This window comes from Patulibacter sp. (genome assembly GCF_030655195.1).
In the GTDB taxonomy this organism is placed as follows: domain Bacteria; phylum Actinomycetota; class Thermoleophilia; order Solirubrobacterales; family Solirubrobacteraceae; genus Patulibacter.
Genome location: NZ_JAURWA010000176.1, coordinates 1 through 55391, shown reverse-complemented (window position 1 = coordinate 55391; position 55391 = coordinate 1). Strand labels below are relative to the sequence as shown.

At 73.7% G+C, this 55391-nt stretch carries 55 protein-coding genes (1 of these 55 running past the window's edge); 39 read left to right on the top strand and 16 right to left on the bottom strand.

What is annotated here, in order from left to right; translation table 11 throughout:
• The 9 genes from tsf to Q7T67_RS19035 form a co-directional block, all read left to right on the top strand.
• On the top strand, positions 1-735 hold the 3' portion of the coding sequence (gene tsf, locus Q7T67_RS19075; protein WP_304793600.1) for a translation elongation factor Ts. It extends 138 nt beyond the left edge of the window; the window shows 735 of its 873 coding nt (coding positions 139-873); the start codon falls outside the window, past its left edge; the stop codon is at positions 733-735.
• A 28-nt stretch (positions 736-763) separates the two neighbouring features.
• Complete coding sequence (gene pyrH, locus Q7T67_RS19070; protein WP_304793597.1) at positions 764-1498, top strand: UMP kinase; 735 nt, start codon at positions 764-766, stop codon at positions 1496-1498.
• A gap of 76 nt (positions 1499-1574) precedes the next feature.
• A complete protein-coding gene (gene frr / locus Q7T67_RS19065; protein WP_370695427.1) occupies positions 1575-2132 on the top strand; it encodes a ribosome recycling factor in 558 nt (185 codons plus the stop codon).
• On the top strand, positions 2132-2860 hold the full coding sequence (uppS, locus tag Q7T67_RS19060) for a polyprenyl diphosphate synthase (RefSeq protein ID WP_370695425.1): 729 nt from the start codon (positions 2132-2134) through the stop codon (positions 2858-2860). Before frr ends, uppS begins: the two co-directional genes overlap by 1 nt.
• Entirely contained in the window at positions 2860-4131 is a 1272-nt protein-coding gene (locus Q7T67_RS19055) for a phosphatidate cytidylyltransferase (protein ID WP_304793588.1), read from the top strand. The genes uppS and Q7T67_RS19055 overlap by 1 nt, the downstream gene beginning before the upstream one ends.
• A gap of 48 nt (positions 4132-4179) precedes the next feature.
• Positions 4180-5355 (top strand): 1-deoxy-D-xylulose-5-phosphate reductoisomerase, encoded by a 1176-nt coding sequence (dxr, locus tag Q7T67_RS19050; protein WP_304793585.1) that lies wholly within the window; start codon positions 4180-4182, stop codon positions 5353-5355.
• A 147-nt stretch (positions 5356-5502) separates the two neighbouring features.
• On the top strand, positions 5503-6660 hold the full coding sequence (locus Q7T67_RS19045; RefSeq protein WP_304793583.1) for an RIP metalloprotease: 1158 nt from the start codon (positions 5503-5505) through the stop codon (positions 6658-6660).
• Positions 6661-6801: 141 nt separating this feature from the next.
• The gene (locus tag Q7T67_RS19040) at positions 6802-8592 is read left to right on the top strand and encodes a long-chain fatty acid--CoA ligase (protein ID WP_304793580.1); all 1791 of its coding nucleotides are present in this window, start codon (positions 6802-6804) and stop codon (positions 8590-8592) included.
• A 181-nt stretch (positions 8593-8773) separates the two neighbouring features.
• Positions 8774-10204: an APC family permease gene (locus Q7T67_RS19035; protein WP_304793577.1), complete on the top strand. Its 1431-nt coding sequence runs from the start codon at positions 8774-8776 to the stop codon at positions 10202-10204.
• Between the two features lie 156 nt (positions 10205-10360).
• On the opposite strand, the gene Q7T67_RS19030 is transcribed toward Q7T67_RS19035, so the two are convergent.
• Both Q7T67_RS19030 and Q7T67_RS19025 read right to left on the bottom strand, forming a co-directional pair.
• Positions 10361-11671: a hypothetical protein gene (locus Q7T67_RS19030; protein ID WP_304793575.1), complete on the bottom strand. Its 1311-nt coding sequence runs from the start codon at positions 11669-11671 to the stop codon at positions 10361-10363.
• A 177-nt stretch (positions 11672-11848) separates the two neighbouring features.
• A complete protein-coding gene (locus tag Q7T67_RS19025) occupies positions 11849-12466 on the bottom strand; it encodes a class I SAM-dependent methyltransferase (protein ID WP_304793572.1) in 618 nt (205 codons plus the stop codon).
• Positions 12467-12618: 152 nt separating this feature from the next.
• Here Q7T67_RS19025 and ispG point away from each other — a divergent pair, with 152 nt between their 5' ends.
• Positions 12619-13908 carry a flavodoxin-dependent (E)-4-hydroxy-3-methylbut-2-enyl-diphosphate synthase gene (ispG, locus tag Q7T67_RS19020; protein ID WP_304793569.1) on the top strand — a complete coding sequence of 430 codons (1290 nt, stop codon included), beginning with the start codon at positions 12619-12621 and terminating at the stop codon, positions 13906-13908.
• Between the two features lie 128 nt (positions 13909-14036).
• Here the strand turns inward: ispG and Q7T67_RS19015 are convergent, their stop codons facing one another.
• Positions 14037-14636 (bottom strand): superoxide dismutase, encoded by a 600-nt coding sequence (locus Q7T67_RS19015; protein WP_304793566.1) that lies wholly within the window; start codon positions 14634-14636, stop codon positions 14037-14039.
• Positions 14637-15013: 377 nt separating this feature from the next.
• Between Q7T67_RS19015 and Q7T67_RS19010 the strand changes: the two genes are divergently transcribed.
• The 6 genes from Q7T67_RS19010 (at position 15014) to Q7T67_RS18985 (ending at position 18587) form a co-directional block, all read left to right on the top strand.
• Positions 15014-15856, top strand: coding sequence for a CDP-alcohol phosphatidyltransferase family protein (locus Q7T67_RS19010; protein ID WP_304793563.1), 843 nt, complete (start codon positions 15014-15016; stop codon positions 15854-15856).
• Between the two features lie 98 nt (positions 15857-15954).
• A complete protein-coding gene (locus Q7T67_RS19005) occupies positions 15955-16269 on the top strand; it encodes a hypothetical protein (RefSeq protein WP_304793560.1) in 315 nt (104 codons plus the stop codon).
• On the top strand, positions 16269-16739 hold the full coding sequence (locus Q7T67_RS19000) for an FHA domain-containing protein (RefSeq protein ID WP_304793557.1): 471 nt from the start codon (positions 16269-16271) through the stop codon (positions 16737-16739). Before Q7T67_RS19005 ends, Q7T67_RS19000 begins: the two co-directional genes overlap by 1 nt.
• 76 nt (positions 16740-16815) lie before the next feature.
• Complete coding sequence (locus Q7T67_RS18995) at positions 16816-17595, top strand: MerR family transcriptional regulator (RefSeq protein ID WP_304793554.1); 780 nt, start codon at positions 16816-16818, stop codon at positions 17593-17595.
• Positions 17592-18134, top strand: coding sequence for an adenine phosphoribosyltransferase (locus Q7T67_RS18990; protein ID WP_304793551.1), 543 nt, complete (start codon positions 17592-17594; stop codon positions 18132-18134). The genes Q7T67_RS18995 and Q7T67_RS18990 overlap by 4 nt, the downstream gene beginning before the upstream one ends.
• 3 nt (positions 18135-18137) lie before the next feature.
• Complete coding sequence (locus Q7T67_RS18985) at positions 18138-18587, top strand: SRPBCC domain-containing protein (protein WP_304793548.1); 450 nt, start codon at positions 18138-18140, stop codon at positions 18585-18587.
• Positions 18588-18625: 38 nt separating this feature from the next.
• Here Q7T67_RS18985 and Q7T67_RS18980 read toward each other — a convergent pair whose 3' ends face one another.
• Positions 18626-19873, bottom strand: coding sequence for a hypothetical protein (locus Q7T67_RS18980; RefSeq protein ID WP_304793545.1), 1248 nt, complete (start codon positions 19871-19873; stop codon positions 18626-18628).
• Between the two features lie 102 nt (positions 19874-19975).
• Between Q7T67_RS18980 and Q7T67_RS18975 the strand changes: the two genes are divergently transcribed.
• The 7 genes from Q7T67_RS18975 (at position 19976) to aat (ending at position 25876) form a co-directional block, all read left to right on the top strand.
• The gene (locus Q7T67_RS18975) at positions 19976-20377 is read left to right on the top strand and encodes a PaaI family thioesterase (protein ID WP_304793542.1); all 402 of its coding nucleotides are present in this window, start codon (positions 19976-19978) and stop codon (positions 20375-20377) included.
• 194 nt (positions 20378-20571) lie between these two features.
• Positions 20572-21138: an RNA polymerase sigma factor gene (locus tag Q7T67_RS18970; protein ID WP_304793539.1), complete on the top strand. Its 567-nt coding sequence runs from the start codon at positions 20572-20574 to the stop codon at positions 21136-21138.
• A gap of 383 nt (positions 21139-21521) precedes the next feature.
• A complete protein-coding gene (locus Q7T67_RS18965; RefSeq protein WP_304793536.1) occupies positions 21522-22289 on the top strand; it encodes a septal ring lytic transglycosylase RlpA family protein in 768 nt (255 codons plus the stop codon).
• Between the two features lie 70 nt (positions 22290-22359).
• The gene (dinB, locus tag Q7T67_RS18960) at positions 22360-23439 is read left to right on the top strand and encodes a DNA polymerase IV (protein WP_304793532.1); all 1080 of its coding nucleotides are present in this window, start codon (positions 22360-22362) and stop codon (positions 23437-23439) included.
• An 86-nt stretch (positions 23440-23525) separates the two neighbouring features.
• Positions 23526-24326 carry an alpha/beta fold hydrolase gene (locus Q7T67_RS18955; protein WP_304793529.1) on the top strand — a complete coding sequence of 267 codons (801 nt, stop codon included), beginning with the start codon at positions 23526-23528 and terminating at the stop codon, positions 24324-24326.
• Positions 24323-25144, top strand: a complete 822-nt coding sequence (locus Q7T67_RS18950; RefSeq protein ID WP_304793526.1) for a thioesterase family protein — start codon at positions 24323-24325, stop codon at positions 25142-25144. Before Q7T67_RS18955 ends, Q7T67_RS18950 begins: the two co-directional genes overlap by 4 nt.
• Before the next feature lie 48 nt (positions 25145-25192).
• The gene (aat, locus tag Q7T67_RS18945; RefSeq protein WP_304793523.1) at positions 25193-25876 is read left to right on the top strand and encodes a leucyl/phenylalanyl-tRNA--protein transferase; all 684 of its coding nucleotides are present in this window, start codon (positions 25193-25195) and stop codon (positions 25874-25876) included.
• A gap of 112 nt (positions 25877-25988) precedes the next feature.
• Here the strand turns inward: aat and Q7T67_RS18940 are convergent, their stop codons facing one another.
• Positions 25989-27077 carry a hypothetical protein gene (locus Q7T67_RS18940; RefSeq protein ID WP_304793521.1) on the bottom strand — a complete coding sequence of 363 codons (1089 nt, stop codon included), beginning with the start codon at positions 27075-27077 and terminating at the stop codon, positions 25989-25991.
• A gap of 163 nt (positions 27078-27240) precedes the next feature.
• Between Q7T67_RS18940 and Q7T67_RS18935 the strand changes: the two genes are divergently transcribed.
• The 3 genes from Q7T67_RS18935 to Q7T67_RS18925 all read left to right on the top strand — a co-directional run bounded on the left by Q7T67_RS18935 (position 27241) and on the right by Q7T67_RS18925 (position 30103).
• Positions 27241-27813, top strand: a complete 573-nt coding sequence (locus Q7T67_RS18935; protein WP_304793518.1) for a GNAT family N-acetyltransferase — start codon at positions 27241-27243, stop codon at positions 27811-27813.
• Between the two features lie 187 nt (positions 27814-28000).
• Complete coding sequence (locus Q7T67_RS18930; protein WP_304793515.1) at positions 28001-29701, top strand: S8 family serine peptidase; 1701 nt, start codon at positions 28001-28003, stop codon at positions 29699-29701.
• Positions 29702-29815: 114 nt separating this feature from the next.
• On the top strand, positions 29816-30103 hold the full coding sequence (locus Q7T67_RS18925; protein ID WP_304793513.1) for a hypothetical protein: 288 nt from the start codon (positions 29816-29818) through the stop codon (positions 30101-30103).
• A gap of 13 nt (positions 30104-30116) precedes the next feature.
• Here the strand turns inward: Q7T67_RS18925 and pepT are convergent, their stop codons facing one another.
• Positions 30117-31451: a peptidase T gene (gene pepT, locus Q7T67_RS18920; protein ID WP_304793510.1), complete on the bottom strand. Its 1335-nt coding sequence runs from the start codon at positions 31449-31451 to the stop codon at positions 30117-30119.
• A 28-nt stretch (positions 31452-31479) separates the two neighbouring features.
• Positions 31480-32979 (bottom strand): NAD(P)/FAD-dependent oxidoreductase, encoded by a 1500-nt coding sequence (locus Q7T67_RS18915; protein ID WP_304793507.1) that lies wholly within the window; start codon positions 32977-32979, stop codon positions 31480-31482.
• Between the two features lie 230 nt (positions 32980-33209).
• Between Q7T67_RS18915 and Q7T67_RS18910 the strand changes: the two genes are divergently transcribed.
• The 4 genes from Q7T67_RS18910 (at position 33210) to zigA (ending at position 37568) form a co-directional block, all read left to right on the top strand.
• Positions 33210-34505, top strand: a complete 1296-nt coding sequence (locus Q7T67_RS18910; protein ID WP_370695426.1) for an acyl-CoA dehydrogenase family protein — start codon at positions 33210-33212, stop codon at positions 34503-34505.
• 24 nt (positions 34506-34529) lie between these two features.
• A complete protein-coding gene (locus Q7T67_RS18905) occupies positions 34530-35741 on the top strand; it encodes an acyl-CoA dehydrogenase family protein (protein WP_304793501.1) in 1212 nt (403 codons plus the stop codon).
• Positions 35742-35777: 36 nt separating this feature from the next.
• Positions 35778-36023, top strand: a complete 246-nt coding sequence (locus Q7T67_RS18900; protein ID WP_304793498.1) for a hypothetical protein — start codon at positions 35778-35780, stop codon at positions 36021-36023.
• A 279-nt stretch (positions 36024-36302) separates the two neighbouring features.
• Complete coding sequence (gene zigA, locus Q7T67_RS18895; protein WP_304793495.1) at positions 36303-37568, top strand: zinc metallochaperone GTPase ZigA; 1266 nt, start codon at positions 36303-36305, stop codon at positions 37566-37568.
• A gap of 14 nt (positions 37569-37582) precedes the next feature.
• Here the strand turns inward: zigA and Q7T67_RS18890 are convergent, their stop codons facing one another.
• The 3 genes from Q7T67_RS18890 to Q7T67_RS18880 are packed head-to-tail and all read right to left on the bottom strand — an operon-like array spanning position 37583 to position 40079.
• Positions 37583-38467 carry a metal ABC transporter permease gene (locus Q7T67_RS18890; protein WP_304793492.1) on the bottom strand — a complete coding sequence of 295 codons (885 nt, stop codon included), beginning with the start codon at positions 38465-38467 and terminating at the stop codon, positions 37583-37585.
• The gene (locus Q7T67_RS18885; RefSeq protein ID WP_304793490.1) at positions 38464-39207 is read right to left on the bottom strand and encodes a metal ABC transporter ATP-binding protein; all 744 of its coding nucleotides are present in this window, start codon (positions 39205-39207) and stop codon (positions 38464-38466) included. The genes Q7T67_RS18890 and Q7T67_RS18885 overlap by 4 nt, the downstream gene beginning before the upstream one ends.
• Positions 39204-40079: a metal ABC transporter permease gene (locus tag Q7T67_RS18880; RefSeq protein ID WP_304793487.1), complete on the bottom strand. Its 876-nt coding sequence runs from the start codon at positions 40077-40079 to the stop codon at positions 39204-39206. Before Q7T67_RS18880 ends, Q7T67_RS18885 begins: the two co-directional genes overlap by 4 nt.
• 181 nt (positions 40080-40260) lie before the next feature.
• Here Q7T67_RS18880 and Q7T67_RS18875 point away from each other — a divergent pair, with 181 nt between their 5' ends.
• From Q7T67_RS18875 to Q7T67_RS18845, 7 genes are all read left to right on the top strand, one after another.
• Positions 40261-40647 (top strand): hypothetical protein, encoded by a 387-nt coding sequence (locus tag Q7T67_RS18875; RefSeq protein ID WP_304793484.1) that lies wholly within the window; start codon positions 40261-40263, stop codon positions 40645-40647.
• Between the two features lie 78 nt (positions 40648-40725).
• Positions 40726-43347, top strand: a complete 2622-nt coding sequence (locus Q7T67_RS18870; RefSeq protein ID WP_304793481.1) for a hypothetical protein — start codon at positions 40726-40728, stop codon at positions 43345-43347.
• Between the two features lie 62 nt (positions 43348-43409).
• Positions 43410-43916: a PaaI family thioesterase gene (locus Q7T67_RS18865; RefSeq protein WP_304793478.1), complete on the top strand. Its 507-nt coding sequence runs from the start codon at positions 43410-43412 to the stop codon at positions 43914-43916.
• A gap of 264 nt (positions 43917-44180) precedes the next feature.
• Positions 44181-44375, top strand: a complete 195-nt coding sequence (locus tag Q7T67_RS18860; RefSeq protein WP_304793475.1) for a type II toxin-antitoxin system Phd/YefM family antitoxin — start codon at positions 44181-44183, stop codon at positions 44373-44375.
• Positions 44376-44588: 213 nt separating this feature from the next.
• A complete protein-coding gene (locus Q7T67_RS18855) occupies positions 44589-44843 on the top strand; it encodes a type II toxin-antitoxin system Phd/YefM family antitoxin (protein WP_304793473.1) in 255 nt (84 codons plus the stop codon).
• Complete coding sequence (locus Q7T67_RS18850) at positions 44836-45249, top strand: type II toxin-antitoxin system VapC family toxin (RefSeq protein ID WP_304793470.1); 414 nt, start codon at positions 44836-44838, stop codon at positions 45247-45249. The genes Q7T67_RS18855 and Q7T67_RS18850 overlap by 8 nt, the downstream gene beginning before the upstream one ends.
• Positions 45250-45321: 72 nt before the next feature.
• The gene (locus Q7T67_RS18845) at positions 45322-45819 is read left to right on the top strand and encodes a hypothetical protein (protein ID WP_304793467.1); all 498 of its coding nucleotides are present in this window, start codon (positions 45322-45324) and stop codon (positions 45817-45819) included.
• 45 nt (positions 45820-45864) lie between these two features.
• Here the strand turns inward: Q7T67_RS18845 and Q7T67_RS18840 are convergent, their stop codons facing one another.
• The 4 genes from Q7T67_RS18840 to Q7T67_RS18825 form a co-directional block, all read right to left on the bottom strand.
• Positions 45865-46635 (bottom strand): ankyrin repeat domain-containing protein, encoded by a 771-nt coding sequence (locus Q7T67_RS18840; protein ID WP_304793464.1) that lies wholly within the window; start codon positions 46633-46635, stop codon positions 45865-45867.
• A gap of 155 nt (positions 46636-46790) precedes the next feature.
• Positions 46791-48227 (bottom strand): hypothetical protein, encoded by a 1437-nt coding sequence (locus Q7T67_RS18835; protein WP_304793462.1) that lies wholly within the window; start codon positions 48225-48227, stop codon positions 46791-46793.
• Positions 48228-48497: 270 nt separating this feature from the next.
• Positions 48498-49028: an RDD family protein gene (locus Q7T67_RS18830; RefSeq protein WP_304793459.1), complete on the bottom strand. Its 531-nt coding sequence runs from the start codon at positions 49026-49028 to the stop codon at positions 48498-48500.
• A gap of 79 nt (positions 49029-49107) precedes the next feature.
• Positions 49108-50277 (bottom strand): hypothetical protein, encoded by a 1170-nt coding sequence (locus Q7T67_RS18825; RefSeq protein WP_304793456.1) that lies wholly within the window; start codon positions 50275-50277, stop codon positions 49108-49110.
• A 161-nt stretch (positions 50278-50438) separates the two neighbouring features.
• On the opposite strand from Q7T67_RS18825, the gene Q7T67_RS18820 reads away from it, so the two are divergent.
• Positions 50439-51482 carry a hypothetical protein gene (locus tag Q7T67_RS18820; RefSeq protein ID WP_304793453.1) on the top strand — a complete coding sequence of 348 codons (1044 nt, stop codon included), beginning with the start codon at positions 50439-50441 and terminating at the stop codon, positions 51480-51482.
• Positions 51483-51646: 164 nt separating this feature from the next.
• Entirely contained in the window at positions 51647-52477 is an 831-nt protein-coding gene (locus tag Q7T67_RS18815; RefSeq protein ID WP_304793450.1) for a DUF1206 domain-containing protein, read from the top strand.
• 33 nt (positions 52478-52510) lie between these two features.
• Here the strand turns inward: Q7T67_RS18815 and Q7T67_RS18810 are convergent, their stop codons facing one another.
• Together Q7T67_RS18810 and Q7T67_RS18805 are read right to left on the bottom strand one after the other, a co-directional pair.
• Positions 52511-52873, bottom strand: coding sequence for a hypothetical protein (locus Q7T67_RS18810; RefSeq protein ID WP_304793447.1), 363 nt, complete (start codon positions 52871-52873; stop codon positions 52511-52513).
• 228 nt (positions 52874-53101) lie between these two features.
• A partial coding sequence (locus Q7T67_RS18805; protein ID WP_304793444.1) for a DUF3418 domain-containing protein occupies positions 53102-55391 on the bottom strand: 2290 nt, incomplete at its 5' end.

Genomic DNA, 55391 nt, shown 5'->3' with positions numbered 1-55391 from the left:
GGCAACAAGGTCGGCAAGCTGGCCGACCGCGAGACCTCCGAGGGCACCGTCCAGGCGTTCGTCGCGGCCGACGGCAAGCGGGGCGTCCTCGTCGAGGTCGACTGCAACACCGACTTCGTCGCCCTCAACGACGACTTCGTCGCCTTCGCCAAGCGCATCGCCGAGCACGTGGCCAAGGACGGCAACCCCGGTCCCGTCGACGTGAAGGTCCTCCTCGACGAGGAGATCGCCCCGGGTCAGACGATCGAGGCGCTGCGCGCCGACCTCTCGGCCACCACCGGCGAGAACGTCGTCATCGGTCGCGCCGACCGCTTCGTGGTCGACGGCGAGGGCGCCCTGGCGGCCTACATCCACGCCACCGGCAAGGTCGGCGTCGTCGTCCAGGTCGGCGGTGCCTCGGGCACCGAGGCCGCGGCGTTCGCCAAGGAGGTCGCGCTCCACGTGGCCGGCACCCCCGCGACGAAGTACGTCTCCTCCGACGACGTGCCGCAGGACGAGAAGGACGCCGAGCTGCGGGTCTACGCCCAGCAGGCCGAGGCCGAGGGCAAGCCCGAGCAGATCCGCGACAAGATCGCCCAGGGCAAGCTCAACAAGTGGTTCAAGGACATCGCGCTCCTGCCGCAGGAGCACATCAACCCGGACAAGCACGACGGCAAGACGATCGATCAGCTCCGCAAGGCGCTGTCGGACGACGCCACCGTCGCCCGCTTCACCCGGTTCCAGGTCGGCGCGTAGCCCTCAGGGCGGGCGGGGACGAAATCAGATGACCGACCCCGCGACGACGGCGTTCAAGCGCGTCCTGATCAAGCTGTCCGGCGAGTCCCTGATGGGCGAGCGGGACTACGGCACCGATCCGGAGCGCCTGGCCGCCGTCGCCGCGTCGATCAAGGACGTCCACGACCTGGGTGTCCAGATCGCGATCGTCGTGGGGGCGGGCAACATCTACCGCGGCATGGCCGGCGCCGCCGCGGGCATGGACCGCGCGACCGCCGACTACATGGGCATGCTCGCGACGGTCCTGAACGCGCTGCCGCTGCAGGACGCCCTCGAGAAGCTCGGGGTCGTCACGCGGGTGCAGAGCGCACTGGACATCACCGAGGTCGCGGAGCCCTACATCCGCCGTCGCGCCGAGCGGCACCTCGAGAAGGGTCGCGTCGTGATCTTCGCGGCCGGCACCGGCAACCCGTTCTTCACGACCGACACCGCCGCCTCGCTGCGCGCGGCCGAGGTCCACTGCGAGGCCATCCTGATGGCCAAGAACGGGGTCGAGGGCGTCTACACCGCGGACCCGCGCACGGACGACACCGCGCAGCTGATCACCGAGATCACGCACATGGAGGCCATCGAGCGCCGCCTGCGCGTCATGGACTCCACCGCGCTGACGCTGTGCATGGAGAACCGCCTGCCGATCCACGTCTTCAACATGGACGACGAGCGCAACATCGTCCGGATAGTCTCGGGCGAGCGCATCGGCACGCTGGTCCACACCCCGGCGTGATCCCCGGCTCCGGCCGGCCCGTCGTCGCCCATCCGTCGTTCACCACCGAAGAGGTCCCCTGATGCCCGACGACTCCATCATCGACGAGCTGCTCGCGGACGCCGCGGAGCGCATGAAGAAGGCCGTCGAGCAGACCAGCGGGGAGCTCGCCACCGTCCGCACCGGCCGGGCGAGCCCGAACCTGCTGGACCGCGTCGTCGTGGACTACCACGGCGTCCCCACGGCCCTCCGCCAGCTCGCGCAGATCGGCGCACCGGAGGCCCGTCTGCTGACGGTCCAGCCGTACGACCCGTCCTCGATCAAGCAGATCGAGAAGGCGATCTCCGACGGCGACCTCGGCGTCACTCCGTCCAACGACGGCAAGGTCATCCGCCTCGGCATCCCGGAGATGACCGAGGAGCGTCGCAAGGAGATGGTCAAGACGGCCCGCAAGATCGGCGAGGAGGGGCGCATCCGCGTCCGCAACGTCCGCCGCGACGTGCTGTCGGACCTGCGCACCTACAAGACCGACGGGGACATCGGCGCCGACGACGAGCACCGCGCCGAGGCCGAGCTGCAGAAGGTCACCGACGAGGCCATCGCCGGGCTCGACGCGCAGCTGAAGGCCAAGGAAGCCGACGTCCTCGAGGTCTGATGCCCGGTCGCCCTCCCACCGCCGAGCCGACGCCCGGCCCCGCGGACACGGACGCCGCGGAGCGTCCACGGTCCGTGGCGATCATCACCGACGGCAACGGGCGCTGGGCCCAGGGTCGCGGCGTCTCGGTCGCCGAGGGCCACCGCGCCGGGGCGGACGTCGTCCGGGCCCGCCTGCGCGACGCCGCCGAGCTCGGGATCGAGGAGCTGACGGTCTTCTCGTTCTCCACCGAGAACTGGAGCCGCCCGCCCGCAGAGGTGCAGGCGCTGATGGCGATGTTCGGCGAGCGGATCGACCGCGAGACGCCCGAGCTGATCGAGGAGGGCGCGCGCATGCGCTTCATCGGCCGACGCGAGGGCGTCGATCCCGCGCTCGTCGAGAAGATGGACTGGGCGGAGCAGCAGACCGCCGGCGGCGAGAGCATCACCCTGGTCGTGGCGTTCAACTACGGCGGGCGCGCCGAGATCCTCGATGCCGCCGCGCGGTACGAGGGCGGGGGCGAGGACGCCTTCCGGGCGCTCCTCTACGGCCCCGACCTGCGCGACCCCGACCTGCTGATCCGGACCTCCGGTGAGCAGCGGGTCAGCAACTACCTGCTGTGGCAGTGCGCCTACAGCGAGATCGTCTTCGCGCCCGAGCTGTGGCCCGACTTCGACCGCCCGGCGTTCGAGCGCTGCCTCGACGCCTACGCCACCCGCGACCGGCGCTTCGGCGGGCGGGTCGGCTGATGCCCGCCCCGCGCCGCCCCACGGGCGACGACGTCGACGACTTCGACGACCGGGACGACCGGGAGCGCGCCCCGCGGCGCATGCCCCCCCGCGGCCGGCAGCGCGAGGCGCGCTTCGAGCTCGAGTTCGGCGACTTCGAGCCCGCCGAGCGGCCCGACCGCACCCGCACGGGCGGGTCCCGCGACGACCGGACCCGCACGGGCGACCGCACGCGCGGGACCGTCAGCGGCACCTACGACCCGGTCGACCCACTGCCCCGCAGCCGGCGGCCGCGCGACCGCGACCTCCTCGCCGACGAGTCCGGCACCTACGACGTGCGGCTCGAGGACCGCGACCGGCGCACCCGCCGGCGGGTCGCCGAGGTCGAGGCCGCACCGGCGGCACGGTCCTCCCGCGACGCGGTCGAGACCGAGATCGAGGCCCTCGAGCGCTTCGAGGACGCGATCGAGAGCGTCCGCTCACCGTCGGACCGCGGCGGCGGCAGCGACCTCGGCGCCCGCGTCCTCGTGGCCATCCCGGCCGCGATCGTCGCGATCCTCCTCGTCGCCGCGGGCGGCCCGGTCTTCGTCGCCGGCATCGTCGCCTTCGGGCTCGTCGGCGTCTGGGAGCTCACCCGGATGTTCGAGAAGACGCGCCCGTCGCTGTTCGCCGGCGGGGTCGGCGTCCTGGCGGTGATCGTCTCCGCCGCGCTCTGGGACCGCGAGGGCATGCTCACGGCGCTGGTCGCCACGGTGCCCATCGTCTTCCTCTCCGTCGCGCTGTCGCACCCGAAGGGCAGCATGCCCGGGGTCGCGGTGACGATGCTCGGCATCGCCTGGATCGGTCTGGCGCTGGGGCACGTCGTGCTGCTGCGCGACAGCGAGCACGGCGCGGGCATCGTCGTCGACGTCCTGATCGGCACGTTCCTCGGCGATACCGGGGCGTACCTGGGCGGCCGCATGTTCGGCAACCGCAAGCTGTGGCCGAGGATCTCGCCGAACAAGACCGTCGAGGGCCTCCTCATCGGCGTCGTCGTCGCCGTCGCCGCGACGTGGTTCGCCGGGCTCTACCAGGACTGGCTGAGCGGCACGGACGCCCTCCTGCTGGGTCTGGCCGTCGCCGTCGTCGCCCCGCTCGGCGACCTCTTCGAGAGCTTCCTCAAGCGCGACGCCGGCACGAAGGACGCGGGAGGCCTCTTCGGCGTCCACGGCGGGGTGCTCGACCGCCTCGACGCCGCGATGTTCGCCGTCGTCGCGGGCTACTACGTGTGGCTCGCGATGGGCATGGCATAACGGGGGAGGGGACCGACCCGTCTGCCATCTGGCAGGGTGATCCGCGTCATGCCGCGCCGCCTCCTCATCCTCGGATCCACCGGCTCGATCGGGACGCAGGCGCTCGACGTCGTCCGCGCGGCCCCCGAGGGGACGTTCGAGATCGTCGGTCTCGCGGCCGGCCGTCAGTGGGAGCCGCTGCTGGAGCAGGCCCGCGAGTTCGGCGTCGGGCTCGTCGGGCTCTCGGACCCCGAGGCCGCCGCGCGGGCCGAGCGCGAGTGGCCCGACGGCCGGGTGCTGCAGGGTCCCGAGGGACTCGTCCACCTCGTCCTGGAGTCCGGGGCGGACCTCGTCCTCAACGCCCTCGTCGGCGCCGCTGGGCTGGGACCCACCGTGGCGACGCTCGGCGAGGGGATCGACCTGGCGCTGGCCAACAAGGAGTCGCTCGTCGTCGGCGGCGAGCTCGTGATGCAGCTCGCCGAGGCCACCGGTGCCCAGGTCCTGCCGGTCGACAGCGAGCACTCCGCCCTCTGGCAGCTCGTCACCGCCGAGTCCCGCGCGGGGGAGTCCCCCCAGGCGAGCATCGAGCGGCTCGTGCTCACGGCGTCGGGCGGGCCGTTCCGTGGCCGCTCCCGCGACGAGCTCGCCGACGTCGGCGTCGAGCAGGCGCTGAAGCACCCCACATGGGCGATGGGCGGGAAGATCACCATCGACTCCGCCACGCTGATGAACAAGGGGCTCGAGGTCATCGAGGCCCACCACCTGTTCGGCACCTCGTACGACCGCATCGACGTCGTCGTCCACCCGCAGTCGATCGTCCACTCCTACGTCACCCTGGTCGACGGGGCCGCGCTCGCCCACCTGGGGTACCCGGACATGAAGGCACCGATCGCCTTCGCGCTGCACCACCCCGAGCGCCGCCCGATCCCGATGCGGCCGCTGGACCTCGCCGACGTCGGGCAGCTGACCTTCGAGCGGGCCGACGAGGAGACGTTCCGCTGCCTGCACCTCGCCCGCGAGGCCGGACGCGAGGGTGGCACCGCCCCCTGCATCCTGAACGCCGCCAACGAGGTGGCCGTCCACGCGTTCCTCCAGGGCGACCTCGGGTTCCTGCAGATCGCGGAGGTCGTCGAGGCGACGCTCGACGCGGTGCAGCCCAAGGCCGTCCACGCCTTCGAGACGCTCTACGCGGCGGACCGCGCCGCCCGTGACGCCGCCGCCGAGCAGGTCGCCCGCCTCGGCTGACCTCCGCGCGGGCCTCGTGGCGCGCCGCAGGGCCGCCGGCCCTGGCGGGGTCCGCCCGGGTGCCGACCCGGGACACGTGGCGCCGGGCCCGCGACCCGGCTCCCCGCCCTTACGCGGGGACAAGGCGCCTGTGGGACCCTGTCCGGCGTGTCATGGGTCCTCGCCTTCGTCGGCTTCGCCGTGCTCATCATCCTGCACGAGGCCGGGCACTTCGCCGCGGCCAAGGCCGTCGGGATGCGGGTCGAGAAGTTCTACCTCTTCTTCGGCAAGCCGATCTGGAGCGTCCGGCGCGGCGAGACGGAGTACGGGATCGGCTGGATCCCCGCCGGCGGCTTCGTGAAGATCACCGGGATGGACCCGCGGGAGGAGCTCCCCGAGGACGTCCTCCCGCGCGCCTACTACCGGCAGCCGACCTGGAAGCGGATCGTCGTCATCGCCGCCGGCCCGCTGGTCAACATCGTCATCGCGTTCGTCCTGATCTTCGCGGTCTACGCGACGGCCGGGGTGCCGACGCCCAACGCGCCCGTCGTCAACTCCGTCGCCAAGAACAGCGCCGCCGCGGGCAAGCTCGAGCCGGGCGACCGGATCGTCTCCGTCGACGGCGTCCAGGGGTTCAACGACACCCTGACCTACAAGAACACCGTCGAGCGGCGCACCGCGCTGACCCGCCAGATCTCCTCGCACCGCTGCGCGCCCGGGAGCGACGCCGTCGGCTGCTCGGCGGCGACCCCGGCACGTGTCGTCGTGGAGCGCGACGGGGAGCGTCGGACGGTCTCCGTCGCCCCGCGCAAGACGACGGTCGAGAACCCGGCCACCGGCCGCAAGGAGGACCGCCAGCTCCTGGGCATCACGTACGGGGGACTCGACTTCCTCCCCGCGAGCGTCGGGGACGCGGCCAAGGAGACGCCGGACTACGTCTGGTTCGTCACGTCGGAGACCGCGAAGGCGATCACGCGGCTCTTCTACTCGGCCGAGGCCCGACGGGAGATCGGTTCGGTCGCCGGCGCCTACGACGCCACCCGGCGGACGATCGAGTTCAGCACCCCGCGGGCGCTCATCCTGCTCGGCGTCGTGAGCCTGTCGCTGGCGATCATCAACCTCGCACCGTTCCTGCCGCTCGACGGTGGCCACATCTTCTGGGCGATCGCCGAGAAGGTCCGGGGGAGGCCGATCCCGTTCACGTGGCTCGAACGGGCCAGCGTGGTGGGCTTCGTGCTCGTGATCATGCTGTTCGGCCTGGGCCTCTACAACGACATCGGTCGCTTCGCGGACGGCACCGCGGCCAGACAGGTGCAGGGCCCCTAGCGGCCCGGCCGTGCCCCACGGGGCGCAGCCTCCGACGCCTTCCTGGCTGGCTGGCCAACCGGTGTGGCGCACCGACGCTCGCGGTGGTAGGAATGGCGGAGGCCGAGCACCGTACGGCCGACGGACGACGAGGGAGCGACGATGGGTACGACGGACGCCACGACTGCGGTCGGGACGATCTTGGAGGTCTTCCGCGACGGACTGCGGGACCGTCCGGACCAGGTGCTGGTCCGGACGAAGGACGACGAGGTCTCGTGGACCTGGCGCGAGGTCGGAGACCGCGTCGCACGCCTCGCCGCGGGTCTGCGCGGGCTGGGCGTCGAGCGGGGCGACACCGTCGGGCTGCTCCTGAACAACCGGCCCGAGTTCCTCGTCGCCGACCTCGCGACCCTCACGGCCGGCGGCGTGCCCGTCTCGGTCTACCAGACGTCGTCCCCGGACCAGATCGCCTACATCGGGCAGGACGCCGAGCTCGGCGTCGTCGTGACGGAGGCGATGTACCTCGACCGCGTCCTCGCGGCCCGGCCGTCGCTCCCCGGTCTGCGCCACGTCGTCTGCGTCGACGACGCCGGCGACGCGGAGGACGTCCTGTCGATCGCCGACGTCGAGGCCGCCGCCCCTGACGACTTCGACGCCGTCGCCGAGGCGGCACTGGCCGGACCGGACGACCTGCTCACGCTGATCTACACGTCGGGCACCACGGGGCCGCCCAAGGGCGTCGAGCTGACGCACCGCAACCAGCTCGCCGCCATCCGCCAGATCGGCCAGGTCGCGCGGCTGCAGCCCGGCGGCCGCGTCATCTCGTGGCTGCCCGCCGCTCACATCGCCGAGCGTGGCGCGCACTACTACGCGCCCCTGGTCTTCGGCCTCGAGATCACGGTCTGCCCCGACCCCAAGCAGATCGCCGCGTACCTGGCGGCGGTGCGGCCGACGTGGTTCTTCGCCGTGCCGCGGATCTGGGAGAAGCTGAAGTCGGGCCTGGAGGCGATGACGGGCGCGCAGCCCGAGGAGCAGCGGACGGCGGTCCAGGGCGCGATCGAGGCGTCGCTGCAGCGCGTCCGGCTGCAGCAGGCCGGCGAGCCCGTCCCTGACGAGCTCGAGGCCGCCTTCGCCGCCGCGGACGAGCGCATCTTCGCGCCGCTCCGCCAGCGCCTGGGCCTCGACGACGCCGCGGCGGTCAACGTCGGGGCGGCGCCCACGCCCGCACCGGTCATCGAGTTCTTCCACGCCCTGGGGATCCCCGTCGCCGAGATCTGGGGCATGTCCGAGACCTGCGCCTGCGGCACGCTGAACCCGCCCGACGCGATCAGGATCGGCAGCGTCGGCCCGGTCGTCCCCGGCATGGAGATGCGCCTGGACGAGGACGGCGAGGTGCTGCTCCGGGGGGAGGCCGTCATGCGCGGCTACCGCAATCTGCCCGAGAAGACCGCCGAGGTCCTCGAGGACGACGGGTGGTACCGCACGGGCGACGTCGGCCGCATCGACGAGGACGGCTACCTCTGGATCGTCGACCGCAAGAAGGAGCTGATCATCAGCGCCGGCGGCAAGAACATGTCCCCGGCGAACATCGAGGCGACGGTCAAGAGCGCGCACCCGCTGATCGGCCAGGTCTGCGTGATCGGCGACGCCCGCCCGTTCAACACCGCCCTGATCGTGCTCGACGCCGACCTCGCCCCCGCCTGGGCGGCCCAGCACGGCATCGAGGACACCGACCTGGCGGCGCTCGCCGTCCACCCCGACGTCGTCGCGGAGGTCGAACGCGGCGTCGAGGCGGCCAACGAGAAGCTCTCCCGGGTCGAGGGCGTCAAGCGGTTCGAGCTGGTCCGCGGCGACTGGGCGCCCGGTGGCGACGAGCTGACCCCGACGATGAAGCTCAAGCGCAAGCCGATCGGCGAGAAGTACGCCTCGGAGATCGAGGCGCTCTACGGCTGAGCGTCACTGCTCACGGCGGATCCGTCCGGGTGTTGTCCGGACGGATGAAGGAGTGGCACCCTGGGCGGGACGTGGCGCACTGGCGCGCATCCGGCGCGTATGAGAGCTTGGCCCTCACACACCGGTGCGCCCGGTCGTCCCACCCCGGGGCGTCCGGCGCCCGCCTCCAGGAAGTCCCCCCATGGCCACCTCACCAGTGCAGCCGACGCCCGCGTCGGATCCACCGCTGAAGCGCGCGATCTCGCGCAACATGCTCCTCCTGTTCGTCATCGGCGACGTCGTCGGTGGTGGCATCTACACCCTCGTCGGCGTCATCGGCGGCGAGGTCGGCGGCCTCGTCTGGCTGCCGTTCGCGCTCGCCCTCGCGCTCGCGGTCCTGACCGCGACCGCCTACGCCGAGCTCGTGACGAAGTACCCGCAGGCGGCGGGCGCGGCGCTCTACGTCAACAAGGCGTTCCGCAAGCCGTTCTTCACCTTCATGATCGCCTTCGCGGTCATGTGCTCCGGCATCGCGTCCGCGTCGACGCTCTCGCGCGGCGTCGCCGAGACCTACCTGCCCAGCCTCTTCGACTGGACGCTGACCGAGACGCAGACCGTCCTGATCGCACTGGGCTTCCTGCTGATCGTCGCGGCCGTCAACTTCCGCGGCATCAGCGAGTCCGTGAAGATCAACGTCGTCCTGACGCTGATCGAGTTCGGCGGACTGATCCTGATCATCGTGATCGGCCTCGGCGCCCTGCTGGACGGCGTGGGCGACATCGGGAACGCGTTCTCGACCTCCGACGCCAAGGCGGCCGGCAACGACGTCAGCCTGATTCCGGCGGCCCTGGCCGGCACGGCGCTCGCGTTCTACGCGCTGATCGGCTTCGAGGACTCCGTCAACGTCGCCGAGGAGGCCAAGGACCCGGTCCGGGACTTCCCGCGGGCGCTCTTCGGCGGTCTGGCGATCGCCGGCACGCTCTACATCGTCATCGGGATCATCGCCCCGGCGGTCCTGTCCTACACGACGCTCGTCGACGAGGACACCACGCCGCTCCTCGAGATCGCGCAGCTCGGACCGCTGGCCGTCGACGTGAAGATCTTCGCGGCCATCGGCGTGCTCGCCCTGATCAACGGCGCGCTGATCAACATGATCATGGCTTCGCGCCTGACCTACGGCATGTCGAAGCAGCGGATCATCCCGGCGTTCTTCGGCAAGGTCCACAAGACGCGCCAGACGCCGCTGACGGCGATCCTGTTCACGACGGGGCTCGCGGTGATCCTCACCGCGACGGGCGACGTCTCGGACCTGGCGTCGACCACCACGACGCTGCTGCTGATCGTCTTCATCACGGTGAACATCAGCGTGCTGGTCCTGCGCCGCGACCCGGTGCAGCACCGGCACTTCATCGCGCCGACGTTCATGCCCGCGGTCGGCGCGGTCGCCGCGCTCGGCCTGCTGATCCACCGCGTCGCCAACGACACGGAGCAGATCACCCGCGCCCTGCTGCTGCTGGGCCTGGGGCTGATCTTCTGGCTCGCGAACTACGTCGCCACGCGCAATCAGGGCGAGGAGTTCGACACCGGGATGATCGAGATGATCGAGCACCCCGACCGGCACAAGGACGACTGAGCCGCGGGGAGCCGGGCGGGCATCCGGCGAGGACCGGGTGCCCGCTCCCGGCCGAGCGGTGCGGGACCCGAGGGCCCCGCACCGTCGCTCACCGGCGGCAGCCGCTCAGCGGGCACCGGCCCTCACCGGTCGCCGACGTTCAGCGGGCGCCGGCCCTCACCAGGCGCCGACGTTCAGCGACAGCCCGCGGCCGCGCGCGATCGTGGTCGGCGCGCCGCCGTCGAGCGGGACCCGCTCGATGGCCCCGTCGGAGACCGCGAGGACCGCGTCGCCCGACGCGACCGTGAACTCCGATGCCGCCTCGAGGGTCCGCAGCGCGCTGCGCCGAGCGGTCGTCACGCGCTCGAAGCGCGGCGTGGGGGAGTCGACGTAGCGCCACACCCGCAGGACGGGGGCCTCGCCCGTCCGGCCTGACCCGAGGGGGGAGAAGCAGTTGCGCACCCGGCTCTTCCGTGGGCCGGAGCAGTACCCGTCCGTGCTCGTGCCGGGCGCGCCGGCACTGATGAGCACCGCTCCGCCGGTGTCGGTCCCGACGAGGCGCAGCGCAGTCCCGCGGCGTAGGCCGGGGGGCGTCGGCAACGAGGTGGTCCGGCCGCCGGCCCGCAGGCGGACCCGGGAGAGGCCGAGGCTGGTGCGCAGGCTGATCGACGAGCCGCCACGCGTGCCGCAACGCAGCGCTCCACGCCGGATGTCGGCGGCCGGCGCGTCGACCACCAGCGTCCCGCCGGCCACGGCGAGCGCCCCGATCGTCGACGGGTCCACGGTGTCGCCGTCGTCGTCCGACCCGGGGAGCCCGCGCAGGGCGAGCGGGCCACCGAACGTCGAGCCGGTGAGGCCCCGGAGCCGCACCGTCGGGCCCTTCACCGTGCGCGCCCGCGCGCCGCAGCGCACGTTCTGGGACAGCGCGGTCGCGCGCACCCCGTCGCGGACGATCGGGCCGTCGGTCGCCTGCCACGCGACGACGTCCCCGAGCAGGCCGGTGGTGCGCGACGGGCCGGTCAGCGGGACCGTCCCGGCATCCCGGCACGCCTTGGTGTCGACCACGCAGACGACGCGCGTCGTCTCGACGGGGTCGCCGTCGTCCAGCGTCGTGCGCTGCACGAGCACCTGGCGGCTGTCGGGCGACCAGACCGGCGTGCCGGTGATCGCCAGCCTGCCGTCGGACCCCGCCTCGAGCACCTGCACGGCGCCGGTGCCGTCACCGGCGGTGACGCGCAGCGCCGTCGAGAACCGCGACCCGCCGCCCGCCGAGGTCGTGACGGTGGTCTGGGCGATCCGTCGGCCGTCGGGGGAGACGGCCGCCCCGGCCACGTCGAGGGGGAGCGCGACGTCTCCGCGGCCGTCCTCCTGGACGACCCGGTTCTCGCGGTCACCCCCGGTCGTGTACTCCGAATAGACGACCGGACCCGCCGCCACGGCGACCGTGGCTATACCGCCCGTCGCGGCGACGATCACCGCCGTCGTCATGCCTCGTCTGGTGAACCGTCCTGGGATTCCACGCACGCCGCGACCCTAGACGACCCCTTGACGCCGGACCCGGGCGGCGTCCGGGACCCGCGACGCGTTCCGGGCGCCCGGGACCGGGGCCCCCTGACTCGACGGCCCGCAGCAGGTGCGGGCCGGCCGGCGCGGGGTGCAGGGCGCTCAGCGCACCGGGCGGACGGCCATCCAGCTCTTCGTCAGCAGCCCGAGGGCCTCGGCGTGGACCACGGCCGACGGGAAGAGCCCGGCGAGCTCCGCACGGCGCAGCAGACGGACGTCCTCCCAGTGCCCCTGCGCCCCGAGGCGCCAGTACGGCCGGCGGACCACCGGGGGGAGCCAGTGGGCGACGGGCAGCAGGGCGTGCGGCTCGATCGGGAACGAGAAGGCCGGCGTCTGGACGTAGACGCCGCGCCCGACCCGCAGGAGCTCCCGCGCGAACGCCTGGCGGTGGTGCGGGGGGATGTGCTCGATCACCGACGACGCGTGGACGAGGTCGAACGCGCCGTCGTCGAAGGGCAGGTGCACCGTCGCGTCGGCGCGCACGAACGGTCCCGGGTACGTCGGCCGGTCGACGAGGTCGGTGCCGGTGATGTCCAGGTCGACCTGCTGGGCGCGCAGCCCGAGGGTGCCGCAGCCGACGTCCAGGACGCGGTCCCCGGGAAGGACGCCGGTCAGCTCGGCCAGGAGCCCGTGCCTGCGGGCGCGCAGCCGCGCCGCGACGGGGCTGGCGAGACGGGCGACGGGGCCCCGGGCGGTCGCGTAGACGTCGGTGCTCGGCACGGTCCGGGAGGCTAGCCGTCGGACGCCGGGACGGCGTGCGGCCGGTCCCGCCGCGGGCGTCGCCGGGGGTCGGCGGAGGGGCTCGCGGGCGCCTCCCGACACGCGCACGGGTGGTTCACCGGCCGGGCGGCGCACCAGCGTACAATCCAGGTGTGTCCTCGAAGCGCCAGATCCGTGTCGGCGACGTCCTCATCGGCGGAGGTGCGCCCGTCGCCGTCCAGACGATGACGAAGACGGAGACGGCCAACCTGCCCGAGACGATGGCCCAGATCCACCGGGTCGCCGAGGCGGGGGCCGACCTCGTCCGCGTCGCGGTGCCGCGCAACGAGGACGTCGAGGCGCTGAAGACGATCGTGAAGCGGTCGCCGATCCCGATCATCGCCGACATCCACTTCAACCACACGCTGGCGATCAAGGCGATCGAGGCGGGCGCCCACTGCATCCGCCTGAACCCCGGCAACATCGGTGGACCGGAGAAGGTCGCCGAGGTCGTGGCGACCGCCAAGCAGTACGAGGTGCCGATCCGCGTGGGCGTCAACTCGGGCTCGCTGCCCAAGCACCTGCGCGAGCTCGAGTTCACCGACCCGGTCGGCGCGCTGGTCGCCGCGGCCGAGGAGACCGTCGCGCTGATGGAGTCGCTGGACTTCGGGGACTTCAAGGTCTCGATGAAGTCGACGTCGGTGCCCAACACGATCGCCTCGAACCGCCTGCTCGCGCAGCGCATCGACTACCCGCTGCACCTCGGCGTGACCGAGGCCGGGACGAAGTGGACCGGATCGCTGAAGAGCGCCGTCGGCCTCGGCACGCTGCTGGCCGACGGCATCGGCGACACCGTCCGGATCAGCCTCTCGACCTTCCACGCGGAGGAGGAGGTCAAGGTCGCGTTCGAGATCCTCAAGGCCTTGAAGCTGCGCGAGAAGGGCCCGGTCCTGATCGCGTGCCCGACCTGCGGCCGCCTGCAGTTCGACATGGACTCCGTCGTGCAGGAGGTCGAGCAGCGCCTCACCGCCTACGACGACCCGATCGAGGTCTCGGTCCTCGGGTGCGCGGTCAACGGCATCGGCGAGGCCCGCCACGCGGACTTCGGCATCACCGGCGCCAAGGACTCGGGGATGATCTTCTCGAAGGGCGAGCCGCTCAAGAAGGTCAAGACCGGCGACCTGGTCGACGAGCTGTTCAAGGAGATCGACCGCTACTACGCCTCGGGCAAGCAGGTCGTCATCGACCACCACGAGGCCGCCGAGGCCACGAAGTGGCTGTCGGAGAACGAGGATCTCTCGGCGATGACGCCGGAGCGCCTCGCGCAGATGGAGAAGGACGCGCAGCGCGCGGAGCAGGACGCGCTCGCCGAGGCCGGCACGACGCCCGTCGAGGCGGCGAAGGCGTTCGCGGACGAGACGTCCTCGCCGACCGCCGGTCGCCGCTTCACCCGCTCGAGCTGAGGCGGGAGCGGAGGAAAGGCCTCGAGCCGTCGGGCCGGTGCCGAACATCGGCGTGGCCCGGACGGCGCGGCCGCCGGACGCTCGGCCGGGCCCGGACGATGTCCCGGCCCGGCGGCGTCCAGACTCACTCAGGCGGCGAAGCGCTCCGCGACCTTGTTCCAGTCGACGACGTTCCAGAAGGCCTCGAGGTACGCGGGGCGCTTGTTCTGGTACGTCAGGTAGTAGGCGTGCTCCCACACGTCGTTGCCCAGGAGCGGCGTCTTGCCCTCGGCCAGCGGCGTGTCCTGGTTGGGCGTCGAGATGATCTCGAGGCCGGCGTCGCCCTTGACGAGCCAGACCCAGCCGGAGCCGAAGCGCGCGACGCCGGCGTCCTGGAACTTCGTCTTGAACTCGTCGAAGGAGCCGAAGGCCTCGTCGATCGCGGAGGCCAGGTCGCCGGAGGGCGTCTGCACGCCGCCGCCCTGGAGGGCCTCCCAGAACAGGGTGTGGTTGTAGTGGCCGCCGCCGTTGTTGCGGACGGGGCCCTGCTTGTCGGCGGGGAGCGCGCCGAGGTTCGCGACGATCTCCTCGATCGGCTTGTCGGCGAACTCGGTGCCCTCGAGCGCCGCGTTCGTCTTGTCGACGTACGCCTGGTGGTGCTTGTCGTGGTGGATCTCCATCGTCTTGGCGTCGATGTGAGGCTCCAGCGCGTCGAACGCGTAGGGCAGCGGGGGAACGGAGAACGCCATAGGGGGCTCCTCGGAAGGGGGCGGAACGGTGGCGCGGGCCGCCGTGCGGCAAGCCCGCTGTGATCCAACCTACAGAGGCCGCCTCCCGGGCCTGCGCGACGGGCCTCACCCGGACGCCCGGCGTCCCGCCGTCCCGTAGATTCCCGGTCGATGACGTCGCCGCCCAAGATCGCGCCGGGCTCCGGTCGCCCGACCGCCCCGCGGTCGCCGACGGGTCGCCGCGGTCCCGCGCCGTCCGCGCGGACGGCCTCGGCCGCAGCGGCGGAGCGGGCGTCCTGAGCCCCTCGACCGGCGGCCGGCCGGACGACGGGACCACGCCGGCGGACGACGGCGTCGACGGCCCCGGCGGCGATCCCGTCGACCGCCCGTCCGACCGCATGCGGCAGCGGGCCGACCGCGCCCGCGCAAAGGGCCGCGAGCGCCGCGACCAGGTTCGGGAGCGCACGCGGGAGCGGACGGAGCAGGTCCGCGAGCGCACCGACCAGGTGCGCGATCGGGCGATGGAGCGGACGGAGCACGTCCGCGAGCGCACCCGCGAGCTCACCGAGCCCGCCCGCATGACCGTCTACCGGCTCTTCGGCATCGACCGGTCGGGGCCGCCGCCGATCGAGACCCTGGCGGGCCAGCCCCTGCGGGTCTGGACGATCCCCAACGTCGTCGGGCTGCTCCGGCTGGCCCTGATTCCCGTCTTCCTCGTGCTCGCGCTGTCGAGCGACGACGGCACGCGGCTCGGACCGGCGCTGCTGTTCGCCCTGATCGCCGCGTCGGACTACCTCGACGGCTTCCTCGCCCGGCTGACGGGCCAGTACAGCCGGTTCGGCACGCTGCTGGACCCGATCACCGACCGGGCGCTGGTGGTGGCCGGCGGCATCGTCTGCTGGCACTTCGACCTGTTGCCCCGCGAGGCGCTCGCGGTCCTCGTCGTCCGCGAGCTGTACACGACGGACGCCGCGCGACGCGCGCTGAAGAAGGACGTCCGGCTCGGGGTCAACTGGTGGGGCCGCCTGGCCGTCTGGCCGCTGATGGCGGGCCTCTTCGCGGCGCTGGTCGGGGTCGGCTGGCCCGCGAAGGTCGCGCTGGTGGTCGGGGTGGGGATGGCGATCATGGCGACCATCAGGTACGAGCGCGACGGCCGTCGCCAGCTGCGAGAGCGCGCGGCCGCAGCCGCCGACGCGGGGGCCGGCGACGGTCCGGCTCCGGGTCCCGCCGCCGGCGCCTGAAGGCTCCCCGAGGTGCACCCTCAACCGGAGGTCCAGATCTCCGTCGGGACCGCTGGTATGCTCGCCGCGGCGCCCTCTTCCCGCGGGCGCCCCACACCATGGACGACACCTTTCCCGATCTCGGCAGCCTCCCGGACGAAGAGCTCAAGGCGATCATCGACCGCCTGACGGCCGAGGAGACCGAGGTCAGCTATCGCCGGCGGATCCTCCACGGCCAGATCGACATCCTCCGCGCCGAGCTCGTCAGCCGCCTGCGGCTGCGCCACGACGAGGGCGGCACCGTCATCCACGGGTCGGACGTCGACCGCCTCACCGAGATCCTCTCCGGCCGCGTCGGCGGCCTGCGTCCCGTGCCCGACGAGGCACCCGTCGTCGCCCGCGACGAGGACGAGGGCGGGGACGCGCCGGCCTGATGGCGGTCCACTGCCCCGAGTGCGGGTTCGTCGCGGGGACCGCGGCGAACTTCTGTCCCAAGTGCGGGGCCTACCTGGCGGACGTCGCCGGCGTCAACGAGCCGACCACGGCCACCTACCACCTGCAGGACTCCGGCGAGATCGCCGCGGTCGACATCGGCGCGCTGCAGGAGCAGGGCGTCGCCGCGCTGGTCGTCCGTGCCGGTGGGGGCCGCGAGGGCGAGAGCGTGCCGCTCCAGGGCGACCGCATCACGATCGGCCGCCGTCCCGAGAGCGACATGTTCCTCGACGACGTCACCGTCTCCCGCGACCACGCGCTCGTCGTCGCCCGGGGCGACGGCTGGCACATCGACGACCTCGGCTCGCTCAACGGCACGTACGTCAACCGGGGCCGGATCGACAGCGCGCTGCTGCACGACGGCGACGAGGTCCAGGTCGGCAAGTTCAAGCTCACGTTCCTCGGTCGCTGAGGACCGGGTGAGCGACGGGCCGGGGACGGAGCGCGCGGGGGACCCGCCGGCCGGTCCGCCGCCGGAATCCGCTGCGGTGCCCGTCGCGCCGCCGGCGGCGGTGCCTGCGCCGGCCGCCGCGCCGCCGCCCGTCCGCACGGGCCGCCCGCTGACGATCGGCCAGGTCTGCAAGCTCCTGGTCGGCGAGTTCCCGGACATCTCGATCTCGAAGATCCGCTACCTCGAGGAGCAGAAGCTCCTCCAACCGCGACGCACGTCGGGCGGCTACCGCCTGTTCAGCACGGACGACGTCGACCGGCTGCGCACGATCCTGCGGCTCCAGCGCGACGAGTTCCTGCCGCTGCGGGTGATCCGTCAGGAGCTCGCCGCCGGTCGCGGGCAGGACGCGCCGCGCGTCGCCGGACCGGGGGAGCCCGACGAGCCCGACCACGACCACGCCGTGCACCGCACCGGCCCGATCGCCCTCCGCGGCGGCGGGACCGCGCTGCACACGCTCGAGCAGCTCTGCGACGACACGCGCGCCACGCCGGCGCTGGTCAAGGAGCTGCGCGACTTCGGCGTCGTGCAGGGGACCACGCGGGACGGCGCGATCGTCTTCGACGACGACGAGCGCGAGATCGTGCGCGCCGCCGTCGAGCTCTCCCACTACGGGGTCGGCGGCCGGCACCTGCGGGTGCTGCGCAGCTCCGCCGACCGCGAGGGGGCGCTCCTCGAGCAGCTGCTCGGGCCCTCCCTGCGCTCGCGCAGCGCCGAGCGCCGGTCCGAGGCGGTCGAGGCGCTCGAGACCCTGGCGGCGACGACGATGCGGCTCAAGCACCTGCTGCTCGTGCGCGACCTGCGACGCTTGGTCCCGTGACCCGCGCCGCCACGGACCACGTCGACCTGAAGTCCCACGTCGTCGACATCCCGGACCATCCTCAGCCCGGGATCACGTTCCGGGACATCTCGCCCGTGCTGGCGCATCCCGAGGCCCTCGCCGCCGCCGTGGACCGCCTCACGGCCGCCGCACGGGAGCTCGGCGTGCAGGCCGTCATCGGCGCGGAGGCCCGCGGCTTCCTGCTCGGGCCCGCGGTCGCGCGCGAGCTGGGTGCCGGGTTCCTCCTGGCGCGCAAGCCCGACAAGCTGCCGCGGGCGACGCTCTCGGTGACCTACGAGCTGGAGTACGGGACGGACGAGCTGCACGTCCACGCGGACCTGCTGCCCTCGGGCACGCGGGTCCTCGTGCACGACGACCTGCTCGCCACCGGCGGCACGGCGGTCGCGCTCTGCGCGCTCGTGGAACGTCTGGGCGGACAGGTCGTCGGCTGCTCGTTCCTCGCGGAGCTGGCGTTCCTCGGCGGCCGCGCCGCGCTGGCGCCGCACGACGTGTTCTCCCTGATCTCCTACGAGGACTGACGCATGGGCGCCCTCGCCACCGGTTCGGCCAGCAGGACGACGACGGCGGACCCGGAGTGGGTCTGGCACCACGTGTCCGACGGTTCGCGGCTGGCTCCGTGGTGGCCCAACGCCGAGCGCGCCGAGGACGTCCAGGGCGGGGTCTTCACGCTCGTGCTGCGATCCTCCCGCGGCGTCGCGGTGCGGACGGACTGGCAGGTCCGCACGTCGAGGCGGCCCGAGCTGCAGCGCTGGGAGCAGCAGCTCGCCAACACCCCGTTCGCGAAGGCGCTCGTGAAGAGCTTCGTCGAGGTGCGCCTCGAGCCCGACGGCGACGCCGGGACGCGCGTCACGGTCGTGGTCGAGCGCGAGCTGAAGCAGAAGGGCTTCTTCGCCGGGCGGCTCGGCACGAAGGCCTCGAAGGAGCACGCCGCGCTGGCCCTGAAGGGCCTGATCGAGCTCGTCGAGGCCTGAGACCGGCGGCCGGTGTCGCCGGCCGCCGCTCCCCGTCGCTAGCTGGCGCGGGGGGTGATCGTGCCGACGATGATCGTCGGGCCCGGGCGGCTCGGCTGCGGCTTCGTCTCGAGCGTGATCCGCACGCGGGAGTACGTCGTCGGATCGACGACGGCGGCCTGACGGGTCTTCAGGTCCAGGCCCTGGAACGGCAGCTCGGCGCCGCTGCGGTCGGTCAGCTGACCGAGGAAGATCGGGTCGGCGCCGTTCTTGTCGGCCCACGCGAAGTAGCTCCGCGAGCTCGTCGGCGCGGGCAGGCCGCGGATCGTGAGGGCCAGGACGGGGCTGGCGGCGTTGGCCTGGCTGATCGCCGGCTTGGCCGTCCCCGTCACGCGCCGGTACGCCGCCGGCGTGCTCGACGTGGGACGGAAGCTGATGCTCTGCGGGAGGGCGGCGACGAACTGCGCGGCCGCGGCCCGCTGGGCGGCGGTCGGCGTCGCGTCGGCGGCGGCGGTCGTCGTGGCGGGCGGGGCGCTCGCCTGCGTGTCTCCGTCGTCGCCCGAGCCGCCGCCGAACGCGCCGGCGATCCAGAGGACGAGGAGCAGGACGACCAGCGCGGCCGCGCCGGCACCGGCCAGCACCTTCGGGGGCCGACCGGCGAGCGAAGTGCGACGGCCGCCTGCGGCGCCGCGGCGCGGGGTGCGGGGTGCCGCGTCGGCGGTCGCCGCGGGCGTGCTCGTCGGGGCACCGTGGACCGGTCGGCCCGTGGCGGGGGCCTGGTAGGCGGGCGCGGCGTCGGCACCGACCGCCTCCGGGGCGGCACCGGCCACGGGTGCGCCGTCACCGGTCGCACCGGTGTCGGGGGCCGCGGTCGCGTCCCCCGCGATCGCCGCGGCGGCCCCGCCGGCGACGGCGGACCCGGGGGTCCCGGGCTCGATCGCGCCGGGCGTGCCTGCGACGGCGGCGCCGAGCTCGGCGGCCGGGCCGCCGAGCGGCTCCAGCTCGACGGCGACGGTGGTCGCCCAGGTCGTGGCCGGCACGTGCTCGGCGATCAGGGCGGCGGTCGCCTCGCGGTCGGCGCCCGCATCCTGCCCCAGCAGGTGGTCGGCGATCCGGTCGCGGTCCTCGAGGGCCAGTCCCTCGACGTCCTCGGGCGCGAGGCCGTCGATCGCGTCCAGGGCACGCTCCCGGACGCCCTCGGGCGTCAGGTCGAGCAGACCGGCGAGGTCGGCGTAGGGCATACGCCGCCGCAGCACGAGCTGGAGGACGGCCTGCTGGTCCGGGTGAAGCTCCTGCAAACGGGACATCGGACCTGAGCCTATAGAGGCCCACCTTCGCGGGAGGTAAGAGGGGGCGAAGCTCCGGCGACCGGACCGTGGCCCGTGTCCGCGGCCGCGTACGATCGCGCCATGGAGTTCGAGCCGAAGATCGCCCCGGAGAAGACCCTCGACGGCCTGATCGGCCTGCAGGTCGGGGACTTCGGCGAGGACTGGGCCGAGGCCACGCTCCCCGTGGGCGACCACGTGCGTCAGCCCATGGGTCTCGTGCACGGCGGCGTCTACGCGGCGATCGCCGAGTCGCTGACGTCGATGGCCACCGCCCGGGCGGTCGTGCCCGAGGGGTCGATGGCGCAGGGCCTCTCGAACACCACGAACTTCCTGCGGCCGTGCTTCGACGGAACCGTCCACGCGCGCGCGGAGCGTCTGCACAAGGGCCGCACGACCTGGGTCTGGGACGTGCGGATGACCGACGACCAGGGGCGTGCGTGCGCAGTCACCCGCATGGTGATCGCGGTGCGGCCCATCGGCTGAGCACCGTCCGGATGGCTCGTCGGGGCAGCACCCCGGGGTCCGCGGGACCGCCGGGCGGACGCCGGGATGGGGGCCGGGAGCCGGCGGCCCCGCCCATCGTGGAGGCGACGGGGCGGCCCGACTCGACGGATGGCGCGTCAACGATGGCTTGGCGGGCCGCTACTCTTGACGGGACGCCGTCCGCGTCGAGCCCGATGAACCTCCGAGATCCCGACGACTTCGCGCGCGCCTACGCCGAGCACGCGCCCGGTGCGGCCCACGTGGCCGCCGGCATCCTCGCGCCCTCAGGGCGGCGCTCGGACGTCGAGGACGTCGTCCACGACGTCTTCATCCGGCTCTGGCGGGACCCCCGGTGCTTCGACCCCGCCCGCGGTCCGCTCGGCGCCTACGTCCGGATGGTCGCGCGGTCGCGCGCCCTCGACGTGCTCCGCTCGGGGCAGGCCGCCGGTCGGGCGAGCGATCGCCTCGCCGCCGCGCCGCTCCCGCAGCCGCGCGACGTGGTCGTCTCCGAGGCCGAGCGCAACGAGGCGCGCGCCGCCCTCCTGCGCGCCATGTCGGCGCTCCCGGTGCCCCAGCGCGAGGCCATCGCCCTCGCCTGCTGGGGCGACCTGACCGCCAACCAGATCGCGGACCGGTCCGGTCTGCCGCTGGGCACCGTGAAGGGGCGCCTCCGGCTCGGTCTGGCGCGGATGCGCGCAGAGCTCGAGGGCTCCGAGATGGCCGCGGCGACGGTCATGACGATGATCTCGACGCTGCTCTGATCCCGCCGGACCCCGACCGCCGGCGCGGAACGCCGGTGGCGTGACGGCGCTCCATCGGCGTACCGGCACCCTCCTGGCGGGTGTGCGACATCGCACGGGGCACCCCCGCCTCGGGCCCCTACTGTTCACGAGACCTTCACCGACGCCGAGTCGGGACGTGCCCGCACGTTCCGAACGGGGGACCCACCGCCGCAGCACCCTCCCTCGGGTGGCGCGGCACGGGGCGAATCGGACGCGACGATCACGTCCACGACACCCGTCGTGACGGATCCGGCTCGTCCGTAGCGTCCTGGGGCCGATCCGCACCCATGTGCGGCCCGACCGCAGGCTGCGAGCCCGTCAGCTAACTCCGTAGGCGTCTCCCCGAAGAGGAGAGATCCATCGTGAACCGTGACGTCGTCGTCACGCCGACCCGGGCCGCGTTCGCGGCCGGGCTGGCGCTGGCCCTGACCGCTGCAGTCCCCGCCCTCGCCTCCGCGCCCGCCGGCGCGAGCGAGTCCCCGTCCGGCGCCGTGCCGGCCGCGTCGCTGACGCCCGCCGCCGCCCCGGTACCGGGCACGACCGCGGCCGCACCGGCTGCGGCGAAGAAGCGCAACCGGACGCCCGACATCCGCCCGACGACCGAGCGCGGCTCGGGGCTCGTCGGCCGCACCGCCGTCTACGGCGGCCGCGTCCGCAACCACACCGCCGGTCAGCGCGTCCGGCTCGAGGTGCGCCGCGGCTCCGCCTGGCGCGCGATCGACCGCGACGTGGTGGCGAAGAACGGCCGGTTCCGCGTCAGCACCGAGATCGCCAAGATCGGCGACCGGTCCGCACGTCTGCGGATCGTCTCCAACTCGCGCGGCAAGGGCGACATCGAACGCGTCGAGCGCATCCACGGGTTCCGCTCGGCGTACGCCTCGTACTACGGCCCCGGCCTGTACGGCGGCGCGCTGGCCTGCGGCGGCACCCTGAGCCCGGGCACGATCGGCGTCGCGCACAAGACGCTGCCGTGCGGCACGAAGCTCACGCTCCGCAAGGGCAACCGCCAGGTCCAGGCCCGCGTCGTCGACCGCGGCCCCTACATCGCCGGCCGCGAGTTCGACCTCACCGCGGCGACGAAGTACCGCCTGGGCTTCGGCTCCACCGGCACGGTCCAGGTCGACCGCTAGAAAACGGCCCCGGGCCCCCCGAGCGTCTCGGGGTGGCCCGTCCCGCCGGGCCCGGGCGTACCCTGGAGCGGTGGGGTCCGAGGGAACACCCGTTCGGTGCATCGGGCACCTGGACTGCGACGCGTTCTTCGCCTCCGTCGAGCTGCTGCGCCGCCCGGAGCTGCGCGGCAAGCCCGTCATCGTGGCCCACGACGGGCCCAGGTCCGTCGTCACGACGGCGACCTACGAGGCCCGGAAGTTCGGCGTCGGCTCCGCCATGCCGCTGGCCACGGCGAAGCACCGCTGCCCGCAGGCGATCGTCGTCCCACCCGACCACGACGCCTACCGCGAGGCCTCGGCCGAGGTCATGGGCATCGTCCGCGACGAGGTCGAGATCGTCGAGCAGGTCAGCGTCGACGAGGCCTACATGGACCTCACCGCGATGGCCATGCCCAAGAGCGCCATGCGCCGTCTGCAGGCCCGGATCCTCAGGGAGACCGAGCTGCACGTGTCGCTCGGCATCGGCCCGAACAAGCTCGTCGCGAAGCTCGCCTCCGACGCCGAGAAGCCGCGCGGCTTCTGCGTGCTGGACCGCCGCGACGCCTGGCGCCGCTGGGCCGGCGAGTCCCCGGGGCTCCTCGGCGGCATCGGACCCAAGACGACGGACGACCTGGCCCGTCGCGGCGTCACCACGATCCGCGAGCTGTCGAAGGTCGACGAGGCGACGTTGTCGGAGTGGTACGGCGCGCGCAACGGCCCCTGGCTCTGGCGGCGCTGCCGCTTCGACGACGACACGCCCGTCGTGCCCGTCCGCGAGCCCGTGTCCGAGAGCCGGGAGAACACCTTCTCGATCGACCTCGCAGACCGCGACGAGCAGGAGGCGGAGCTGCGTCGCCTGTCGATCAAGCTCTTCGAGGCGCTCGAGAAGCAGGGCCGCCGGGGCCGGACCGTCGGGATCAAGGTCCGCCTGAAGGACTTCACGACGATCACCCGTTCGCGGACCTTCCCGCATCCCGTGGTCGACGAGGAGGCGCTCGCCGACACCGCCGTCGGGATGCTCCGCGAGTACGACCCGCCGCAGCCCGTCCGTCTGCTCGGCGTCCGCATGGCGTCGCTCGAGCTCGAGGACGGCCCCGGCGTCCAGCTGGCGCTGCCGCTCTCGACCGGGTGACCGACCGGCCGCGGGCCGCCTGCCCGGCGCGCGCGTCGCACCGGCGGACGCGGGCCTCCGGCCGCGGGCTGGTAGGACTCAGGACGATGCCGCTGCACGTCGAAGTCGCCGGGGACGGACCGCCCGTCGTCCTGCTCCACGGGCTCACCGCGAGCCACCGCTACGTCGTGATGGGGAGTCGGCACCTCGAGCGGGCCGGCCACCGCGTCCTGACCTACGACGCGCGCGGCCACGGGGCGTCGGATCCGGCGGCGACGCCGGAGGCCTACGGCTACGACGTGCTGGCCGACGACCTCGTCGCCGTCCTCGCCGAGCACGACGTGCACCGGGCGGTCCTCGTCGGCGCGTCGATGGGGGCGCACACCGCGGTGCGGGTGGCCCTGCGCCGTCCCGAGCTCGTGGCGGGCCTCGTCGTCGTCACCCCGGCCTACGAGCCCGGCAAGGAGACGGACGAGCGCAATCTCGCCGGCTGGGACCGGCTCGCCGACGGCCTGGTGGCCGGGGGAGCGGACGGGTTCGTCGACGCGTACGACTTCGACCGCATCCCCGAGGACTGGCGCCCGACGGTGCAGAAGGTGATGCACCAGCGCCTGTCGGTGCACGAGCACCCCGACGCCGTCGCCGACGCGATCCGGGCCGTCTCCCGCAGCGCGCCGTACGGGTCGCTGGACGAGCTGGCGGCGATCACGGTGCCCGCCGTCGTCGTGGGCGACCGCGACGCGGCGGACCCGGGGCACCCGCTCGCCGTGGCGGAGCGCTACGCCGAGGCGCTCGGCGACGCGACGCTCGTCGTCGAGGACGAGGGGAAGTCCCCGATCGCGTGGCAGGGCGGACAGCTCTCGCGTGTCATCGAGGGGCTCGTCGCCCGCACGGACGCGGTCGGATGAGCGCCCCGGACGTCATCGCGACGCCCGGACCGGTCGCCGCCGGCGGCGAGGGCACGAGCACGTGGACGCTGCACCCCGTCGCCCGCGGACCCTGGGACGCGGCGAGCGCCCACGGCGGGGCCCCGGCCGCCCTGCTGGCGCGGGCCGTCGAGGCGCTGGCCGTCGACGGGCAGCGGATCAGCTCGCTGTCCTACACGTTCCTCGGGCCCGTGCCGATCGGCGAGGTCGAGATCGAGACGCGGGTGACGAAGGGCGGACGCCGGTTCCAGGTCGTCGAGGCGAGCCTCCGGGCGGGCGGCCGCACCGCGATGGAGCTGCGCGCCGTGCTGCTGCGCCGCGGGCGGGTGGCGCTGCCGGCGGGCATCGGCGCCCCGTGGCCCGAGCTGCCGCCGCCCGAGGGCCTCGAGCCCACCCCGAGCTGGTTCCTGCCCGAGGGCGAGGTCGCGTTCCACCCCACGGCGATGGAGATCCGCGTGTTCGGCGGATCGCTCGACGAGCCCGCACCCGACGGCCGGAGCGCCTGGCTGCGACTGCGACTGCCGGTCGTCGAGGGCGAGGCGCCCAGCGGCGCCCAGCGCGCCGCGGCCGCCGCCGACTTCGGCAACGGCCTGTCGACGCCGGTCGGCTTCGACGGCTACCTCTTCGTCAACTGCGACCTGCACGTCGCGGTCCACCGGGACCCCGCCGGGGAGTGGATCGGGGTGCGGTCCAGGACCGAGCTGGACCGCGCCGGCACCGGCCTGACGACCACCGAGCTGCACGACGCCGCCGGTCGCTTCGGGACCGCGACGCAGACCCTGTTCGTCGACACCCGCTGAGCGCCGGGACCCGGCGGGGTCCCGGGCGGCGTGCGCTACGGTCGGGACGTGGACGGACGCCCCGGGGCCGATACGGACGACGGGGCCTGGATCCTCGACCCGCCCGGGATGCTGTTCGTCTACGAGCAGGGGGCGTTCCCGATGGACACGCTCGACGAGGACGGCCGGTTCCGCGTCGCCGCCTACCGCGCGGACCCGCGGGCGGTCCTCCCGCTGGACGCCGTGCGGATGCCCCGGACGTTCCGGCGGACCCTGCCCCGGCGCGGGTACCGCCTCACGGTGGACCGCGCCTTCGGACGGGTCGTCGAGGCCTGCGCGGCACGGCCGGGCCTCGGGCGTCGCGAGCAGTGGCTGACGCCGCGCCTGGTCGAGGCCTACCGCGCCCTGCACCGCTGGGGCCACGCGCGCAGCTTCGAGGTCTGGGACGGCGACGACCTCGTCGGCGGCACCTTCGGCGTGACGCTGGGCCGCGCCCACACCCTCGAGTCGATGTTCCACGTCGCCCCCGACGCCGGCACCGCCGCGGTGCTTTCGGCGGCCGTGCGGATCCGCGACGCGGGCTTCGCGGTCCTCGACGTCCAGCAACGGACGGACCACACCGCCCGCCTCGGCGTCGTCGACGTGCCCGAGTCGGCGTTCCAGCAGCGGCTGCGCGGGGCGTTGACCGGTGGTCTGCGCCCGCTCGACCTGCGTGGCGGGCCGGCCGACGGCGCGGCGCTCGTCCGCGCCTGAGCACGACCGGCGGGCCGACCGTCGGCCGCCCGTCCTCCTGCGGGGCGTCGTCGGGGGTCGCAGGGCGGCCGTCGCGGCGAACGGCACCATCCGCCGCAGCGAGCGGACCGCCCTACCGCAGCGAGCGGAACGTCCTCCAGGTGCGCAGCTCGCGGCCCGACCCGGTGAGCATGCCGGAGCGCCACTCCTCTGACGGCCCCGGGTCCTGCAGCTGGTACCAGGTCATCGAGGCCACGCCTTCGCGACGGGCGAAGTTCCACGCCTGGCGCAGCCAGCGCGCCGCACGCGCGTCGGGGGTGCGTGCCGACCCGTGGGTGCGGTACGCGAACTCGGTGATGTGGACGTTGCGCGAGGCCTTCTTCGTGATCCGGCCGGCGCGGCCGAGCGCGCGGATCTGCCGCATCGCCCCGGCCAGGTTGCCCATCGTCCACGCGTCCGCGGGCGTCCGCCGCGTCGTCGGACCCTTGAAGAAGTCGTGGGTGTGGATCGCGAAGCCGTCGCCGAGCAGCTTGGTGCGGCACGACTTGGAGCGGTTCAGCGAGCGGTAGCGCGAGTCGAGGCAGAGCGCGCGCCGGAAGAAGGTGCCGGGCTCGACGGCGTTGCTCGTCCGGGCGTTCGGGGCGGGCTCGCCGACGTAGACCTTCGTGTCCGGGTCGGTGCGCTTGAACGACCGGTACGCCGCGTTGGACATCCGGACCCAGGTGCGGGGCTGGTTCAGCGGCCACATGGAGCGGAAGTTCGGCTCGTTCCAGGTCAGGTACGCGCCGAGCGACAGATCGGAGAACTCGCTGCCCATCGAGGCGGTGAAGCGCGAGAAGCGGGAGATCAGCGTGCCGGTGATCCGCCGGGGGACGGCCCGGCCCCGGTTGACCGCGGCGTAGATCCCGACGACGAGCCGGGCATCCGCGCCGGCGGCGTCGTCGGCCGCGCGACGGACGCGGAACGCGACGTCGGGCGCGAGCTTCGTGGCCCGGCCGTCCCACGACACGAGCACGCGCACCCGCCCGACGCGTGCCTGCCGGGCCTTCTTCCAGAACAGGTCGCGGTCCGCCTGGACGTCCGACATGACCAGTCGCGTGTCCTGCAGGCCCTTGACCATCGGGGCGCGGGCGGAGGCCTCGCGGGCGCCCGCGAGGAGCAGGAGCAGGGCGACGAGGACGAGGAGGAGCACGCCGCGGGTGCGGCGCAGTGGGTACGGCATCGGCGGATCGTAGGGGGACGGCGCCCGTCGTCGCGCCGCACGTGACGCGTCCCGGGCCGCGGCACGCGTCCCGCCCTCGGCCGTGCCCCTGTCGCCGTCGCTCCGCCACGGGGTCCGCCGAGGGGGCGGCCTCGGGCGTCCCGCGTCGCCCTACGATGGGGCGATGGGGACCGGGACCGACGATGCCCCGACGCTCGTCGGCCCGCGGGTGCGGCTGCGCCCACCGACCGCGCACGACGCCGACGCGTTCGTCGTCGCGGTCCGTGCCAGCGCCGACCTGCACCGCGGGTGGGCGACGGCGCCCGACACCCCCGAGGCGTTCGCCGCCTACCTCGCCCGGCTCCGCACGCCCGCGGTCGAGGGCTTCCTCGTCGTCCGCGGCGAGGACGACGCGCTCGTCGGCCGGGTGACGCTCTCGCAGATCTTCCGGGGCGACTTCCAGAACGCCTACGTGGGCTACGAGGCCTTCGCCGGTCACGAGCGGCGCGGGCACCTGACCGAGGGCGTGGGGCTCGCGCTGGACCACGCGTTCGGTGCCCTGGGGCTGCACCGCGTCGAGGCCAACGTCCAGCCGGGCAACGTGCCGTCGCTGGCCCTGGTGCGGCGTCTCGGCTTCCGCCGGGAGGGCCTCTCGCGCAACTACCTGCGGGTCGACGGCCTGTGGCGCGACCACGAGCGCTGGGCGATCCTGGCCGACGAGCACCGGGCCGGCGGACCCGACCGCGACGCCCCCTGAGGTCCCCGGCGGGAGCCGCCGGCGGTCGGGCACGCGGTCTACCGGATCGGCGGGCGGATCTGTCCCGGTGGCGAAGACGTCGGGCTCCGGGTCCGCCACCGCGACGGTTGCAGGCGGTCCGCGAGCTGTGGGAGGGTTGATCGCAGTCCGGATCCCCCGCCGGACGTGACCAGGAGGATCCCCCCTCATGCAGCTCCACCGAGCATTCGCGCTCGGGGTGGCGACGGCCGCGTGCGCCGTCTGTGCCGCCCCAGCGTCCGCCGCGCCCAGTGCGCGGGACTACACCGTCGTCGCGAAGGACGGCACTTCGGCGGCGGCCTTCCGCGCCGCCGTGAAGACCGCCGGAGGCACCGTCTCCGAGTACAACCGGGCCGTCGCGGTCGGCGAGGTGCGCGGGCCGAAGGGCTTCGCCGGCCGCGCCGTCGCGACCCGTGCGATCACCGCCGCGTCCGAGCGACGGGTCATCGGCAGCGTGCCGCAGGCCCGGACGCGGGCCGCCGCCAAGCGGGTCCAGCGGCAGCGCCGCATCGAGCGGGACCAGCCGCTCCGCGACCAGCTCCGCGGCCAGCGTCCCGCGCCCAACCCGCCGGCGACCGGCGTCGAGCCGCTCGCGCCGCTGCAGTGGGACATGGCCGCGATCGGCGCGAGCTCCGCCGGGAGCTACCGCTTCGACCAGGGCGAGGGCGTCCGCGTCGGCATCATGGACACCGGCGTCGACGGCTCGCACCCCGACATCGCCCCGAACTTCGACCGCGGCCTGTCGCGCAACTTCACTACGGACGACCCGCTCATCGACGGCCCGTGCGCCGAGGACCCCGACGGGTCCTGCACCGATCCCGCGGACGTCGACGAGGACGGCCACGGCACCCACGTGGCCGGCACGATCGCCTCGCCGCTGAACGGCACCGGCATCGCCGGCGTCGCACCGAAGGCCTCGATCGTCAACCTGCGCGCCGGTCAGGACTCCGGCTACTTCTTCGCCCAGGCCACCGTCGACGCGCTCACCTACGCGGCCGACAACGGCGTCGACGTGGTGAACATGAGCTTCTACATCGACCCGTGGCTCTACAACTGCCGCAGCAACGCGGCGGACTCCCCGGCCGCCCAGGCGCAGCAGCAGACCACCATCGTCGCCGTCCAGCGTGCCGTGGACTACGCGCGGAAGAAGGGCGTCCTGCCCGTCGCCGCGCTGGGCAACGAGAACACCGACATCGACGACCCGAAGGTCGACGGGGTCTCGCCGGACTACCCGCCGGACGCCGCCTACCAGCGCACCATCGACAACGGCTGCCTGAGCGTGCCGACCGAGACCGACGGCGTCGTCGGGGTCTCGGCGACCGGGCGCAGCGGCCGCAAGGCGTACTACTCCAACTGGAGCCTCGAGCAGACGCAGGTCGCCGCCCCCGGTGGCGACACGCGCGACCTGTTCGGGACGCCGCAGTACCGCTCGCCGCAGAACGGCGTGCTCGCGCCGTACCCCGAGGCCATCGGCCGTGCGGCGGGGGACATCGACGCCGCTGGTGAGCCGACCACGCCGTTCGTGGTCAAGGACACCTCGGGCGGTCGGGCGTCGTACTACCAGTACCTGCAGGGCACCTCGATGGCCAGTCCGCACGCCGCGGGCGTCGCGGCGCTCGTCGTGGCCGCGGAGGGCAAGCGCGACAAGCGGGCCGGTGGCCTGACGCTGGATCCGAAGAAGACGGAGCGCCTGCTGAGCGGCACCGCGACGCCGACGCCCTGCCCGGCCGGCGGCGTGCAGACCTACCCCGATCCCGACCTGGACCCGGCGCTCTACACCGCCCGGTGCACCGGCACGACGAGCCACAACTCGTTCTACGGGGACGGCGTGGTCAACGCGCTCGAGGTCGCGCGGCTCGGGAGGCGCTGAGCCGCCGGCCGGCGTCGCCCTCCCCGCGGGGGCGACGCCGGTGCGCCAGGCGAACCGTCCGGCGATCGCCACGTGTCTCGCCGGCCGTGCGGGCCGGAGCCCTAGGCTGGCCCCGTGCCCGACGACCGCCGTGCCCTCTGGCGACGCCTGCAGCGCGGCTGGCCCGCCGCCTATCCGCTCGTCCAGTTCCCCAACGCGCCCCTGCTCGTCGCCGTCGCCGGATCGCTCGCGGCGCGCGCGCTGTCGGGCGACGCCTCCGCGGTCGCCACGGCGGTCTCGCGGATGGGCGTCGTCGTCTGGGCCTGGCTCGAGCTGACCGCGGGCGACAACGCGGTGCGTCGGGTCCTCGGCGCCGCCGGTCTGGCCTACATGGCCCTGCAGATCTCCGGGGTGGGCGACTGACCCGCGCGGGCGCTCAGGCCGGCAGGTGCCCGGCCGCGGCGGCGGCGACGAGGTCCGGCGCGGTCCACGCCTCGGCGATCCGCACCACGGTGGCGGCCGCCGCGGACATCTCCTGCAGGGAGGCCCACTCGCGGACGGAGTGGTACTCGTGGCCGCCGGTGAAGACGTTCGGGGTCGGCAGGCCCATGGCGCTGAGCTGCGAGCCGTCCGTCCCGCCGCGGATCGCGGTGCGGACCAGGGTCAGGCCCTCGCCCTCGATGGCCCGCTCGGCGGCGGTCACGACGGCCGGGAAGCGCGCGATGTGCTCGCGCATGTTCGGGTACTGCGGCTCGATCGTGACCCGCAGCTCCGCGCCCGGCGCGTCGGCGGCGACCTCGGCCACGATCGACCGCAGGAGGTCGGCGTGACCCGCGAGGAGGTCGTCGTCGAAGTCGCGGATGATCGCGTGGACCTCGGCGTGCGCCGCGGTGCCGCTCGTCTCGAAGACGTGGATGAAGCCCTGGCGGCCGGACGTCGCCTCGGGGGTCAGCTCCGGCGGCAGGGCGGCGACGATCCGGGCCGCCAGCCGCGCGGCGTTGACGAGCTTGCCGGTCGCGAAGCCGGGGTGCACGTCGTGGCCGTCGATCGACACCAGGGCGCCGGCGGCGGTGAAGGTCTCGTCCTGCAGCTCGCCAGGCTCCGAGCCGTCGACCGTGTAGGCGCAGACGGCACCGAAGCCCTCGACGTCGAAGCGGTGCGCCCCGCGGCCGATCTCCTCGTCCGGCGTGAAGCAGACCCGCAGCGTCGGGCGGGGCAGCTCGGGGTGCGCGGCCAGGTGGGCGAGCGCGGTGACGATCTCGGCGACGCCGGCCTTGTCGTCGGCGCCCAGGAGCGTGTCGCCGCTCGAGGTCACGAGGTCGTGGCCGACCCGGGCGGTCAGTTCGGGCATGCGTGCCGGGTCGAGCACGGTGCCACCCTTCGGGAGCCGGATCTCGCCTCCGTCGTAGCTCTCGTGCACCAGCGGCTCGACGCCCTCGCCCGGGGCGTCCGGGCTCGTGTCGACGTGGGCGATCAGGCCGACGACCGGCCAGGGCGTCCCGTCCGGCGCGGCGGGCGTGGTCGCGGGCAGCGTCGCGTAGACGTAGCCGTCGTCGTCCAGCGCGACGTCGGACAGCCCGATCTCCTGCAGCTCGCCGACGAGCATCCTGGAGAGATCGAGCTGCCGGGCGGTGCTGGGGCTGCCCTCGGCCTCGCGGTCGGACTGGGTGGAGACGCGGACGTACCGGGTGAAGCGGTCGAGCAGCCCGGGGGAGAGCCGCTCGGCCAGCGGGGAGGTGAACGGCGCGCGGGGGACGGGGGTGACGGCCATCGACGCAGCGTGCCACACCCCGCTCGGCTCAGGCCGGCGTCGGCGCCGACCGGCGCAGCTCGACGACGTGCTCGTCGGGCCGGAAGGTGCGCGTCTCGCGGCGGAACTCCGCGGCCAGGCCGGGGTAGAGCGTGCGGTTGCGGCCGTGCTCGTCCAGGTACCAGCTGTTGCAGCCGCCGACGATCCAGACCGTCTCCTGCATCCGGGCCTGCAGGTCGTCGTTCCAGGCGCGTTGGGCCTCCCGCGTCACCTCGATCGTCGCCACGTCGCGCTCGCGCATCGTCCGCAGGGCCTCGGACACGTAGTGGACCTGGCTCTCGATCATGAAGACCTGCGAGGTGCTGCCCGTGCCGGTGTTGGGTCCCGACAGCAGCAGCAGGTTCGGGAAGCCGGCCACGGACGTGCCGCGGTGGGCCTCCATGCCGTCCTTCCACGCCTCGGTCAGGGTCACGCCCTCCCGCCCGGTCACGGTCATCCGCGAGAAGACGTCGGCGACGCCGAAGCCGGTGCCGCAGACCAGGACGTCGGCGGCGTGCTCGACGCCGGCGCCGTCGACGACGCCCTTCGGGGTGACGCGGGCGATCCCGTCCGTCACCAGGTCCACGTCGTCGCGCGCGATCGCCGGGTACCAGGCGTTGGAGAAGAGGATCCGCTTGCAGCCCATGCGGTAGTCGGGGGAGAGCTTCGCCCGCAGCGCGGGGTCGGGCACCTGGCTGCGCAGCAGCCGTCGGCTGACGCGCTCCAGCCCGGCCAGCAGCGCGGGCCTCTTGGTCAGCTGCATCGCGAGGAACTCCGTCAGGCCGAAGACCGTGCCGCGGACCGCGCGCTGGGCGGCGGGGACGCGTCGGTAGAGCCGCGCCTCCCGCGCCCCGATCTCCCGGTCGAGCTTCGGGGCGATCCACGGGGGAGTGCGCTGGAAGACGGTGACGCGCTCGGCGATCGGCGCGACCTCGGGGACCAGCTGGATGGCGCTGGCGCCCGTGCCGATGACCGCGACGCGCCGACCGGTCAGGTCCAGGTCGTCGTCCCACTTGGCGGTGTGGACGAGGGTGCCCTCGAAGTCGTCGAGCCCCTCGAACGCGGGCCAGTTGGGCTCCGTCAGCCCGCCGAAGCCGCCGACCACCACCCGCGCCGTCAGCTCGTCGCCGCCGTGCAGGCCGATCCGCCAGCGCTGGTCGTCCTCCTCCCACGTCAGCGACGCGACGTCGGCGCCGAAGCGGACGTGCCGGGTGACGCCGAAGCGGTCGGCGGTCTCCTCCATGTACGCACGGATCTCGGGCTGGCGGGCGTAGAGGTGCGACCAGTCCGGCTTCGGGGCGAACGAGAACGAGTAGAGGGGCGTCGGGACGTCGCAGCCGCAGCCGGGGTAGCGGTTGTCGCGCCAGGTGCCGCCGACGCTCGCGGCGCGCTCCAGGACGAGGAAGTCCTCGTGGCCGTCGCGCTCGAGGGCGACGGCCATCGCCAGGCCGGCGAACCCGGTGCCGATGACGACGACGTCGTGGTGGTCCGTGCCGGCTGGTGCGCTCACGGGGCCCACGCTACCCCGGCACGGCACCGACCATCCGATCGACCGCCGGGCGACCTGCCGATCGCCTCCCGAGTGGCGACGCGCCAAGCGGCCCCCACCGACCCGACGAACGGGTGTGCACCGAACTGCTACCCTGGGTAGGAAAGTTGCGTCACCCGCCGCCAGCGGCTCGTCGCACCCTCCTGCACACCGACCCGGAACGCCACGAGATGAACCTGACCGACCGAGGAATGGCCCTGGGCCTCCGCGCCCTCAACCGCTTCGCGGGCTCCGAGCTCGTCGACCGCGTGGGGGCCCGCCAGATCAGCGAGCGCGTCGTGCGGATCGGCGCGCAGCGCGGCTTCCAGGCCGCCGGCACCGTGGGGCGGACGTTCGCCAAGCGCTCCGGCGGCGGCTCCGCGTCGCGCCTGAAGCCCGCGAGCTCCGGCAAAGGCCTGTTCGACCTGTCGCCCGACGACGAGCAGGAGATGATCCAGTCGGCCGCGCGCGACTTCGCCGCGACCGAGCTGCGGCCCGCCGCCGAGGCCGCCGACACCGCCTGTGCGATGCCTGAGGGCCTGCTCGAGAAGAGCACCGAGATCGGCACGACGATGCTCGGCGTGCCCGAGGAGCAGGGCGGCGCCGTCCAGGAGCGCTCGGCCGTGACGTCCGTCCTGCTGGCCGAGGCGCTCGCGCACGGCGACCTGGGGCTGGCCTACGCGGTCCTCGCCCCGGCCGCCGTCTCCACCGCCCTCGGGCTGTGGGGCGACGCGGACCAGCAGGCCACCTACCTGCCCGAGTTCGTCGGCGAGAACGTCCCGACCGCGGCGCTGGCGGTCCAGGAGCCGCGTCCCCTGTTCGACCCGTTCGCGCTGCGCACGACGGCCACCCGCGACGGCGACGACTACGTCCTCTCGGGCGTCAAGTCGCTCGTTCCCCACGTCGGCACCGGCGAGCTGTTCGTGGTCGCCGCCGACCTGGCCGACCGGCCCGCGCTGTTCCTCGTCGAGTCGAAGACCGCCGGTGTCCTGACCGAGCCCGAGCCCGCCATCGGCCTGCGCGCCGCGGCGACCGGCCGGCTGATCCTGCAGGACGTCCGCGTCCCCGCCTCCGCCCTGCTCGGCGGCGGCGACCCCGACGTCTACGCCGAGGCGATCCGCCTGGGTCGCATCGCCTGGGCCGCGCTGGCCACGGGCACCGCGCAGGCCGCGCTGGACCACGTGATCCCCTACGTGAACGAGCGCGAGGCGTTCGGCGAGCCCGTCTCGCACCGTCAGGGCGTCGCGTTCTCGGTCTCCAACATGGCGATCGACCTCGAGAGCCTGCGCCTGACGACCTACCGGGCCGCCAGCCGCGTGGACCTCGGCAAGGACTTCGCCCGCGAGTCGCAGCTCGCCCGTCAGCTGACGACGCAGAAGGGCATGGACATCGGCTCGCAGGCCGTGCAGATGCTCGGCGGCGCCGGCTACGTCAAGGACCACCCGGTCGAGCGCTGGTACCGCGATCTGCGGGCCGCCGGAACCATGGAAGGCGCCCTGCTCGTTTAGCGGGCGGACGATCTAGGAGAACTGATGATCAATCTCGAGTCCCCCAAGAAGTTCGCGCCGCTGATCGGGCAGGCCAAGCAGGTCGCCCGCGAGGTGCTGCGCCCGAACTCCCGCAAGTACGACCAGGCCGAGCACGAGTACCCGAAGGAGCTCGACATGCTGGCCGCGCTCATCGACGGGCTCAACGACTCCGGCTCCGGCGGGGCGGGCGCCACCGGCGTGCGTGCGTCGAAGGACACCGGCGAGGGCAATCGCAACGGCACGAACCTGTCGACCGCGCTGTCGATCATGGAGACCTGCTGGGGCGACGTCGGCCTGACGCTGACGATGCCGCGCCAGGGCCTCGGCAACTCTGCCATCGCGTCGGTCGCCGACGACGAGCAGCTGAAGCGCTTCGAGGGCAAGTGGGCCGCGATGGCCATCACCGAGCCCTCCGTCGGCTCGGACTCGGCGAACATCCGCACGACGGCCCGCTACGACGAGGCCACGGACGAGTACGTCCTCAACGGCACGAAGATCTACGTGACGTCCGGCGAGCGCGCCGACCTCGTGGTGGTCTGGGCGTCGCTGGACCTCTCGAAGGGCCGCGCGGCGATCAAGTCGTTCGTCGTCGAGCGCAGCAACCCGGGTATGGAGCTCATCCGCCTGGAGCACAAGCTCGGCATCCGGGCGTCCGACACCGCGCAGTTCGAGCTCGTCGACTGCCGGGTCCCGGCCAACAACCTGCTCGGCACGCCCGACATCGACGCGAAGAAGTCGTTCGCCGGCGCGATGCAGACGTTCGACAACACCCGCCCGCTCGTGTCGGCGATGGCCGTCGGCGTCGCGCAGGCCGCGCTGGACTTCACCCGCGAGCAGCTGGCCGAGGCCGGCGTCGTCGTCGACTACGACCGCCCCGCGGCCCTGCAGACCGGTGCGGCCCAGACGTTCCTCGAGCTGGAGAGCGACGTCGAGGCCGCGCGCCTGCTGACGATGCAGGCCGCGTGGATGGCCGACAACCGCAAGCCGAACTCGCTGCACGCCTCGTACTCGAAGGCCAAGGCGGGGCGCACGGGCACCGACGTGGCGCTGCGCTGCGTCGCGCTCTGCGGCTCGATCGGCCTGAGCGAGGCCGACCTGCTGGAGAAGTGGTCCCGTGACGCGAAGATCCTCGACATCTTCGAGGGCACCCAGCAGATCCAGCTGCTGATCATCGCCCGGCAGCTGCTGAAGAAGAGCTCGGCCGAGCTGAAGTAGCGCGGCGTCTTCAGGTCCGCGTGCTTGGATGGCGGCATGTGCATCCAGTGCGCGGCGGGCGCGATGACGGCGGTGGCGGGGGCCTCGGGCGGCCGGATCTGGCTGCAGGCCCGCGTCCCCGCCCTGGCGCACCCCCGGACGAGGAAGATCGTCCACCGCACGATCATGGGCCTCGGCGTCCTGGCCGCCGGGGTGCTCGGGCCGTCGGCGGGCACCGGGTCGGGCGTCTCACCCGCCGCGGCCGCCGCGCCGCCGGCGCTGTCGCAGCCCGCCGGGCGCTGAGGGCCGCCGGGCCCGCGTGGGTCGGCCGATGCGGATCGGTGTCGTAAGCCGACACGTTCGTGCATCACCCGCCCGCGTGGGCTGGCCGATGCGGATCGGTGTCGTGGGGCGACACGTCCGTGCATCACCCGTCGGCGTGGGTCGGCCGATGCGGATCGGTGTCGTAGGGCGACACGTCCCTGCATCACCCGTGTCCGGCCCCTGGCGCCAGGGTGGTGCCGCGCCAGCTGCGCATCCCGCAAACGGGTATGAGACTCAGTCTTATGTAGGATCGAGCGCATGACCTCGCCCTTCAGCGCCGACGGCCGCCTGCCCGTCACCGTCCTCTCCGGCTTCCTCGGGGCCGGCAAGACCACCGTCCTCAACCGGCTGCTCGCCAACCGCGACGGTCGCCGCGTCGCCGTGATCGTCAACGACATGAGCGAGGTGAACATCGACGCGGAGCTCGTCGACCGGACGACCACGGGGGAGAGCGCGCTCTCGCGGGTGGACGAGCAGCTCGTCGAGATGAGCAACGGCTGCATCTGCTGCACGCTGCGGGAGGACCTGCTCGTCGAGGTCGGCCGATTGGCCGCGGCCGGCCGCTTCGACGCGCTCGTGATCGAGTCGACCGGGATCAGCGAGCCGCTGCCGGTGGCCGAGACGTTCACGTTCGAGGACGAGGACGGCGTCGGTCTGGCGACGGTCGCCCGCCTCGACACGATGGTCACGGTGGTCGACGCCGCCCGCTTCCTCGACGACCTGGGCTCGGTGGACGACATCGCCTCGCGCGGCGAGAGCCTCGGCGACGGGGACGAGCGCACCGTCGTGGACCTCCTGATCGACCAGGTCGAGTTCGCGGACCTCGTGGTGTTGAGCAAGTGCGACCTGGTCGACGAGGCGAAGCTGCGGCGCACGGAGCACACGGTCCGCCAGTTGAACGCTGGGGCGAAGATCCTCCGGTCGTCGCACGGCGACGTCCCGCTCGGTGAGCTGCTCGACACGGGGCGCTTCGACTTCGACGCCGCCGCCGAGCACCCGGGGTGGCTGCAGGTGCTGCGCGGCGAGGAGCAGCCCGAGACGGAGGAGTACGGGATCGGCAGCTTCGTCTACCGGCAGCGCCGTCCGTTCCACCCCGAGCGGCTGTGGTCGGCGGTCCACGAGGCGTGGCCGGGCGTCGTGCGCTCGAAGGGGTTCTTCTGGCTCGCCTCGCGGCCGGCGATCGTCGGCGAGTGGTCGACGGCCGGACCGATCCTCGACCTGCACGCGATCGGCACGTGGTGGGCGACGCAGCCCGAGGCCGCGTGGCCGGAGGAGGCCCGCGCCGGGATCGCCGCGGACTGGCACCCCGAGTTCGGGGACCGTCGCCAGGAGCTCGTCTTCATCGGCCAGCGGCTGGACCGGGAGACCCTGGTGGCCCGTCTGGACGCCGCCCTGCTGACGGACGAGGAGCTCGCCCGCGGTCCGCGGTGGGGTCGCGCGCTGCCGGACCCGTGGCCGCGCTGGGGCACCGACGCGATGCATCACCACGGGCACGAGGACGCGGTCGACGCACGGGCGGCGTAGGCCCCGCCGGACCTTCAGCCCGTCCGCGTCCGCCGCGGTCCGCGTGCCCGGCCGGTCAGCGTCCCGCGCACGCCCGCCGCGGCCGCCACCACCAGGTAGACCGCCACCGTGACCCCCGCGATCGAGGCGCCCGTGGCCGTTCCCGCGTGGTAGCTGAGGAGCAGGCCGCCGACGCCCGAGAGCAGCGCGATGCCGACCGCCAGCGCCATCGACGGGCCGAGGCGGCGGCCCAGGAGCCGCGCGGTGGCCGCGGGGGCGACGAGGGTCGCGGCGACGAAGAGGTTGCCCAGCGCCTGAACGCAGACGAGGGTCGCGACGGCGATCAGGACGATCAGCGCGACGTCCGTGACGCCGGGGCGCAGGCCCGCGGACCGGGCGCCGTCGCGGTCGAACGTCGTGGCCAGCAGCCGGGGGTGCAGGAGCCTCAGCGCCAGGAGGACGACGGCGGTCAGCGCCGCGGCGACGGCGACGTCGCCGTTCGTCAGGCCCAGGACGTCGCCGAAGAGGAGCTCCGACACGCCGGTCGGGGTGTCGGGGGAGAGCGCCATCAGGGTCCCGAGGCCGAACATCGACGTGAAGACGACCGAGATCGACGTGTCGCGGTCCAGGCTCGGGACCCGGGCGACCGCGGCGATCAGGAGCGCAGCGACCAGCAGCCCCACCGCACCGCCCAGGACGAGGGGCAGCCCCAGGAGCGCCGCGCCGACGAGGCCCGGGAACATCGCGTGGGGCAGGGCCTCGGCGCTGTAGGAGAGGCCGCCCCAAACGATCCAGCACCCGAGGAGCCCGCCGGTGGCGCCGAGCAGGACGACCTCGAGGAGCGCGCGCTGCATGATGCCGCTGCGCCACGGGTCGATCAGGCCGTCGAGGACGGACGCGACGAGGACGGCGTCGGTCATCCGCAGTGGTGTTCGGCGACGACCGCGAGCTCGCCGTCGTGCCCGACGCGCAGCAGCTCGCCGCCGTAGGTGCCCGCGAGGGTCTCGGCGGTCAGCGTCGTGGCGGGCGGTCCGAACGCGACCTGGCGGCCGTTGAGGCACAGGACCTGGTCCCACGCGCGGGCCTGGCCGACGTCGTGGGTGGCGATCAGCAGCGTCCGGCCCTCCCCGGCGAGCTCGGCGATCAGCTCGTCGAGGCGGCCGGCGCTCGTCGTGTCCAGCCCGCGGTAGGGCTCGTCGAGCAGCAGCACGCGAGCCCGCCGGACCAGGGCGCGGGCGACCAGGACGCGCTGGCGCTGGCCGCCGGAGAGCTCGCCGAACGTGGCGTCGGCCCGGTCGGCCAGGCCGACGGCCGCCAGCGCCTCGCGGGCGGCATCGCGGTCCGCACGGCGGGGACCGCGCCACCACGGACGGCCGGCGATCGTGCCCATCAGGACGACGTCCTGGGCCGACACGGGGAAGTCCAGGCGCGAGCGCTCCGTCTGCGGGACGATCGCGACGTCGCCCTCGACGCGCAGGGTGCCCGTGCGTGCCGTGAGCTCGCCGAGGACGACGCGGAACAGCGTCGTCTTGCCGCCGCCGTTGGGGCCGAGCACGGCGATCCGGTCGCCGGCAGCGGCCCGGAAGGAGACGTCGCGCAGGGCGAGGGTCTCGTCGTAGCCGGCGCCGACGCCGTCGAGGTCGAGCAGGACGTCGGTCATCGGGCTCCTCCGCGGACCGCGGGGGTCAGGGCCGCCGTCCGCGGGCGGGACCCACGGGTGCGCTGACGGTCGTGGACCGCCCGGGCGAGGACGGACGCGGCGAAGACGGCGCCGGCGAGGACGGCGATGGTGGCGCCGGGCGGGGCGTTGGTCTCCGCCGACAGCCAGAGCCCGCCGACGCCCTGGAGCGCCGTGAGCGCGACCGTCGCGAGCTGCCACGTCCGCAGGCGCGTGATCCACGGCCGGACGGTCGCCGCCGGGATGACCATGACGGCGGCGGCCAGGAGCGACCCGACGGCGCTGAGCGTGGAGACCGCGACGAGGGCGACGAGCAGCAGGAGCAGGGCGTCCGGACCTCCGGCGCGGACGCCCAGGGTGCGCGAGCCGGTGCGGTCGAAGCCGACGGCCAGCCAGCGGGGGCCGAGCAGCAGGGACGCCACGACGACGGCGACGGAGACGCAGCCGGCGATCACGAGGTCGCGCTCCGAGATCACGAGCAGGCTGCCGAACAGCAGCGAGTTGACGTTCGTCGCACGCGGGAAGACGTCGCTGGCGAGGAGCACGCCCGCCGCCAGGGCGCCGACGAGGACCATCGCGGTGAGCGTGCTGTGGTCGCCGGCGTCGTCGCGTGCGGCGAGCCGGCCGACCGTCAGCGCGAAGACCAGGGCGACCGCGAGCGCGCCGAGCGGGCCGGCGAAGCCCAGCCCGGCGGCGAGCACGAGGCCCGGGAACGTGGCGGCCGCGACGCCGTGGGCGTAGAAGGCCAGGCCGCGCAGGACGATCCAGACGCCCAGGACCCCGGCGCCGCCGGAGAGCAGCAGGACCTCCCAGAGGCCGCGCTGCACGAAGGGGAGGGAGAACGGCTCGAGCATCCGGGGCGGGCGGCCGGAGCACGTGCTCCGGTCGGCCGTCGGACTTTACATGGGAACGATTCCCAAGTTTCGTGAGGCGCGCTCCGCGCCCTCGGCCGCGGAGCACCGTTGTGTGCGCACCGGCACGCAGGGGTAGGCGGCCCGTGGGCCGTCCCGGCCCGCCACCCCCAGGAGGCACGCGATGACCCAGGACCCCACCGAAGGCTCCGAGCGCCCGGAGGACGACGACGTCGCCCGCACCGACGAGGAGGCCAAGGCGAAGCTCGAGGAGCTCGAGAAGGACCCGCCGAAGAACCTCGAGGACTGGCCGTCGGATCGCACGAAGTACCAGACCCTCGGCGGCACCGAGGGCACCGCGTCCTACGACGAGGGGCCGACGGCCAAGCTCGGGCCGTCCGACCTGCGCTACCACGACGACGGCTCCGTGACGATCAAGGGCGAGGAGGTCGACGACCCCGAGAAGTACCGCGGCGACCCGCTCCCCGGCGGTCCGACGGACCCCGAGGCGCCGACGGACCCCAACGACGAGGACCACGAGGAGCGCCAGAAGCGCCGGCCCCGCATCTGAGGCAGCGAGCCGCTCCGCGGTCGCACGACGTCGTGCGACCGGCGCGCGGCCCGGTCGGACCCGACACCATGGTCGGCGATGTTCCCTCCCGCGTTCCCCCGCACGGGCGGCCGGCCAGCGGTGCGCACGGGCTCAGCCCTGCTCACCGTCCTCGTCGCCGCGCTGCTGACCCTCCTGCCGATCACCACCGCCCGGGCGGCCGGTCCGCCGCTGTCGCCCACGGTGGTCGGCGAGGATCCCTTCGCCGGCGGCGTCTTCCGGTTCCCCCAGGGCCTGGGGGTCGACCCGCGCAACGGCCACGTCTTCGTCGCCGACCAGTACTCCGGGGTCGTGCAGGCGTTCGACGGCGGCGGGGCGCCGCTCTTCACCTTCGGCGGCCGCGCGACGCGCGGCGAGGCCGGACGGCTCGGCGTCGTCGGCGGCGTGGCGGTCGACAAGCAGGGCCGCGTCTTCGTCCTCGACGCCGAGAACGACCGCGTCCAGGTCTTCTCCGCCGACGACGGGCGCTACATCACGGGCTTCGGCAACTCGTCGTCGTTCACCCTGAAGTCGGGCTCGGACCGCGAGGACTCGGGCATCACCTCCGGCGGCATCGCCGTCAGCCAGGCGGGGCCCGGCAGCCCGGTCGTCGCCTTCATCGCCGACAGCGGCGGGGACCGCATCCTCCGGTACGTGCTGGACGCCGGGTCGCTGCAGCCTGCCGGTGGGCCGAAGGCCACCAGCGGTCTGGGCATCAAGCGGCCGCAGGGCGTGGGCGTCAACCCGGCCGGCGACCGGCTGTACGTGCCCGACAACCAGAATCACCGGCTGCTCGTCCTCGACGCCACGTCGCTGGCCCGGATCGGCAGCGCCGGCACGTTCGGCTCCGATCCCGGCGAGTTCAAGTTCCCCTACGACGTGGCGGTCGACGCCCGCAACCAGGCCTACGTCGGCGACAACATCAACGGGCGCGTCAACGTCTTCGCCGCGGACGCCCTGAACTTCGTCGGCACGTTCGGCGGCACGGGCTACCGCGTCGGGCGCTTCTCGATCGTCCGCGCGGTGGCGACCAACCCCGCGGACCCGGCCGGCGGCGTCTGGGTCGCCGACACCGCCAACAACCGCATCCAGCGCCTGTCGTCGACGGGCGTGGTCACCGGTGCCTGGGGCATCGCCGGCCGCGGCCCGGGCTACTTCACCCGCGCCCGCGGCGTGGCCTACCGGGCCGACGGTCAGATCGCGGTCGCTGACACGTTCGCCCACCGCGCCGCGGTGATGGCCGCCGACGGCACGTACATCGGCATGTTCGGCCGCATCAGCAAGCTCAACGGCTTCGCCGCGCCCGGCCGCGACACCGCCAACCAGCTCACGCTCCCCAGCGGCCTGGCGTACGACACCTCCGGCGCGCTGTGGGTGGCCGACACCTTCAACAACCGTCTCGTCCGCTACGACGGGGCGGGTGGCGTCATCGCCGAGACCCCGAAGGGCGCGCTCTCGCGTCCGCGCGGCGTCGCGGCGCTGCCCGACGGCGCGGTCCTCGCCACCGACTCCGGGGGTGGCCGCCTCGTGCGGGTCGAGCCCGACGGCTCCGTCACCACGAAGCGCGCGGGCCTGAACCGCCCGTCCGCGGTCGCCGTCGGCCCGGGCGGCAAGGCGTACGTCGCGGGCGCCCGGCTGATCATCGACGACGAGACCGGCGCCCGTGTGACCCCGCCCGACGGCGCGGCGTTCTGGGACGGCGCGCAGGGCCTCGCCGTCGGACCGGACGGCACGCTCTACGTCTCCGAGGCGCGACCGGCCACCCCCAACGGCGGACGCGTCCTGCGCGGCTCGCCGCGCCTGGGCGGCGGCTTCGACTGGGAGACGATCCTCGCCGAGGGTCGCGCGACCAACCAGGTCAGCGATCCCGCCAACCTGGCGCTCAGCCCCGACGGCCGCACGCTGCTGGTCGCCGACGCCGGCAACAGCCGCGTCCTGCGCCTCGACGCCCCCGGTGTCGCCCCGGCCGCCCGCCAGCGCGTCTCGGTGACCGTCGGCGGCGGGCCCACGCAGGGCACGATCACGAGCGACCCGCCCGGCATCGACTGCGGCACGGACTGCTCGCAGCTCGTCGGCCAGGACCGCCTGATCACCCTCACCGCGCGCGCGGCGCCCAACGCCCGCTTCCTCGGGTGGACCGGCGACTGCGCGGCGGCGACGACCGGGACCGTCTGCACGGTGCAGGCCTCCCGCGCCCTGGCCGCCACGGCGAGCTTCGGGGCGATCCCGCCGCCGCCGGTCCGGCTGACGTCGGCGACGCTGTCGACGACCCGCTGGCACCTGACCCGCAAGGCCGTGCGCAAGCGCGGCAAGCGCAAGGCCAAGCCGGCGCAGCCGGCCACGAAGGCACGACTGCGGGTCCGCCTGACGCAGGCCGCTCGTGTGCGTCTGCAGGTCGAGCAGTCCCGTCCGGGCAAGGTCGTCGGCAACGGCGCGAGCCGCCGGTGCGCCAAGGTCCGCACCGGGGCGAAGGTCAAGGCCGGCTCGCGGTGCACCCGCTGGGCGCTGCTGCCGACGTCGCGCACGCTGCGGCTGATCGAGGGCACCACGACGGTCGACGTCGGCCCGCGGTTCCCCGGCCGCACGCTGTCGCCGGGCCTCTACCGCCTGCGCGTGACGGCGACGGACTCGCAGAAGACCGTCGTCAAGCGCACGTCGAAGCGGTTCCGCATCACGAAGTGAGGGACCCGTCGGGCGGGGTGCCGCAAAGGCGCCCCGCCCGCCCGTCTGGTTGGGTTGGGCGGGTGAGCACGAGGACCGAGCCGCCCCCGCCCGCCCCGCTGCCCGTGGAGCACACGGGCGGCGACGGCCCGTTGCGGTCGCACTGGTCGGGATGCTTCGGCTGCGGTCCGGACCAGCAGGCCGGACTGGGCCTGGCGTTCGTCCGCTCCGGCGACGTGATCCGGGCGACGACGACCCTGGGCCTGCGGTTCCAGGGCGCCCCGGGTCTGGCCCACGGCGGCATCGTGTCGGCGATCCTCGACGATATGAGCGGCGCGGTCCCCGTCGTCCTGGGACAACGGGCCGTCACGGCCCGGCTCGAGGTCGACTTCAGCGCCCCGGTGGTCCTGGGCCACGAGCTCGTCGCCGAGTCGTGGCTGGAGTCCTTCGACGGCCGCAAGATCCGCATCGTCTCGCGGCTCCTGGACGGCGACACGGTGCTCGCGATCGGCCGCGCGCTGTTCCTGACGGTCCCGCGGGAGCACTTCACGGGACCGGACATCGCGGCGGGGCGGTCGGTCGCGCCCTGAGGGGAGCGGGTTGCGCCGCGGCGGCCGTGCCCCAGGCGAGCCGCCGCCAGCGGGCACACGGTCTTGGCGCCTGAGGCGCGTTCGACGAAGACGCGGGCGCATCCGGCGGTCTCGAGCGCATCGAGTTGCAGTTGGGGGTTCTGGTCGGTGGTAAAGACGCGGGCGTAGCCGACGAGGTATCCGGTGGGAGTCATCCGGCGAGGCTCGCGTACGTCCTGCGGGCGAAGGGTTGCTCGGCTGGGCCACGGGTTGTTCGATGCGTCGATGGCGACGATGACGTTCAGCGCGGTGCGCGAGAACCTCCGCGACGCGGTAGAGCTCGCCCGCACCGAGGCGGTGTTCATTGAGGACCCGGACCGCTGCGTCGCGGTCCTGATCAGTCCGGAGCGCTACGACGAGTTGATGGAGGCGCTCGAGGACGCGCAGGACGTGGCCGCGATCCGCGTGGATGAATCCTAAGGTGGTCCCAACGTCCGGTGGGAGGACGTCGAGGGTGAGCCGAACGAGTCGGCACGGGCCACCCCGGCGGTACGCGGGCTCTTCGAGCGCTCGCCGCCCTCGTGAGGCCGCTCTTCCGTGAGTCGCGCGGCTGCGGTCGATGAGCTCGTCGCGGACCGGTCGCCATCCGTGATACCCCGTTGCGGTCGTAGCACGGGTGCTACGGTGAAGCCCATGCGACGGACGATCACGCAGCGCGAATTGCGGAACGGGAGCGGCGAGGTCATGCGCGCGCTCGATCGCGGTGAGCACTTCGTCGTCACGCGCAACGGAACGCCGGTGGGAGAGCTGAGCCCGTCTGCGCCGGGGCCGTTCGTGGACCGTGGCGTCGTGCTACGGGCGTTCGTGAATGCCCCGGTCGTCGAACGGGAGCGGTTCCGGGCGGACCTCGACGACGGGGTCGACCACGACGCTGAGCCGCGTGCCTGAGGAACGGCGGCGCGGGCTCGTCGACACGTCGGTGGTGATCGACCTCGGGCGTCTTGACGAGGCCGCGCTGCCCGAGGAGCTCGCGGTCTCGGCGATCACGATGGCGGAGCTCGCGGCCGGCCCGCATGCCACGGACGATCCGGCGGAGCGGGCGCGCCGGCAGGAGCGGTTGCAGCGGGCGGAGGCGGTGTTCGCTCCGCTGCCGTTCGACGATGCGGCCGCTCGGGCCTACGGCCGGATCTACGCGTCGGTCCGAGCCGCCGGCCGGAAGGCACGAGGTCGTCGTGCGGTCGACCTGCTGATCGCGGCAACGGCCCTGGCCGCCGGGCTGCCCCTCTACACGTGCAATCCGGACGACTTCCGCTACATCGACGACCTCGAGGTCGTCGAGGTCACGCCGCCCTGAGAGTCCTGTCCGCCGACAGCCGGGCGGCGTGCGGCAAACGACTCTCGTAGGTGTGCGCGTCATGATCGGGTAATGCCTGTCGTGGGATGGCAGCCGAACTCCCCGGCCCAATGGTCCCTCTATGGGGCGGAGGCGGTCTGGCTGCGGAGGCGCCGCGTCGAGGCCGACCTGCCGGCGGCCGCGTGCGACGCGCTGCTCGAAGGGATCGACTCCCCGTCCCTGGTCCTGCTCGCGGGCGAGACGAACACCGCGGTCCCGGCAGATCTCGCCGAGCTCCTGGTCCGGGCGCTGGACGAGCTCGGTCTGACGCCACCTCCCGGTAGCGAGTTGGCGGGCCGGGTGCTTCGGTACTGGTGCTGGTGCATCGTGACCAAGCGGACCACGCCGCTGCGCGGAGCGCGATCGATCGATCGGCTCATCTACGAGTCCCCGACGCCGTCGACGGTGCCGGCGTTCTCGCGGATGGTCACGTCGTGGTTCGGCTGCGACCCGGTCGCGAGGATCGAGCTGGAAGGGGAGATCCGCGCGAGAGCTGCGGCGGTGCTCGCAGAGCCGCCTTCGAGACGGTGAACAAGGCAGGTGCGGGCCCGCGTCGCAGAAACGACCGGCTTCGGCTCAGTAGGGGTGGTCGATCTCGTGGTGGATCGCGTAGACGAGCGCGACGGTCTCGGGGTCTGCGATCTGTCCGTCCTGGACGGCGCGGTTGATGTTGCTGGTCGGCAGGCGGGTGACGTGGCCGAGGGTGTCGAGGTCTCGAGCTTCGTACTCCGGGTCGGTCGGGGCCGGGAAGGGTGTGGGAAGGGCGTCGAGCCTGATCGCCGAGAGCTGGACCGGCTCGTTCGCCGACCCGGTCGGGAGGCGTCCGATGAGCCAGGCGAGGGTGACGGGGATCAGGAGGTCGTGGGGGAGGTGGCTGAAGACGTGTTCCCAGTCGTCGTTGCTCTGGGGGTGGTACGTGTCCGACCAGGGTCGGCGGAGTGCCGACAGCAGCCCGGACTCGTCGACTCTCAGGACGATGCCGTGCTGGTCGTACGGGGCGATCACGCTCTGGCCCGAGAAGACGTCGGGGTGCTGGTTGGCCGCTCTCCCCGGGGCGGCACCGGCGCGCAGCAGCAACCCGATCGTCTCGTCGGGTTCGACGCGGTCGAAGCTGGCGTAGTGCAGCGGTGTGTTTCCGTGTTCGTCGAGGACGTCGACGTGCGCGCCGGCCTCGAGCAGCGCCCGCGTGCCTTCGGCCGAGTGTTCCTGGGCGGCGTAGTGCAACGGGGCAGGTCCGTGGTGGTCCTTTGGTCCCGCGTTGACGTCAGGCACGGCTCGGATCGCCCGGTCGATCGCGTCGCGATCGTTGCCGAAGAGTGCGTCGATCAGCGCGATGGTGGGGTCCATCCGAGGACCTTCTCAGGCGCGATGGTCGGCCGGAGCGATCCGATCGGTCTCGGGGGAGGTTCGAGTCCAGAGGTACAAAACCGGAGTCCGATCGACCCTCCCGGATGGTCAGCGGGCCGGGTGGTGCGCCGGAGCGTGATGGTCGAGCGGACCGGCTACTCGCCCGGTGGCGGCGGGGAGGACGGGTCAGCGAGCTGTGGTGGGGATCCAGGCGCCTTGTCGCAGCCGTACGTCCCGCCGCTGTAGGAGCTCCCGCAGAGGTCATCGGCCGGGATCCACGCATCGGTGGGTCTGGCGGGCTCGATCGAGAGCGTGGCCGTGTCGTCGGCCGGGAGTGGCCGGAAGGGGATGCGTTGGTCGAACCCCGGGGTTCGGACGAGCAGGCTCGCGCTCTGCAGGACGAGTGCGGTGTTGCGCTCGGTGAGCGCTCGCGCCGTGGCCACCGGACGGAGGCCGTCGGCGTCGGAGAGCCAGAGCCGGCCATCGTCGACGTAGGCCGCAGCGGCCGGGGTCCCGGTGACCAGCGCCGGACGGAGTGCTTCGACGTCGCCGGTCGGGCGGACGACGAAGCCCGATCGCACGTCGCGGGTGTCGGTGCCGGTTCCTGAGGTGCCCGTCGACTGCGTCTCGCGGACGAGGACGACGGGGCCGGCGACGACGATCGTGGCGCGGTCGCGGGAGAAGACCTCGGGCCCGTCGGTCTGCAGGAAGTCGTCGTCGGCGACGGCGAGGAAGGAGGCGCGCAGCAGTCGGTCGGCGGGGTCGCAGATCGCGAGGTGCTTCTCGGTCGGGTTGGCGTCGGGCGTGCTCCACGATGCGGAGTTGGCGAGCTGCACGCTCAGGGCGCTTGTGGAGGCGGTGACGACTGTCGCGGCAGACGGGCGGCATCGGGCCTGCAGGTCGCTCCGGCGGGGGTCGAACGGGAACGCCTGATCTCGCGTCGGCCCGGTGCTCTGGTCTCGCAATGCGAGTCCGTGGGTGCCCCAGCGACCGACGCCGAGCTTGGAGATCGCGGCTCGAGGGACGCGGCTTGCGAGCCGGAGAGCCGTCGCGTGGCCGTTCCGGCGCAGGAGGACGACGCGGCGGGTGGGCGCGGTCCCCGCGGCGACGGCGGCGTTGCCGTCGACCGTGACGGCGAGGCTGCGGACGATCCCGCGGATGGTCGTCCTTCCGGTGGCGCGGGTCCGGTTCAGACGCGCGGTCCGGACGGTCGCCCGTCGGTCGTCGCGGTGCACGGTCCAGGCGATCCAGGGGTCTGCGAGGGAGAGCGTGCCGAGGTGCTCGCCCTGCCGCAGGACGATCGGGGTGCGCCACGAGCGTCCGGCGGTGTCGCAGAGCACGCCGACGCGGGTCCGGGCCCGACGGATCAGGACCAGGGGCCCGGGGTTCGCGTCGCCGGTCCACGGCGACGCGGCGGATGGATACCGCTGCAGTGCGACGCCTGCCGGGGTGCCGTCGCGCGCGATCGACCGGCAGACGGACGCGCCCGAGGCGGCCTGTGCAGATGCGGCGAGGCCGACAGAGGCCGTGAGCGCCGCGCCGACGGGCGCCCACGCGCGGACGGCGCACCGAATCCGGGAGGTGTGGGGCATCGAGCTCGAGGGTCCTGACGGGGGAGGGGTGCCGTCGGCGTTCGAAACCCGCGCCGCTGAGCTGCGGAGCGGTGGGATACGAACGTCGGGCCTTTGGCCGTCGCTGCCGCGATCCGAGCGGCAGCACGTCTGCATCCGCGGACGAGGCCTCAGCGCCAGGTCCACGTCGGGCGGGAGGCTCCGGGCTCGATCCTCGGCGTCCTTCGCGACCGGCGCCGGGACCCGCCGCCAGCGCCGCCCGTCACGAGGTGGCGGCGCCGGCCGGTCGGGCTAGTTGGCGGGGACGACGTAGGAGCCGGCGAGCTTGTCGTGCCAGGTCTGCTTCTCCGAGTCCCAGAGCATCCAGAAGTAGCCGAGCAGGATGACGATGGCGGAGAGGATGCGGCCGAAGTAGCGGGCGGTCGCGGCGCCGTAGCCGATCGGCCCGCCGGTCGTGGACGACACGACCCGGATCCCGGCGACGCGCTTGCCGAGGGTCTGACCGTTGCCGCCGGGACCCTCGAGATAGATGTAGTACCCGATGCCGATCACCAGGCCGATGACCTGTCCGGCGGTGCCGAGCGCGAGCTGCAGCACCAGCGTGATGACGCCGACGATGATGCCGTCGACGAAGGACGCTCCGAAGCGGATCCAGAATCCCGCGCGCTCGGTAGGGATCGGCAGGGCGTCGGGGGCTGGGTTGCCGAAGGCGGTGGTGGACGCGTAGGTCTTCCTGGGGTAGACGCCGACCGGGCGCGGCGCCGTTGGCGCGGAGCGTACACCCTCTTCACCCCGCGAAAAGAGGGACCGACGAATGGCCATCCCGGGGCGGGATCGGTGATGCCCTGGCCGACCTACCCGAAACGACCGTCGGTGGCACGGCCACGGTCGACGGTGTGGGTCAGACGGAGCACCAGGCGCTCTTCGCACGACCGCTGAAGGCTCGCTCCACGGCGGGCACGTCGCAGAGCGCTCCGGAGTAGCGGAAGCGCGGGACGAGCGATCGGATGGCGTCCGCACCCTCGGGCTCGAGCAGGATCGGGCGGGCCTCCCTCTCGCCCGCGGAGCCGTCGACGATGCCGCGCCGGCCGAGGCGAGCCGGCAGCCGGATCGTCGTCCGGACCACGAGACGCGGATCGTCGACGCCCTCGCAGGTCGATGCCCGGGGCCACGTCGGATTCACGCGGAACCGCGAGGAGAGGATCCAGGCGTGTCGTCCCCGGCGGACCGAGACTCCCGCGAATCGGGCGGCGCTGTCGAAGGTCTCGTCCGACGCGCAGCTCTGGTCGTCGACGCGCACCCGCACGTCGCGCCCGCTGCGATCGACGGCGCCTCGTTCGAGCGAGATCGCTCCGGCGTACTCCGGGATCGGTGCACCGGGGTCGGCGGGGGCCTCGACGTGGAGCGTGATGTTGACGGGCGAGTCTCGGACGAGTGCTCTGAGGGCCGTGAGCTCGGCCGGGGTCGCCGTGTCGTAGACGTCGACGTTCACCGCGTTGCGGGTGGTGTCGATGTCCGTCGAGACGTGCTCCGCCTCGAGCGCGCCGGGGACCACGGTCGTGCCGATGCGGTCGGCCTCCGTCACGAGCTGCTTGTAGGTCGAGCGCACGGCGACGAGCCGGACGTCCTCGGTCAGCCCGCGCTCGTCCAGCCGATCGCGCAGGCGGCGCACGATGCGGCGGGTCGCCGCGGCCGGGGCGCCACCGGCGACGCCGATCTGCAGACGGCCGCCGTCGCAGTTCGTGTACCACGAGGAGCCCCAGACGTCCGCCTCGCCGTAGCGCAGGAGTCCACGCAACGGCGGCTCGCGGTCGGACACCCGGCCCTGCAGGCGGATCTTCGCGCGGGTCGTCCGCTCGCGGCACGGCGAGCCGTCGAGAGCCGGCAGGTCCAGGGACTGCCGCAGCGCCGCCGGCCAGCCGATGTCCCGGTCGTGCACCGATCGACCGTCCGCGGGCGCGGCGACGGCGAGCGTCCCGACGACGGCCGCCAGGACGCCCCCGACGCGGACGATCCGTGCCGACGGCCCGGCCGTCCGCCCGGTCCGTCGATCGCCACGCGCAAGCTGCATCGGCGGATCCTGACACGTGGGCCGGCTTCGATTCGTGTGCCGCACCCGGCGACGACGGATGCGTGCGTCGGCGGACCCACCGACGACCGCCGCTCCGGTCGTCGCCACCCTCCCGGGGCCCAGAGCAGGCCGCGGGCGGGACGTCCTGCTAGACAGCGTCGATGGACGCAGGGCACGTGGTCACCGAGCTCCGGCGTCGCGGCGCGACGACGTCGACGGGAGGCGCGAGGGAGGCGGTCGAGACGTTCTTCGCCTTCGCCGCCGAACCGGTGAGCTACGAGGACGGGGGGATCTCGACGGACATGGTCGTCGTGGGCACGGGGGTGATCGACGACGTCTCGCACTGGTACCCCGAGGACACCCGTCCCGAGCTGGGCAGCGTGCTCCTGAGCGTCTCGCGGGAGATCGGGATCGAGGACGCCGAGGGTGACCAGCTCGACGAGGCCCAGGCGTTCTACGAGATCGTGTTCGCCCCCTCGGCGGCCGCCGACATCGACGAGCACCTCGATCTCCAAGGGCCCGCCGGGAGCGACGACGACGAGTACGACTTTCCGACGCTCGAGGCGACGCGGGAGAGCGTCCTGGCATCGCTCGAGAGGCTGCTGGAGCACCCGCCCACCGGGATGAAGATCGACGGGCACGCGCCGCTGACGCCAACGGAGGCGTCGCTCGCGTCTCCGGCGCTCGAGCCCGTGCGGCTCGTCGGGGACGACGGTGGCCGTGATGCCGGCTACGCACCGGACGACTTCGACCGACAGTTCCGCGGGCGTCGGCTCGGTCGCCGCGGCAGTTGGGACACGACCCGGACGGTCGAGCTGCTGGTCGAGTTCTGCGCACGACCGCTGCAGCACGGTGCGTTCACGGTCGTGCGCGACGAGGCGGTCATCGACTTCAACCAGCCCTTCGGCGCCGAGGACGACGACGGTGCTCGGCTGACCCTCGAACGCGAGATCGACCTCGTCGGTCCGGACGGCGACGAGGAGACCGAGCGCATCGGCTGCACCCTGCTCTTCGACGTGACCGCCGAGATCGCCGCCCTCCCGGACTGGCACACGATCCGTGCTTCCACGGGCGCGACGACGACACCGGGCACCACGGGCGACGTGGCGCACCTCGGGGACCTGCTCGACGCGTTCCGGGCATCGCCCATCGCGCCGCTCTTGGACCATCGGGCCGATGGCCACCGGCCGGCCACGACGATCTGACGCGCGACGACGCGTCGCCGACGCGGGGCGTCCGCCGCCTCCCTGCCTCCCCGGTCCGGAACATGCGCGGAGGCGGTCGCCGCGAGACCCCCTCCGGGTGAGAGGCTCGCGCGACGCTTCGTGCGTTCCACGCACGGCGTGCACCGACAGGAAGAGCCAGGGCCATGAGCAGCAGTTCGACGGGACCGGTCGAAGGGGCGCAGGAGGGCGGCGAGCGGGTGGCCCGTTCATCCGGGTTCGAGTGGCTCGCGCGGGCCGGCCTCGTGGCCCGCGGGGTCGTCTACGCCATCATCGGCGTGCTCGCGGTGAAGCTCGCCCTCAGGGACGGCGGTGAGACAACCGACCAGCAGGGAGCGCTGAAGGAGATCGCCGGCCAGCCGTTCGGCAAGACGCTGCTCGTGCTCATGGCGGTGGGACTGGGGGGCTACGCGCTGTGGCGCCTGCTGCGCGCGGCCCTCGGCCACGGCACGGAGGAGTCCGACGACGCGAAGGCCCGCATCGGCGGTGCGGCCAGCGGCATCGGCTACGCGTTCCTCTGCGTGACGGCCGTCAAGATCGTCTCCGGTGCGAGCACGGGATCGGGCTCCCCGGAGAAGACGACCGGCGGCGTGCTCGCCTGGACGGGCGGACCGATCCTCGTCGCCGTGGCCGGCGCCGTCCTGATCGCCGTCGCCGCCGACGAGGCGCACAAGGGCCTGGCCCGGCGGTTCCTGAAGAAGTCCAGGACGGGTCGGATGAGCCGCGGGGCGACGCGGACCTTCACCGCGCTCGGGGTCTTCGGCCACCTCGCCCGCGCGGTCGTCTTCGCCCTCATGGGCTACGGACTCGTCAAGGCGGCGGTCTCCTACGACGCCGACGAGGCGATCGGGCTCGACGGGGCCCTCGCCCAGCTCTCGACCGCGTCGTACGGGCCGTGGCTGCTGGGGGCCGTGGCCGTCGGCCTCCTCGGCTTCGCGGCCTACTCCATCGCCGACGCCCGCTACCGGAAGGTCTGAGCGGCACCGCTCCCCGGCGACCCCGACACCCGATCAGCCGAACGCGGTGCGCACGAGGTCGGCGATCCTGTCGACCGTCGCGTCGTCGAGCTCGTCGAGGAACCACGCCGCGGGCCGCAGGGTCGTGGACGGCTCCCGGTCGACCGCCCCCTTCGCGGAGAGCCCCAGCGACATCACGCCGTCGTCGCACCGGAAGAAGATGAGCACGGGGGTGCTGCGGCTCCGGGCGTACCCCGGTGCGCCGTACCAGATCCGCGGCTTCATCCTCGGGCCTGCGGTGGTGATGGTCTCGTGCAACCGCGCGCCGATCTCGGCGTACGGGGCCGGCCATCCGGCGATCTTCTCGAGGACCGCGTCGAGGTCCTGCTTCGACTTGTCGGGCTTGCTCGTGGACATGTCGTCCGTCCTTCGCTCGCGCCGCGTCAGCGGCAGGGGTGAACACAACCCGGCTCCGTGGGACCGGGCTGCGCAATCTCCACCGCGGACGTGTCCCGGCCGACCGGCCGGTCCCCTCCGCGGATGTGTCAGACGAGCGGATCGTCATCGACTGCGCGAGGGCCCGCACGCTACACGGCGCGGGTCCCGCGGACCACGATCGGCGACCGGCGGGGCCGCCGTCCGCAGCTAGACCGGCACCGGCGACTCGTCGAGGACCTTGCGGATCCGCTTGCTCGAGATCGGCTTGGCCGGCTGGTCGGGTCGGCCGGGGTCGCGGACGCCCTTGACGCCCTGACCGCCGGAGAACTGGACGATCCGGAGCTCCTCGAGCATCCAGCGGACCTCGGTCAGCCGGGCGGGCACCGGTCGGCCGGCGGGCCACGCCTGCAGGCGGGCGACGTAGGCCCGCTCGAGCTCGTGGACGGCCTGCATCCGGTCGGTGTCCGTCGCCCGGGCGTCGGGCAGGCGGTCCAGGCGCTGCGTCGCGGCCTCGAGGTACCGGACGACGTCGGGCAGGCGCCGCGCGCCGGCCTCGGTGACGAAGCCGGGGTGCACGAGCCGACCGAGCTGCGCGGTGACGTCGCGCTGGGCGGCCTCGAACGCGGGGTGGGGGACCGTGGCGGCGAAGCGCTCCAGGCGGGAGCGGACGGCCCGCTCGGCGTCGAGGACGCGCACCACCTGCTGCAGGACCTTCTTGGCGGAGGGCGCCAGCCGCTCGGCGACGGAGGCGCGCAGGGCGGCGAAGCCGGCCTCGTCCCACGCGGGGCCGCCGGCGACCTCCACGAGCACGTCGATCGTCGCGGCGAGCGTGTCCTCCATGACCCGGTCGACGGAGCCGTGCGGCGCCGTGGCGAGGGTGAGCTGCGCGGCGGTCGGCAGGCTGCCGATGACCTTGCGCGCGGGGGATGGCACCGTCAGGAGCAGCAGGCGGCGGGTGCCGAGGACCATCGACGCGGCCTGGGCGTCGGCGGCGTCGAACGCCCGGACGCCGACGGTCGTCCCCTCGTCGACGAGGGCGGGGTAGACCCGGACGCCGTGCTCGCCGCCGCCCGGCAGCCCGATCTCGCGCTGCAACGTGCCGATCGACCAGGTCGTCAGGCCCTTGCGCTCGAGGTCGGGCGTCGCGTCGTCGAGGCGCTTGCGCAGCACGGGCCGCAGCTCGGCCCGGAGCGCCGCCAGGTCGTGGCCGGACGCGACGACGGTGCCGTCCTCCTCCTCGATCGAGAAGGTCATCCGCAGGTGGGCGGGCAGCGCGTCGAGGCGCAGCAGTCCCGGGGTGACCTGCACGCCGGGCAGCTCGTTCAGCTCGCGCGCCAGGGCGACCGGGAGCGGCGCGCTGCGGGGCACGATGCGCTCGAGGACCCGGCCGACCGTCTCGGGGATCGGCACGAGCTCGCGCCGGACGTCCTTGGGCAGGGCCCGCAGGAGCGCCTCGATCAGCTCACGCCGCAGCCCGGGGACGAGCCACTCGAAGCCGACGGCCTTGACCTGGGGCAGCAGGTCGAGCGGCACGTGGACGGTCACGCCGTCGTGGTCGGTCCCCGGCTCGAACGCGTAGGACAGCGCCAGGACGAGCTCGCCCTGCTTCCAGGCCTCGGGCCGCTGCTGCAGGTCCTCGCCGACGCCGACGGAGAGCTGGGAGCGCTCGTCGATGAGGAGCTCGCGGGTGAAGTGCAGGAGCTCGGGCGTCCTGCGCTTCTCGTCGCGCCACCAGCGGTCGAAGTGCGCACCGGAGACGACGCCCTCGGGGATCCGCTCGTCGTAGAACGAGAAGAGGACCTCGTCGTCGACGAGCAGGTCGCGCCGGCGGGCCCGCTCCTCCATCGCGCGGACCTCCTCGATCATCGCGGCGTTGTGCTCGAGGACCTGCCGGCCGCCCGCCTTGCCGCCGTGCCACTCGCCCTCGACGAGCGCCTGGCGCAGGAAGATCTCGCGCGAGAGGACCGGGTCGATCTGCGCGTACTGGACCGGCCGGCCCGCGACGACGGGGAGCCCGTAGAGCGTCGCCCGCTCGTCGGCGACGACCGAGGCGCGCTTCTTCGACCACCGGGGCTCGGCGTAGGTGCGGCGCAGCAGGTGCCCCGCGAGCGGCTCGATCCACTCCGGCTCGATCCGCGCGGCGGTGCGGCCCCACAGGCGCGAGGTCTCGACGAGCTCGGCGACCATCGTCCAGGTCGGCGGCTTCTTGGCCAGCGTCGAGCCGGGGAAGATCTGGAAGCGCGCGCCGCGGGCGCCCAGGAACTCGGGTCGCTGCGGGCGGCCCTTGCGCTGGATCCGGCCCTTCTGGTCGGTCTTCTGGGTCTCGTCCTTCAGGCCGACGTGCGAGAGCAGGCCGGCCAGGAGCGCCTGGTGGATGTCGCGCTCGCTCGACTCGCGGGCGCGGGCGGCCTCGCGCTCGGCGGCCCGCAGCCGGGCGACGCCGGTGGCGCCGGCGCGGTCGATCGGCCGCAGCTCGGCGTCGCTCGGGAGCGCCGAG

Bases quoted from the DNA above. Each gene is read 5' to 3' on its own strand.
- Q7T67_RS18870 (WP_304793481.1), top strand. From the start codon at position 40,726: ATGTTCCCTCCCGCGTTCCCCCGCACGGGCGGCCGGCCAGCGGTGCGC.
- Q7T67_RS18905 (WP_304793501.1), top strand. From the start codon at position 34,530: ATGATCAATCTCGAGTCCCCCAAGAAGTTCGCGCCGCTGATCGGGCAG.
- Q7T67_RS19015 (WP_304793566.1), bottom strand. From the start codon at position 14,636: ATGGCGTTCTCCGTTCCCCCGCTGCCCTACGCGTTCGACGCGCTGGAG.
- Q7T67_RS18890 (WP_304793492.1), bottom strand. From the start codon at position 38,467: ATGACCGACGCCGTCCTCGTCGCGTCCGTCCTCGACGGCCTGATCGAC.
- Q7T67_RS18830 (WP_304793459.1), bottom strand. From the start codon at position 49,028: ATGGCCATTCGTCGGTCCCTCTTTTCGCGGGGTGAAGAGGGTGTACGC.
- Q7T67_RS18875 (WP_304793484.1), top strand. From the start codon at position 40,261: ATGACCCAGGACCCCACCGAAGGCTCCGAGCGCCCGGAGGACGACGAC.
- Q7T67_RS18825 (WP_304793456.1), bottom strand. From the start codon at position 50,277: ATGCAGCTTGCGCGTGGCGATCGACGGACCGGGCGGACGGCCGGGCCG.
- Q7T67_RS18955 (WP_304793529.1), top strand. From the start codon at position 23,526: ATGCCGCTGCACGTCGAAGTCGCCGGGGACGGACCGCCCGTCGTCCTG.
- zigA (WP_304793495.1), top strand. From the start codon at position 36,303: ATGACCTCGCCCTTCAGCGCCGACGGCCGCCTGCCCGTCACCGTCCTC.
- Q7T67_RS19055 (WP_304793588.1), top strand. From the start codon at position 2,860: ATGCCCGCCCCGCGCCGCCCCACGGGCGACGACGTCGACGACTTCGAC.
- Q7T67_RS19010 (WP_304793563.1), top strand. From the start codon at position 15,014: ATGCGGCAGCGGGCCGACCGCGCCCGCGCAAAGGGCCGCGAGCGCCGC.
- Q7T67_RS18985 (WP_304793548.1), top strand. From the start codon at position 18,138: ATGGGCGCCCTCGCCACCGGTTCGGCCAGCAGGACGACGACGGCGGAC.
- Q7T67_RS18840 (WP_304793464.1), bottom strand. From the start codon at position 46,635: ATGGACCCCACCATCGCGCTGATCGACGCACTCTTCGGCAACGATCGC.
- Q7T67_RS18935 (WP_304793518.1), top strand. From the start codon at position 27,241: ATGGGGACCGGGACCGACGATGCCCCGACGCTCGTCGGCCCGCGGGTG.
- Q7T67_RS18820 (WP_304793453.1), top strand. From the start codon at position 50,439: ATGGACGCAGGGCACGTGGTCACCGAGCTCCGGCGTCGCGGCGCGACG.
- Q7T67_RS18900 (WP_304793498.1), top strand. From the start codon at position 35,778: ATGTGCATCCAGTGCGCGGCGGGCGCGATGACGGCGGTGGCGGGGGCC.
- Q7T67_RS18880 (WP_304793487.1), bottom strand. From the start codon at position 40,079: ATGCTCGAGCCGTTCTCCCTCCCCTTCGTGCAGCGCGGCCTCTGGGAG.
- Q7T67_RS18860 (WP_304793475.1), top strand. From the start codon at position 44,181: ATGGCGACGATGACGTTCAGCGCGGTGCGCGAGAACCTCCGCGACGCG.
- Q7T67_RS18980 (WP_304793545.1), bottom strand. From the start codon at position 19,873: ATGTCCCGTTTGCAGGAGCTTCACCCGGACCAGCAGGCCGTCCTCCAG.
- Q7T67_RS19000 (WP_304793557.1), top strand. From the start codon at position 16,269: ATGGCGGTCCACTGCCCCGAGTGCGGGTTCGTCGCGGGGACCGCGGCG.
- Q7T67_RS18815 (WP_304793450.1), top strand. From the start codon at position 51,647: ATGAGCAGCAGTTCGACGGGACCGGTCGAAGGGGCGCAGGAGGGCGGC.
- Q7T67_RS18940 (WP_304793521.1), bottom strand. From the start codon at position 27,077: ATGCCGTACCCACTGCGCCGCACCCGCGGCGTGCTCCTCCTCGTCCTC.
- Q7T67_RS19030 (WP_304793575.1), bottom strand. From the start codon at position 11,671: ATGACGACGGCGGTGATCGTCGCCGCGACGGGCGGTATAGCCACGGTC.
- Q7T67_RS19035 (WP_304793577.1), top strand. From the start codon at position 8,774: ATGGCCACCTCACCAGTGCAGCCGACGCCCGCGTCGGATCCACCGCTG.
- Q7T67_RS19005 (WP_304793560.1), top strand. From the start codon at position 15,955: ATGGACGACACCTTTCCCGATCTCGGCAGCCTCCCGGACGAAGAGCTC.
- uppS (WP_370695425.1), top strand. From the start codon at position 2,132: ATGCCCGGTCGCCCTCCCACCGCCGAGCCGACGCCCGGCCCCGCGGAC.
- Q7T67_RS18810 (WP_304793447.1), bottom strand. From the start codon at position 52,873: ATGTCCACGAGCAAGCCCGACAAGTCGAAGCAGGACCTCGACGCGGTC.
- Q7T67_RS18845 (WP_304793467.1), top strand. From the start codon at position 45,322: ATGCCTGTCGTGGGATGGCAGCCGAACTCCCCGGCCCAATGGTCCCTC.
- pyrH (WP_304793597.1), top strand. From the start codon at position 764: ATGACCGACCCCGCGACGACGGCGTTCAAGCGCGTCCTGATCAAGCTG.
- Q7T67_RS18835 (WP_304793462.1), bottom strand. From the start codon at position 48,227: ATGCCCCACACCTCCCGGATTCGGTGCGCCGTCCGCGCGTGGGCGCCC.
- Q7T67_RS19040 (WP_304793580.1), top strand. From the start codon at position 6,802: ATGGGTACGACGGACGCCACGACTGCGGTCGGGACGATCTTGGAGGTC.
- Q7T67_RS18855 (WP_304793473.1), top strand. From the start codon at position 44,589: ATGCGACGGACGATCACGCAGCGCGAATTGCGGAACGGGAGCGGCGAG.
- pepT (WP_304793510.1), bottom strand. From the start codon at position 31,451: ATGGCCGTCACCCCCGTCCCCCGCGCGCCGTTCACCTCCCCGCTGGCC.
- Q7T67_RS18885 (WP_304793490.1), bottom strand. From the start codon at position 39,207: ATGACCGACGTCCTGCTCGACCTCGACGGCGTCGGCGCCGGCTACGAC.
- Q7T67_RS18930 (WP_304793515.1), top strand. From the start codon at position 28,001: ATGCAGCTCCACCGAGCATTCGCGCTCGGGGTGGCGACGGCCGCGTGC.
- Q7T67_RS18950 (WP_304793526.1), top strand. From the start codon at position 24,323: ATGAGCGCCCCGGACGTCATCGCGACGCCCGGACCGGTCGCCGCCGGC.
- Q7T67_RS18970 (WP_304793539.1), top strand. From the start codon at position 20,572: ATGAACCTCCGAGATCCCGACGACTTCGCGCGCGCCTACGCCGAGCAC.
- dxr (WP_304793585.1), top strand. From the start codon at position 4,180: ATGCCGCGCCGCCTCCTCATCCTCGGATCCACCGGCTCGATCGGGACG.
- Q7T67_RS18910 (WP_370695426.1), top strand. From the start codon at position 33,210: ATGGCCCTGGGCCTCCGCGCCCTCAACCGCTTCGCGGGCTCCGAGCTC.
- Q7T67_RS18975 (WP_304793542.1), top strand. From the start codon at position 19,976: ATGGAGTTCGAGCCGAAGATCGCCCCGGAGAAGACCCTCGACGGCCTG.